This window comes from Flagellimonas sp. L-11 (assembly GCF_056857735.1).
Map to the genome: position 1 here is coordinate 114524 of NZ_JBSXNR010000072.1, position 57671 is coordinate 172194.

The 57671-nt window shown below is 43.5% G+C and carries 44 protein-coding genes and 1 tRNA gene (2 of these 45 running past the window's edge); 38 read left to right on the top strand and 7 right to left on the bottom strand.

What is annotated here, in order from left to right; genetic code table 11:
• Positions 1 to 1168 carry the 5' end (the start) of a glycosyltransferase family 117 protein gene (locus AC13CC_RS14245; protein WP_482877687.1) on the bottom strand. Its footprint begins 2165 nt before the window's first position, so the window shows 1168 of its 3333 coding nt (coding positions 1-1168); its start codon is at positions 1166 to 1168; its stop codon lies beyond the left edge, outside the window.
• A 170-nt stretch (positions 1169 to 1338) separates the two neighbouring features.
• Here AC13CC_RS14245 and AC13CC_RS14250 point away from each other — a divergent pair.
• A tRNA-Gln gene (locus AC13CC_RS14250) sits at positions 1339 to 1410 on the top strand.
• A 56-nt stretch (positions 1411 to 1466) separates the two neighbouring features.
• Here AC13CC_RS14250 and AC13CC_RS14255 read toward each other — a convergent pair.
• Together AC13CC_RS14255 and AC13CC_RS14260 are read right to left on the bottom strand one after the other, a co-directional pair.
• Entirely contained in the window at positions 1467 to 2048 is a 582-nt protein-coding gene (locus AC13CC_RS14255) for a YkgJ family cysteine cluster protein (protein ID WP_482877689.1), read from the bottom strand.
• A gap of 195 nt (positions 2049 to 2243) precedes the next feature.
• Positions 2244 to 5660 carry a PA14 domain-containing protein gene (locus AC13CC_RS14260; protein ID WP_293167204.1) on the bottom strand — a complete coding sequence of 1139 codons (3417 nt, stop codon included), beginning with the start codon at positions 5658 to 5660 and terminating at the stop codon, positions 2244 to 2246.
• A 343-nt stretch (positions 5661 to 6003) separates the two neighbouring features.
• On the opposite strand from AC13CC_RS14260, the gene rimP reads away from it, so the two are divergent.
• The 3 genes from rimP to infB are packed head-to-tail and all read left to right on the top strand — an operon-like array spanning position 6004 to position 10485.
• The gene (gene rimP / locus AC13CC_RS14265) at positions 6004 to 6465 is read left to right on the top strand and encodes a ribosome assembly cofactor RimP (protein WP_293167205.1); all 462 of its coding nucleotides are present in this window, start codon (positions 6004 to 6006) and stop codon (positions 6463 to 6465) included.
• 12 nt (positions 6466 to 6477) lie between these two features.
• Positions 6478 to 7710 carry a transcription termination factor NusA gene (nusA, locus tag AC13CC_RS14270; RefSeq protein ID WP_293167206.1) on the top strand — a complete coding sequence of 411 codons (1233 nt, stop codon included), beginning with the start codon at positions 6478 to 6480 and terminating at the stop codon, positions 7708 to 7710.
• Between the two features lie 42 nt (positions 7711 to 7752).
• Positions 7753 to 10485 (top strand): translation initiation factor IF-2, encoded by a 2733-nt coding sequence (gene infB, locus AC13CC_RS14275; protein WP_326277063.1) that lies wholly within the window; start codon positions 7753 to 7755, stop codon positions 10483 to 10485.
• A 54-nt stretch (positions 10486 to 10539) separates the two neighbouring features.
• Here infB and AC13CC_RS14280 read toward each other — a convergent pair whose 3' ends face one another.
• The gene (locus tag AC13CC_RS14280) at positions 10540 to 10911 is read right to left on the bottom strand and encodes an SPOR domain-containing protein (RefSeq protein WP_326277064.1); all 372 of its coding nucleotides are present in this window, start codon (positions 10909 to 10911) and stop codon (positions 10540 to 10542) included.
• A 235-nt stretch (positions 10912 to 11146) separates the two neighbouring features.
• Between AC13CC_RS14280 and AC13CC_RS14285 the strand changes: the two genes are divergently transcribed.
• From AC13CC_RS14285 to AC13CC_RS14325, 9 genes are all read left to right on the top strand, one after another.
• Positions 11147 to 12514 (top strand): cytochrome c3 family protein, encoded by a 1368-nt coding sequence (locus tag AC13CC_RS14285; protein ID WP_326277065.1) that lies wholly within the window; start codon positions 11147 to 11149, stop codon positions 12512 to 12514.
• A gap of 32 nt (positions 12515 to 12546) precedes the next feature.
• Entirely contained in the window at positions 12547 to 15666 is a 3120-nt protein-coding gene (locus AC13CC_RS14290; protein WP_482877692.1) for a TAT-variant-translocated molybdopterin oxidoreductase, read from the top strand.
• 32 nt (positions 15667 to 15698) lie between these two features.
• Positions 15699 to 17450 (top strand): NrfD/PsrC family molybdoenzyme membrane anchor subunit, encoded by a 1752-nt coding sequence (gene nrfD, locus AC13CC_RS14295; RefSeq protein WP_326277067.1) that lies wholly within the window; start codon positions 15699 to 15701, stop codon positions 17448 to 17450.
• 2 nt (positions 17451 to 17452) lie between these two features.
• The gene (locus AC13CC_RS14300) at positions 17453 to 17980 is read left to right on the top strand and encodes a DUF3341 domain-containing protein (RefSeq protein WP_326277068.1); all 528 of its coding nucleotides are present in this window, start codon (positions 17453 to 17455) and stop codon (positions 17978 to 17980) included.
• A gap of 4 nt (positions 17981 to 17984) precedes the next feature.
• The gene (locus tag AC13CC_RS14305; protein WP_326277069.1) at positions 17985 to 18554 is read left to right on the top strand and encodes a c-type cytochrome; all 570 of its coding nucleotides are present in this window, start codon (positions 17985 to 17987) and stop codon (positions 18552 to 18554) included.
• 17 nt (positions 18555 to 18571) lie between these two features.
• Positions 18572 to 19909, top strand: a complete 1338-nt coding sequence (locus AC13CC_RS14310) for a quinol:cytochrome C oxidoreductase (RefSeq protein ID WP_482877694.1) — start codon at positions 18572 to 18574, stop codon at positions 19907 to 19909.
• Positions 19910 to 19942: 33 nt separating this feature from the next.
• Positions 19943 to 21067 (top strand): cytochrome c oxidase subunit II, encoded by a 1125-nt coding sequence (locus AC13CC_RS14315; RefSeq protein WP_482877695.1) that lies wholly within the window; start codon positions 19943 to 19945, stop codon positions 21065 to 21067.
• Between the two features lie 37 nt (positions 21068 to 21104).
• Complete coding sequence (locus AC13CC_RS14320) at positions 21105 to 22928, top strand: cytochrome c oxidase subunit I (protein ID WP_482877696.1); 1824 nt, start codon at positions 21105 to 21107, stop codon at positions 22926 to 22928.
• Positions 22929 to 23051: 123 nt separating this feature from the next.
• The gene (locus tag AC13CC_RS14325) at positions 23052 to 23876 is read left to right on the top strand and encodes a GIN domain-containing protein (protein WP_326277071.1); all 825 of its coding nucleotides are present in this window, start codon (positions 23052 to 23054) and stop codon (positions 23874 to 23876) included.
• Positions 23877 to 23879: 3 nt separating this feature from the next.
• Here the strand turns inward: AC13CC_RS14325 and AC13CC_RS14330 are convergent, their stop codons facing one another.
• Complete coding sequence (locus AC13CC_RS14330) at positions 23880 to 26132, bottom strand: acyl-CoA dehydrogenase family protein (protein ID WP_482877699.1); 2253 nt, start codon at positions 26130 to 26132, stop codon at positions 23880 to 23882.
• 126 nt (positions 26133 to 26258) lie between these two features.
• On the opposite strand from AC13CC_RS14330, the gene ruvB reads away from it, so the two are divergent.
• The 25 genes from ruvB to tsaB all read left to right on the top strand — a co-directional run bounded on the left by ruvB (position 26259) and on the right by tsaB (position 54876).
• Positions 26259 to 27281: a Holliday junction branch migration DNA helicase RuvB gene (ruvB, locus tag AC13CC_RS14335; RefSeq protein WP_482877701.1), complete on the top strand. Its 1023-nt coding sequence runs from the start codon at positions 26259 to 26261 to the stop codon at positions 27279 to 27281.
• Between the two features lie 202 nt (positions 27282 to 27483).
• Entirely contained in the window at positions 27484 to 28557 is a 1074-nt protein-coding gene (locus AC13CC_RS14340) for a c-type cytochrome (protein WP_482877703.1), read from the top strand.
• Between the two features lie 12 nt (positions 28558 to 28569).
• Positions 28570 to 29247 (top strand): Tat (twin-arginine translocation) pathway signal sequence containing protein, encoded by a 678-nt coding sequence (locus AC13CC_RS14345; RefSeq protein WP_482877705.1) that lies wholly within the window; start codon positions 28570 to 28572, stop codon positions 29245 to 29247.
• 3 nt (positions 29248 to 29250) lie between these two features.
• Positions 29251 to 29661, top strand: coding sequence for a DsrE family protein (locus AC13CC_RS14350; RefSeq protein WP_326277076.1), 411 nt, complete (start codon positions 29251 to 29253; stop codon positions 29659 to 29661).
• 395 nt (positions 29662 to 30056) lie between these two features.
• Positions 30057 to 30980, top strand: a complete 924-nt coding sequence (queG, locus tag AC13CC_RS14355; RefSeq protein WP_326277077.1) for a tRNA epoxyqueuosine(34) reductase QueG — start codon at positions 30057 to 30059, stop codon at positions 30978 to 30980.
• A gap of 166 nt (positions 30981 to 31146) precedes the next feature.
• Entirely contained in the window at positions 31147 to 33444 is a 2298-nt protein-coding gene (locus AC13CC_RS14360) for an NADP-dependent malic enzyme (protein WP_482877707.1), read from the top strand.
• Positions 33445 to 33464: 20 nt separating this feature from the next.
• Complete coding sequence (gene ruvA / locus AC13CC_RS14365; protein ID WP_482877708.1) at positions 33465 to 34046, top strand: Holliday junction branch migration protein RuvA; 582 nt, start codon at positions 33465 to 33467, stop codon at positions 34044 to 34046.
• Between the two features lie 5 nt (positions 34047 to 34051).
• Positions 34052 to 41158 carry a T9SS outer membrane translocon Sov/SprA gene (gene sov / locus AC13CC_RS14370; protein ID WP_482877709.1) on the top strand — a complete coding sequence of 2369 codons (7107 nt, stop codon included), beginning with the start codon at positions 34052 to 34054 and terminating at the stop codon, positions 41156 to 41158.
• Between the two features lie 103 nt (positions 41159 to 41261).
• The gene (gene gcvH, locus AC13CC_RS14375; RefSeq protein WP_326277081.1) at positions 41262 to 41642 is read left to right on the top strand and encodes a glycine cleavage system protein GcvH; all 381 of its coding nucleotides are present in this window, start codon (positions 41262 to 41264) and stop codon (positions 41640 to 41642) included.
• A gap of 19 nt (positions 41643 to 41661) precedes the next feature.
• Positions 41662 to 42042, top strand: coding sequence for a VanZ family protein (locus AC13CC_RS14380; RefSeq protein WP_326277082.1), 381 nt, complete (start codon positions 41662 to 41664; stop codon positions 42040 to 42042).
• A 63-nt stretch (positions 42043 to 42105) separates the two neighbouring features.
• On the top strand, positions 42106 to 42810 hold the full coding sequence (locus AC13CC_RS14385) for an energy transducer TonB (RefSeq protein WP_482877711.1): 705 nt from the start codon (positions 42106 to 42108) through the stop codon (positions 42808 to 42810).
• 160 nt (positions 42811 to 42970) lie between these two features.
• Positions 42971 to 43873 carry a heme o synthase gene (gene cyoE / locus AC13CC_RS14390; RefSeq protein WP_326277084.1) on the top strand — a complete coding sequence of 301 codons (903 nt, stop codon included), beginning with the start codon at positions 42971 to 42973 and terminating at the stop codon, positions 43871 to 43873.
• 1 nt (position 43874) lies between these two features.
• Positions 43875 to 44456: a cytochrome c oxidase subunit 3 gene (locus AC13CC_RS14395; protein WP_326277085.1), complete on the top strand. Its 582-nt coding sequence runs from the start codon at positions 43875 to 43877 to the stop codon at positions 44454 to 44456.
• Between the two features lie 92 nt (positions 44457 to 44548).
• Entirely contained in the window at positions 44549 to 45523 is a 975-nt protein-coding gene (locus AC13CC_RS14400; protein ID WP_326277086.1) for a cytochrome c oxidase subunit 3, read from the top strand.
• A gap of 15 nt (positions 45524 to 45538) precedes the next feature.
• On the top strand, positions 45539 to 45922 hold the full coding sequence (locus tag AC13CC_RS14405; RefSeq protein WP_326277087.1) for a cytochrome C oxidase subunit IV family protein: 384 nt from the start codon (positions 45539 to 45541) through the stop codon (positions 45920 to 45922).
• Between the two features lie 71 nt (positions 45923 to 45993).
• Positions 45994 to 46626 carry a hypothetical protein gene (locus AC13CC_RS14410; protein WP_326277088.1) on the top strand — a complete coding sequence of 211 codons (633 nt, stop codon included), beginning with the start codon at positions 45994 to 45996 and terminating at the stop codon, positions 46624 to 46626.
• Positions 46607 to 47350, top strand: a complete 744-nt coding sequence (locus AC13CC_RS14415; protein ID WP_326277089.1) for an SCO family protein — start codon at positions 46607 to 46609, stop codon at positions 47348 to 47350. The genes AC13CC_RS14410 and AC13CC_RS14415 overlap by 20 nt, the downstream gene beginning before the upstream one ends.
• Positions 47347 to 47883, top strand: coding sequence for a DUF420 domain-containing protein (locus tag AC13CC_RS14420; protein ID WP_326277090.1), 537 nt, complete (start codon positions 47347 to 47349; stop codon positions 47881 to 47883). Before AC13CC_RS14415 ends, AC13CC_RS14420 begins: the two co-directional genes overlap by 4 nt.
• A 7-nt stretch (positions 47884 to 47890) precedes the next feature.
• Positions 47891 to 48103 (top strand): hypothetical protein, encoded by a 213-nt coding sequence (locus AC13CC_RS14425; RefSeq protein ID WP_014033200.1) that lies wholly within the window; start codon positions 47891 to 47893, stop codon positions 48101 to 48103.
• Between the two features lie 344 nt (positions 48104 to 48447).
• The gene (locus AC13CC_RS14430) at positions 48448 to 49149 is read left to right on the top strand and encodes an ABC transporter ATP-binding protein (protein WP_326277091.1); all 702 of its coding nucleotides are present in this window, start codon (positions 48448 to 48450) and stop codon (positions 49147 to 49149) included.
• The gene (locus AC13CC_RS14435; protein ID WP_326277092.1) at positions 49142 to 50371 is read left to right on the top strand and encodes an ABC transporter permease; all 1230 of its coding nucleotides are present in this window, start codon (positions 49142 to 49144) and stop codon (positions 50369 to 50371) included. The genes AC13CC_RS14430 and AC13CC_RS14435 overlap by 8 nt, the downstream gene beginning before the upstream one ends.
• Before the next feature lie 80 nt (positions 50372 to 50451).
• On the top strand, positions 50452 to 51630 hold the full coding sequence (locus AC13CC_RS14440; RefSeq protein WP_482877714.1) for an ABC transporter permease: 1179 nt from the start codon (positions 50452 to 50454) through the stop codon (positions 51628 to 51630).
• Between the two features lie 38 nt (positions 51631 to 51668).
• Positions 51669 to 52787, top strand: a complete 1119-nt coding sequence (locus AC13CC_RS14445) for an efflux RND transporter periplasmic adaptor subunit (RefSeq protein ID WP_482877715.1) — start codon at positions 51669 to 51671, stop codon at positions 52785 to 52787.
• A 42-nt stretch (positions 52788 to 52829) separates the two neighbouring features.
• Positions 52830 to 54179, top strand: coding sequence for a TolC family protein (locus AC13CC_RS14450; RefSeq protein WP_482877717.1), 1350 nt, complete (start codon positions 52830 to 52832; stop codon positions 54177 to 54179).
• A 16-nt stretch (positions 54180 to 54195) separates the two neighbouring features.
• Entirely contained in the window at positions 54196 to 54876 is a 681-nt protein-coding gene (gene tsaB / locus AC13CC_RS14455) for a tRNA (adenosine(37)-N6)-threonylcarbamoyltransferase complex dimerization subunit type 1 TsaB (protein ID WP_482877718.1), read from the top strand.
• Here the strand turns inward: tsaB and AC13CC_RS14460 are convergent.
• Both AC13CC_RS14460 and AC13CC_RS14465 read right to left on the bottom strand, forming a co-directional pair.
• Positions 54873 to 55700, bottom strand: a complete 828-nt coding sequence (locus tag AC13CC_RS14460) for a mechanosensitive ion channel family protein (protein WP_482877719.1) — start codon at positions 55698 to 55700, stop codon at positions 54873 to 54875. The two genes, tsaB and AC13CC_RS14460, sit on opposite strands and share 4 nt — an antisense overlap.
• 83 nt (positions 55701 to 55783) lie before the next feature.
• A protein-coding gene (locus AC13CC_RS14465) for a thioredoxin domain-containing protein (protein ID WP_482877720.1) crosses the window boundary here: on the bottom strand, positions 55784 to 57671 show its 3' portion. The gene runs 212 nt beyond the window's last position; 1888 of the gene's 2100 nt are visible here — the last part of the coding sequence; the start codon falls outside the window, past its right edge — the gene reads right to left on this strand; it ends in the stop codon at positions 55784 to 55786.

Here is a 57671-nt window from a genome sequence, read left to right on the forward strand (position 1 = left end):
GCAAGGCATCTTTGTAGTGGTTTACAATAACATATTTGCCCAGTTCCAGGTCTTTTTCATATTTGGGACTGTCATCCCTATCTTCTCCAGCAGGAGCAAAGGTATCCGAATAATAAGCGCCATAAACAGGACTGTCCACACCGGGATATTGTTCCCTGTTGTAGTAGGCCAAAAGGGCTCTTGCATCGGCAGGGTTGTTTTCGTTGACCACGGTTTTGGCGTTTGCACGAATGGGAAGCATCAACCAAGACGAGAATCCAAGAAAAAGGAACATGAGGCAAAGTACCACGATGTTTGCATTGTAGTAATTATGTTTTCGGGTATATTTCAAACCAAAATAGAAAGCAGCAACAAATAGGAGTCCCATAATAATGGAACCTGAGTTGAACGGAAGGCCAATCTCATTGATAAAGAAAACCTCGCTCCAGCCAAAAAGCTCCAATACATAGGTCAAAGAGAATTTGTAAACCAGAATGAGCACCGCCACCACTGCAATATTGGCCAACAAAAAGTTCTTTACCGTTGTGGTCTTGTACTTTTTAAAGTAATAGAGCAAACCTATTGATGGAATGGCCAAAAAGCCCATAAACTGGATTCCGAAGGTAAGGCCGATCACAAAACAGATAAGCATAAGCCAACGGTGGCCCCTGGGGTCGCCCAAGTTGTCGGTCCACTTTAAGCCCAGCCAGAGCAACAGGGCCATAATTAAACTGGCCATGGCGTATACTTCGGTCTCTACGGCATTGAACCAAAAACTATCTGAGAATGTAAAGGCAAGCGCCCCAACAAGTCCGCTTCCTAAAACAGCAATAGCTTTGCTATTGGTCATTTTACTCTTTTTGGAAACCAATTTCCCGACCAAATTGGTAATGGTCCAGAAAGTGAACAATACGGCAAATGCACTCGAAACAACGGAGACTGCATTAACCATAAGGGCTATTTTGGTTGCATCGCCAAAGGCAAACATGGCAAAGAAAGCCCCTATCATTTGCAACAATGGTGCCCCTGGTGGGTGCCCAACCTGCAATTTTGCTGAAGTGGAAATATATTCCCCTGCATCCCAAAAACTTCCTGTGGGTTCAACGGTCAGGGCATAAACTATAAACGCGATGGCGAAGGAAACCCACCCAAGGATGGTATCCCATTTTTTGAAGTCTTTTGCAAACATAGAGTTGGTTATTAACCGAATTGTGGCGAATTTAGTAAATCTAGAACAGATGCCTAACCCTTTTTGGAAAACCTTTAACACCCTTGTTCAAGAAAAATAGGGTGCATTCTTGTGAAAAATATTTGTTGAAACCAAAGTTTGTTATAAATTTGCACGCTCAAATACGGTACTGGCCTATGGTGTAATTGGTAACACAGCTGATTTTGGTTCAGTCGTTCAAGGTTCGAGTCCTTGTAGGCCAACAGAAAGCCCCTTAAATCAATGATTTAAGGGGCTTGTTTTTTTATACCGGATTCTTTTAAACACACTCCCTGTCCAACCTGGGAACAGGTCTGTATGTATAATACTGTAAAACTTCCTCCAAAGCCATTTTAAGGGCTTTGTTTATGGGTATTGTTTTGGAGCCCAATTGAAAATCGATTTGGCTCAATTGCATGTAATAGTCTGTAAAGACGGGGATATGCATTGTTTCTTTTAAAATAGCTTCGGATACAACCAGATAGTTATCGGTCTGCTCTTCTTTGATGGTTTTACAGGTTGCCAATCGTAAATTGCCATATTTGTCCCTGTTCGCGGCGTAGCCAAATAACCTGCATATTAAGCCTCTATGGCGGTAACTCCCACAATGGCCTTTACCTATAATGGAAACAGGTGTCAGTATAAAGCAGGACATAATCGGGTATTCGTTGATGCTTGTAAGTGCATCCTCCGCTTTGCCAGATAAAAATAGATGAAATGCCCAAGGTAAAAACTCCAAAGGAGAAACTTCAATATTAGGGTAAGTACAACATTTTCCACAACCCGAAACACATCCAATTCCAGATGCTTCTTGAAATTGATGGGTTTCTTTCTCCAATTGATCAAATAACTTTTCAACCAATTGAACTTTATTTTCCAGTGTCATTATTCTTTACCGAAAGTATGTTTTATTTCGATACAGGGGCAAGATATTTTCAATTGAATTTTTGATACTCCTTTATGTGGGAAATACCAATGGAAAAGGTCTTTCAGCTTGAAGCATTACAACAATTGTGAATCACCTAAAAGAGGTATTTATCTGGTTTTGGGCAATACATTAGTTGTTGTTCACGCGGTAAGTTACCCCTCGGTTGGTGATGACTCTTCCCGTTTTAACGGTCAAAGATGCCTGGTCCGAAGTAATTGGACTGCAGCTTCCGGTACTGTTGGATGCAAGTACACGGAAGATATATCCATTTTTAGAGGTATCCGGCGAGTTTACGCTGAGGTTGGCTGTTTGCGTTCCCGAATATTCAGCTCCATCCGAGATAGGGGCAAAATTACTTCCTCCATCTGTACTTATCTCCCATTGATAGGTGTCTACGTTGGTAACCGTAACCGAGAAACTTCCATTATTGCCCATAACAACTGTTTGGTCTGTGGGTTGTGATGATATGGTGAATGGTGTTATCGTAATGGTCTGCTCCACATCGGTGGTGTTTCCGGCCGTATCCGTAATCCTATATGTACGAGTAATGATTTCGGGCTTGCTTCCTCCATCGCTAACGTCACTCACAAAAGTTACCGTTGGATTTGGATCGCAATTATCAGCTTCATCTGTTATTACGGTTACATCTGGTGTAGGAATGTCAGCCGAACAATTTACCGCTATTGGATCTGGAGCACTTGCTGTAGGTGCTGTTGTCTCTACAGTGATCATTGTTGTAGCTGCTAAGTCTGGATGAGTGGGGTCGCCGGGCATACCTCCGTATTCCACCAAATATCCTTTTGGTTGATAATCCCCGCTGGCAGCTCCTGTGTTGGAAAGGTCGTTCCAAGACCCGGGCAATCCAACCCCTGGAGCAGTGATGTGGGCATAATCCTCGTCTCCCGATTGATTGGGTTCGCCAGAATTCCAAAATTCATAGGCAAAGGCGGTTCCACCACCAGTTCCCCTCCAGAACAAGGTTCCTGCCTCAGGACCGGTTACCCAGTACCAATCTCCTTCGGTGGCGGCATCACTTGCCCCGATCCAACCTGCTCCAGGTGCTTGTGAGCCCAACAGGTCCGATTCATCTTGAATTGAAATGGTGGCCAAATAGCCTTGGAGACCATAAAATGTTCTTAAGGCTGCGGCATCGCGGGCAGCGGTCCAAGTAATTCCTTCGGAAGGAACATACTCATAATAATGCCCTGTCGATTCCAAATAGTTGGCCTCGTTCATTACTATGGAAAAAGTTCTTGTATCGCCACTGCTTACGGTGGCCGTAGTTTGAAAAACTACAGCGCCAATGGCTGCCTCAAATTCGGCCAAAGTCGCTGGTCCATCAAGTAAAAGCCTTCCCTCTGAAGTATCCCAACTAGCTGTAATGTTTGGGTGTGTGCCGGTTAGGCTTAAAACATCGCCAGAAACATCGTAATTGGATGTGACTTGTATGTACACGGCGTCCAGTGTACTGCTATCGGCATCAGTAATATCTACACTTTCAACAACAGAAATTGTATCGCTGGGACAAAAAATTTGGTCTCCCGTAGCTGTAATGGATGGTGGTTCGTTATCGTCAAAAGTACCATCCCTAAAATCCAAGTCACCTCCCGAGGCAACATCGCCATCGGAATCGGGTAGCATTAAAGAACCGCCGTTGGAGTTCATAGGGTTGTCTATAGTCCCCCCGGGGTCGGAATACCCGGTCGAGCCATCCATATTGTTGTCCAGGCCATCATTATCACTGTCCGATCCAGTTAGGGTAAGCGTAGCCTCAATGGTATCCGATGCCCCATCATTATCGCTGTCGGTATCCATAAAATCGGGAGTGCCATCACCATCGGTGTCCACAGCGGATAAACCGCTTCCTTCGTAGGCATCATCCAGTCCATTGTTATTGGCATCAACTCCCGAAGGGGCTATATAGTTCAAGGATGTTTGTGCTTCCACATTATCGGGTATGCCATCGCCATCACTATCCAGATCTTGGTAATTAGGTATGCCGTCGCCATCGGTATCGACCGTGGTACAATCTACAGACCCGCCGTAACTGGCGCCATAAACCCTTGCGCCCACTTGCCAAGCAATTACTTTGATGTATTGCAGACTAGGTCCGTTTACGGTGAAAGTTACTTCACGAATGGAACCTGGAGAGGTACCATTGGCCCCAGCTAACCATCCTTCATTATCTCCTGCGGCATTGGAACGCTGTATCTGCATGTTGGTGCTCGTAACCGCTGGATCTGCACCCAAAAAAACACTTAATGTGGTTCCGTCGGGCACGGGTTGGGCAAATCGTAATAATATTTCGGACTGATCTTCATAGGTGTAAACTGAATTATAGGCGTAAGTAGTCCCGGGATTGCCTTCAGCATTGGATGGTGTCCTAAAGTGAGCAAGATCGCTGGCTGTTTGGACAAAATTCCCAGAGGCCCCGCCACATTCATCAGTATCAAGGATTCCATCGTTGTCATCATCAATATCGGTCACATCATCAACACCATCCCCATCAAGGTCGGCACTGCCCACACTACAATTTGAGTATAGTTTTGAAAATGGGACATTTTGTTTGGACAAGGAAGGTCCTTGATATTGTACGTTCAGTGTTTCACCGCCCCCGTTTTCAAAAAATAGAACGGTAATGTCATGCAGTCCAGTGGTCAGCGAAATGTTGCCAGACCTTTCTTGTGTGCCGTGGTTTCCATCATTGTCAACCACTTCGGTTCCATCAATAAAAAGCTTGGAGCCGTCGTCCGATGATGTAAAAAAGGTATACGAGCCTTCCGTATCAATCTGAATGTAGCCCGAATATCGAATACTGAAATCGTCGGCATCGCCGGGGTCTTCTTGGTTTTGTAGTGCATCAACATTAAAACTGGTAAAAGTCCCGGTCCCCTGATAACCCGTTGTGGGAATATTGTCCGTGGTGTACCCGGAAGGTGCACTATCATAAAATTGAAAATCAATTTCACCATTACATAGGTCTAGGTTTCCTTCTACTATGACATCGTCTATATAATAATATTCGTTGCCTGAGTCGTTGTACATGCGCACCCTGATCTCCAAAGTGGAGCCCGTTGAAGGGAGGTTAACTGTATAAGATGTATCCAGCGGGTCCGAAGTAGCCCCAGAGACACTTACAAACTCTACCCAAGAACCTCCGTCAAGCCGGTATTGGCCAATAAAGTAGTCCTCCCACCAATCCATATCACCCCCATTGTTCACCCAAGTTGCCATACTAAAACTTACCTCGGTATAGCCATAAATATTTATGGGGTCTGTTTGCCAAACGCCTTCTCCGTCTAAATTATTGGCTCGTAATTCGTTGCTCCGAACAGATAGTCTGTTCCCCCGATTGGTTGTCCAATCAGAGGCCGAAGGACCTGATGCTGTGCCACTTTGTGTATTGTTGTTATAGGAGAAGCTTTCGCTCCAAATAGTGGTTTGGGAAAATGAAAGAAATGTTCCCAATAGGAAAAATGCAATGATCAGCATCCATCCATTCGGAAAATGATTCATCTTCTTATCGAAGAAAGAGGTTGTGCCCATGTACTTTAATTGATTGTACTACAAAATTAGCGGGGGTTCTTTAGCTTCAAAATATTTGTTGTGAAAGGGGGTGAAACGAATGTTAACCCTATAATAATGTAGGGATTGTTGTTATTGTGTTTGTAAATCACCCTGTAAATGGCATTCATGTTCTACAGGATTATTGGGAAGCCGGTCATTTATAAATTATTGTAATGCACTGAAAAGTAGATGGCAAAAGCTTTATTTTTGTGGTTGAATGAGTTGCACATGCGATATTATTTGTTGTATATTTGCAAAACTGAACGGATATAAAAGTATTCATGAGGGGACCTTGAGTCCCCTCTTTTATTACTGATTTCTTATGTTGAAGGATAAAGTGAAGCAATTGTTGGACAATGCACTGGAAGAACATTCTTCCTTGTTCTTGGTTGATTTTACGGTTGGCGGCGATAATAGCATCAAAGTCGTTTTGGACGGTGATCAAGGAGTTAGTCTGCAAGATTGTATGAACGTTAGCCGGGCCATTGAACATAACTTGGATCGTGAGGAGGAAGATTTTTCCTTGGAGGTGACATCGGCTGGAGCTACATCGCCTTTGCAATTGCCGCGTCAGTACAACAAAAATATTGGAAGAAAATTACAGGTGAAGACCAGCTCCGGGAAATTGGAGGGAACACTGGTGGAAACCTCGACAGATAGTATTACCTTGGAATGGAAGGCGCGAGAGCCCAAACCAGTGGGTAAAGGAAAGATTACAGTGCAGAAAAAGCAGGAAATCGCATTTTCTGATATTCAAGAGGCAAAAGTTAAATTAAAATTTTAATTGTAGTAGAAAATGGAAAACCTAGCGCTCATCGAATCCTTTTCGGAGTTTAAGGACGATAAGTTTATTGACAGGGTTACCCTTATGGCGATTTTGGAAGAAGTGTTCCGAAGTGCGCTCAAGAAAAAATTTGGTTCTGACGACAATTTTGATATTATTATCAACCCCGATAAAGGGGATTTGGAGATATGGAGAAACCGTGTGGTTGTTGAAGATGGTGAAGTAGAAGAACCCAACGAGGAAATATCCTTGTCCGAAGCTAGAAAAATCGAACCCGATTTTGAGGTGGGCGAAGACGTTTCGGAAGAGGTGAAGCTGATTGATTTGGGTAGGAGGGCGATTTTGGCATTGCGTCAGAACCTGATCTCCAAAATCCATGAGCACGACAATACCACCATCTACAAGCAATTTAAGGACTTGGAAGGTGAAATCTATACGGCTGAGGTGCACCATATAAGACATCGTGCGGTTATTTTGTTGGATGATGAGGGAAACGAGATCATCCTTCCAAAAGAAAAACAGATTCCTTCCGACTTTTTCCGTAAAGGGGACAACGTTCGTGGTATTATCGAGAGTGTGGAGCTTAAAGGGAACAAGCCTACCATTATCATGTCCAGAACCTCACCGATTTTCTTGGAGCAATTGTTCTTCCAGGAAATTCCTGAGGTGTTCGATGGATTGATCACCATTAAAAAAGCGGTTCGTATCCCTGGTGAAAAAGCTAAGGTCGCAGTTGATTCTTACGATGATAGAATTGACCCCGTTGGAGCCTGTGTGGGTATGAAAGGGTCCCGAATCCACGGAATTGTGCGTGAGTTGGGCAACGAAAACATTGATGTGATCAACTGGACCAACAACCCACAATTAATGGTGACCCGGGCACTTAGTCCTGCTAGGGTGTCGTCCGTTAAATTGAACGACGAGAAAAAAACAGCTCAAGTATACCTTAAGCCAGAGGAAGTTTCCAAGGCCATTGGTAGGGGTGGGCATAACATACGATTGGCAGGTCAATTGACTGGTTACGAAATAGATGTGTTCCGTGAAGGTGTGGAGGAAGATGTGGAGTTGACCGAGTTTTCCGATGAGATAGAAAGCTGGGTGATCGAAGAATTCAAGAAGATTGGATTGGACACTGCACGTAGCGTTTTGGAGCAAGATGTAAAAGATTTGGCAAAGCGAACCGATCTAGAAGAAGAAACAATCCAAGAGGTCGTTCGCATCCTCAAGGAAGAATTTGAAGATTAGGCTTATATTAGCAGCGAAAATTTAGGGCAAGTAAAATTATTTATGGCAGAAAATCCAACAATACGACTTAACAAAGTTCTTAGAGAATTGAACATTTCACTGGATAGGGCAGTCGATTACCTAGCCTCGGAGGGGCACGAGGTAGAGGCGCGTCCTACCACTAAAATATCCAATGAGGTGTATCAAGTTCTGTTGGATGAATTCCAAACGGATAAGAGCAAAAAGGTTGCTTCCAAGGAAGTTGGTGAAGAAAAGCGCAAGGAAAAGGAGGCCATCCGAATCCGAATGGAAAAAGAACAAGAAGAGCGCAGATTGGCCAAAGAGAAAAAAGAAGCGGAACAGCAAGTTGTAAAAGCCAAGGCCGAACTTTCCGGGCCCAAGACCGTGGGTAAAATTGATTTGGATAAAAAACCAGATAAACCCAAGGAAGAGGAGCCGAAACAGGAAGAAGCGCCAAAAGCTGAGCCGGAAAAAGCCAAAGAAGAAGTAAAAGAAGTGGCGCCAGCCAAAGAAAAGACTGAAAAGTTGGAAGCTGAGGCCCCAGAAAAGAAAGAGGCTGAGGCCAAAGAAGAAAGTGCCGAAAGCAAAGAAGAGTCAGAAGGAGCCGAAAACGGAACCATAAAGACAAAATACCAAAAGCTTTCAGGCCCCAAGATAACCGGGGATAAAATTGACCTTTCCCAGTTCAAGAAACCTGCCAAAAAGAAGAAAGAGGATAGCCAAAAAGCCAAAGGCGGTTCATCCGATGCCGGAGAGCGTAAAAAACGCCGAAGAAGAATTGTGAAGAATGGCCCACAAGCTGGTGGTGGCCGAAATATAAGAGGAGGTGCTGCAAGAAAAGGACAGCGTTCAACTGCGCCTAAAGTAGAGCCAACCGAGGAGGAAGTACAAAAACAAGTACGGGAAACCTTGGAGAAGCTTCAAGGCAAATCCAGTAAGGGCAAAGGCGCCAAATATCGTAGGGAAAAGAGAGATCAGCACCGTCAACAAACGGAGAAAGATCTTGAGAAACAAGAAATGGAGAGCAAAATCCTCAAGGTGACCGAGTTTGTTACGGTCAATGAGCTTGCAACCATGATGAATGTTTCCACGACCCAGATTATTTCGGCCTGTATGTCCTTGGGTATCATGGTAACGATGAACCAGCGTTTGGATGCCGAAACCCTTTCCATCGTGGCTGATGAATTTGGTTACGAAGTTGAATTTGTAACCGCTGAAATCGAAGAAACCATCGAAGAGGTAGAGGATGTCCCTGAGGATTTAAAATCCCGTGCACCCATAGTTACCGTTATGGGGCACGTAGACCACGGTAAAACATCCTTGTTGGATTATGTTCGTCAAGAAAACGTAATCGCTGGCGAGAGCGGTGGAATTACACAGCACATCGGAGCCTACGGAGTTTCGTTGGAAGATGGACAAAAAATAACATTCTTGGATACACCGGGTCACGAGGCGTTTACCGCAATGCGAGCCCGTGGCGCCCAAGTAACGGATATTGCCATTATTGTAATTGCCGCGGACGATGATATTATGCCTCAGACCAAAGAGGCGATAAGCCATGCCCAGGCAGCGGGGGTGCCGATTGTATTTGCAATCAACAAAGTTGATAAACCTACAGCAAACCCCGATAAGATCAAAGAGGGCTTGGCCAGTATGAACCTGTTGGTGGAAGACTGGGGAGGAAAAGTTCAGTCCCACGATATTTCTGCCAAAACAGGGGAAGGGGTTAAAGAACTGTTGGAGAAAGTACTGTTGGAGGCCGAGTTGTTGGAACTTAAAGCAAATCCGAACAGGCTTGCATCCGGTACGGTTGTAGAAGCTTTCTTGGATAAAGGTAGAGGGTATGTGGCCACGATCTTGGTGCAGACCGGTACCTTGAACATAGGTGATTACGTTTTGGCCGGAACCTGTAGTGGTAAGGTCAAGGCAATGCACGATGAAAGAGGTAAGAACATAGAAAGTGCCGGGCCATCCACGCCAATTTCAATTTTGGGATTGGATGGAGCGCCACAGGCAGGTGATAGATTCCATGTGTTGGAAGATGAGCGTGAGGCAAAACAGATTGCAGCAAAGCGCTCGCAGTTGCAACGTGAGCAATCCGTAAGAACACAACGCCATATCACCTTGGATGAAATTGGACGTAGAATCGCCTTGGGCGACTTCCAGGAATTGAACATTATCCTTAAAGGTGATGTGGATGGTTCGGTGGAGGCCTTGACGGATTCGTTCCAAAAATTGTCCACCGACGAGATACAGGTGAATATTATCCATAAAGGAGTTGGGGCCATAACAGAGTCCGATGTGTTGTTGGCAAGTGCTTCCGATGCGATTATAATCGGATTTAACGTACGGCCAATGGGCAATGCCAGGACCATTGCGGATAAGGAGGAAATCGATATCAGGACGTACTCCATCATTTATGATGCGATCAACGACCTTAAAGATGCCATGGAAGGTATGTTGTCCCCAGTGATGAAAGAAGAAATCACGGGTAACGCCGAAGTTAGGGAAACCTTCAAGATTTCCAAGATCGGAACCATTGCCGGTTGTATGGTCACCAGTGGTAAAATATTCAGGAATTCACGCATCAGGTTGATCAGGGACGGTGTTGTAATCTACACTGGGGAATTGGCCTCGTTGAAACGATTTAAAGATGATGTCAAGGAAGTGTCCAAAGGATATGATTGTGGACTACAGGTTAAAAACTACAATGATGTTAGGGAGGGTGATATTATAGAAGCCTTCCAAGAAGTAGCAGTGAAGAAAAAGCTGTAGGAAGAGATGATCGAATAAAAAAAATCCCGCCTTTAAAGCGGGATTTTTTTATGGCTAAGATTCTTTTTCTTTCGGTTTTAGTAGCATGGCATGCGGATATTTTTTACGCACCTCCAAATACTTCCTTTCGGCCTCCAATTTGGTCTTGAACCGTCCCAGTCTAACTCGGTAGGTGGGGGATTCAAACTCTATTTTGGAATACCAGTCCGGGAAATCAACTTCCACTTGGTTCAAGAGATCCAATGCTTTTTTATAGTTGCCAAAACCTACTTGAATCTGATAATATCCGGTATTGGAGCTAACCTTGGTGTAGAGTTTTACCAATTCATCGATCTTTGGGTCTTGTTGAATGTTCACTTGGGCGTTCTGAGCCGAAAGATGCGTTGTTAAGCCAATTAAAATTGCTGCAAATACAGTGGTTTTCATATTGTTCCTTTGTTGTATCGTTTACGCTTGTTGCAAATGTAGATTATTATGGGTTAATCATGTGGGAGCAATGTTATTTAGAATCCTTATAAATTATAAGTTATAAATACCTTAACATTTCAAAAAATGACTGTATGTCTTACTTTTGTTGCCATTCTTGGCAGGGTAAAAAGCTATTGCTCTCAAACTCAATAGAAAGAATCATGCCAAAGATTTCGATAGAAATTTCACGAATATGAAAAAGGTTTTATACCGCCATCTATTTTCTAAAGTTTTAGGTTTAACTTTCCTATTGTTCTCATCATCTTTTTATGCACAGGAAGAGGCTGAGGTCGCTACGGATGCTGCAGCGGAACAAACTGCCGATGCTGTTGGGGGCGACCCGGTAAAGGGGAAGCAATTGTTTAACCAGAACTGTGCTGCATGTCACTCCTTGGACAGGAAAATGACCGGTCCTGCATTGGCCAATGTGGAAACAAGGTTGATGGAAGATGAGGGGTTGGATAAAGAATGGATCTATGAGTGGATAAAAAACAGTCCTGCTGTTATATCTTCCGGCGATGCCTATGCAAACAAGATTTACGCAGAGTACAATCAGGCGGCAATGACGCCATTTCCAACATTGTCGAACGAGGATATTGACGATATTTTGGCTTATACAGCCGCACCTCCATCTACACCTGCAGCTACTGCAACTGCAACAACGGCTGGAGGAGAGGCAACTGGTTCGAGTTCGGGAATATCCAATGAGATGATTCTTGGGGCCTTGGCCTTGGTATTCGGTCTTTTGGTGGTCATGTTGGTCTTGGTGAACAAGACCTTGCGAAGAATCGCCGAAGCCAATGGGGTTGTTCTTGAGAAGGAAAAAGAAAAGCGTTTGCCTCTTTGGAAAGCATTTGTCCAAAACCAGTTCTTGGTTTTGGTAAGTGTGGTGTTCCTGCTATTGGCCAGTGCCTATTTCGCCTATGGTTGGATGATGCAAATTGGTGTGGATCAAGGTTATGCCCCTGTGCAGCCAATCCATTTCTCGCACAAAATTCACGCTGGTGACAATAATATTGACTGTAAATACTGTCATTCTTCTGCTAGGGTGTCAAAAACTTCAGGGATTCCATCTTTGAATGTTTGTATGAACTGTCACAAATCCATATACGAATACACCGGTAATCCGGAAGGTCCATCTGCAGAGGATTTGGCAGCAGGCCATACCAATGAATTTTATACCGGGGAAATCAAAAAATTATACAAGGCAGTAGGCTGGGATGAAGAAAACCAAAGCTATACGGGCGAGACACAACCTGTAGAGTGGGTCAGGATTCACCAATTGCCCGATTTTGCCTATTTCAACCACTCCCAGCACGTTTCTGTTGCCGGTGTCGAGTGCCAGACTTGTCACGGCCCGGTCGAGGAAATGGAGGTTGTGGAGCAGTTCGCTCCATTGACCATGGGGTGGTGTATCAATTGTCACCGCGAGACCAATGTCAAGGTTCAGGGCAATGCTTACTACGAAGCGATTCACGAGGAGTTGTCCAAGAAGTATGGGGTAGAGAAATTGACCGCCGCCATGATGGGTGGTCTTGAATGTGGAAAGTGTCACTATTAAGAATTAAAAGAAGATAATCTCAGATATATCGTATGGCATCAAACAAAAAATATTGGAAAAGTGAAGCGGAGCTGAATCCGAACGATTCCATTGTTGAGGCGCTAAAAAACAACGAGTTTACCGAAGAGATTCCCGTTGATGAATTTTTGGGCGACAAGGAAAACCTGTCTTCCTCGAACACATCCCGTAGGGATTTCTTGAAATATGTAGGTTTTAGTACGGCAGCCGCTACAGTGGCGGCCTGTGAGGGCCCTGTTCATAAATCCATTCCCTATGTGGTGCAACCGGACAGTATTGTTCCCGGAGTGGCCAATTACTATGCCACTACCATTGCGGACGGTTTTGATTTTGCCAGCATCTTGGTGAAGACCAGGGAGGGAAGGCCCATCAAAATTGAAAACAATGCCGACGCCAAGGTCAACGGAGGTGCCAATGCAAGGGTGCAGGCTTCTGTTTTGACCTTGTACGATAGCAAAAGGGTTCAGGGGCCAATGGCCAATGGTGAGCCCGTGGAATGGAAGGTGTTGGATGCAACCGTTAGGGCCAAGTTGAATGCCTTGAAGGGTTCAAGCAAGCAGGTGGTTTTGTTGACGCAGACTCACGCCAGTCCCTCAACTGCAAAATTAATATCTGAGTTTAAGGCAACATACGGAGAAAATGTGAACCATGTGGTTTACGATGCCATTTCCGAAGATGCCGCATTGAATGCATACCAAAAAGCTTATGGTGAGCGTGCCTTGGCCGATTACGATTTTGAGAAGGCCGATTTGATCGTTTCTTTCGGAGCGGATTTTCTTGGGGATTGGCAAGGTGGGGGTTACGACTCTGGCTATGCCAGAGGGCGTGTTCCAAAAAATGGAAAAATGTCGAGACACGTTCAGTTGGAGGCTAACATGTCTTTGACGGGTGCCAATGCCGACAAGCGATATCCGATGACGCCTACACAGCAAAAAATTGCCCTTGCCAAATTGTATGGTAAGTTGAACGGCAGTAGTGTTGGTGGAGGTACCTCTGATGTTGATCAAGCTGTTGATAAAGTTGCGGCCGAGATCAAAAAAGCAGGTAGCAAAGCAGTTGTTGTAAGCGGTCTTAATGACGAAAATGCACAGACTGTTGTGTTGGCCATCAACAAATTATTGGCCAGCGAAGCCTTTGATCCTGAAAAACCAAAATATGTACGCCAAGGTGATGCTGCAAAAGTGGCCAAATTGGTTGCCGATATGAACGCAGGACGTGTTGGGGCATTGATCATGGACGGCGTTAACCCAGCGTATACATTGCCAAATGCTGAAGAGTTCCTCTCCGGGCTTGAGCAAGTGGACGTGTCGGTTGACTTTGCATATATCAATGATGAAACGGCACAAGCGTCCAGTTATGTGGCTGCAGCTTCACATTATCTGGAGTCTTGGGGTGATGCCCAGTTCAAAAAAGGAGAATACAGCTTGATGCAACCAGCCATTCGCGAGTTGTTTGATACAAAACAGTTTCAAACAGCACTTTTGACATGGATGGGTGTCGAGAAAACATACTACGAGTACATAAAGGAAACTTGGAGTGCAGATGTGCTTCAGGGTGGATCTTGGAACCAAGCATTGCAAGATGGTGTGTTCGCCGCACCTGCAGTGGCTATTGAAGATACTGAGGCAACAACTATTACTGCATCTGAAGAAGGTCAGCCTGAAATAGTTCCGATAGCCTCTGCAATCCGTTCTTTGGTAAATTCAACAAGCCCGGGCACTGAGTTGGTGCTCTATTCCAAAGTTGGGATGGGTGATGGCCGTCAGGCCAACAACCCTTGGTTGCAAGAGTTCCCCGATCCTATTTCCAGGGTGTCTTGGGACAATTATGTAACGGTTTCCAAAGCTGATGCAGAAGCTTGGGGACTTGAAAATACAATTGAGGCCGATGGTGGTGTTAATGGTAGCTACGTGAAATTGACCGTGGATGGTAAAGTGTTGGATAGTGTTCCGGTAATTGTCCAGCCAGGTCAGGCAATAGGTACTGTTGGTCTATCTTTTGGTTATGGTAAAAAAGCTGGAATGCAAGAGGAGATGGCCACTGGGGTCAACGCATATACTTTGTATGGAAACTTCTCCAATGTCCAGTCCGTAACTGTCGAAAAGTCGGACGGGGTACACGAGTTTGCTTGTATCCAATCACATAAAACATTGATGGGTAGAGGGGATATCATCAAGGAAACCTCCTTGGAAATATTCAATACCAAAGACCATGCGGAGTGGAACCCAATGCCTCACGTATCATTGAATCACCAAGAAATTCCAGTGACTTCGCCGGATGCGGATCTATGGGATGAATTTGATAGAAGCATTGGACATCACTTTAATTTGTCCATCGACTTAAATGCATGTACCGGATGTGGTGCTTGTGTTATAGCATGTCATGCAGAGAACAACGTTCCTGTTGTTGGTAAAGCTGAAATGCGTCGTTCAAGGGATATGCACTGGTTGCGAATCGACAGGTATTATTCTTCCGAAGAGACCTTTGAAGAGGATAACGAGAAGAAGGAAAGCATGGATGGTCTTTGGGGAGAAAAAGGTTCTCTTGGCGGATTCAGGGAGATGGAAGATCCATCTGCCAACCCACAAGTGGCTTTCCAACCTGTAATGTGCCAGCACTGTAACCATGCACCTTGTGAAACGGTTTGTCCAGTGGCTGCTACATCGCACAGTAGGCAAGGTCAAAACCATATGGCTTATAACAGATGTGTAGGTACTAGATATTGTGCCAACAACTGTCCATATAAAGTTCGTAGGTTCAACTGGTTCTTATATAGTGATAACGACGAGTTTGACTTTAACATGAACAACGACTTGGGTAAAATGGTTATTAACCCAGATGTTAATGTACGTTCAAGGGGTGTTATGGAGAAATGCTCCATGTGTATTCAAATGACCCAAAAAACCATTTTGGATGCCAAGAGAGATGGAAGAGTGATCAAGGATGGTGAGTTCCAAACAGCCTGTTCCGCAGCATGTAGCAGTGGAGCCATGGTGTTTGGTGATATCAATGACCACGACAGTAAAGTGGCAGCCTTGAAAGAAGATGATAGAATGTACCATTTGTTGGAGCATGTAGGAACAAAACCAAATGTGTTCTACCATGTGAAGGTTAGAAACACCAACGAGGCTTAATCAATAAAAAAGAAGTAACTAGAAGATAAATTATGGCGTCGCATTACGAAGCACCTATTCGAAAGCCCTTAGTGGTCGGAGACAAAGGATACCACGATGTAACAGTGGACATTGCCCGTCCGGTTGAGGGAAAGGCCAATAAACAATGGTGGATTGTATTCTCCATTGCATTAGTGGCATTCCTCTGGGGTCTAGGATGTATCATTTATACCATTTCCACGGGTATTGGGGTTTGGGGTCTTAACCGAACCGTTAACTGGGCCTGGGATATCACCAACTTTGTATGGTGGGTAGGTATTGGTCACGCAGGTACACTTATTTCGGCTGTACTCTTGCTTTTCCGTCAAAAATGGAGAATGGCGATTAACCGTTCTGCAGAGGCGATGACCATTTTCTCGGTTGTACAGGCAGGTTTGTTCCCGATTATCCACATGGGACGTCCATGGTTGGGTTACTGGGTACTTCCCATTCCTAACCAATTCGGTTCGCTTTGGGTGAACTTTAACTCGCCCTTGCTTTGGGACGTGTTTGCGATATCAACCTATCTTTCGGTATCATTGGTATTTTGGTGGACAGGTCTTTTACCTGACTTTGCCATGATTCGCGACAGAGCGGTAAAACCGTTCCAAAAGAAAATATATAGCCTGTTGAGCTTTGGTTGGACAGGTCGCGCAAAGGATTGGCAGCGTTTTGAGGAGGTTTCCTTGGTATTGGCCGGTTTGGCCACGCCTTTGGTACTTTCGGTACACACCATTGTATCCTTTGACTTTGCTACCTCGGTAATTCCAGGATGGCACACCACGATTTTCCCACCGTACTTTGTTGCAGGTGCGATTTTCTCTGGATTTGCCATGGTGAACACACTTTTGATCATTATGCGAAAAGTGTGCAGCCTTGAAGCCTATATCACCGTACAGCATATCGAATTGATGAACATTGTAATCATGATTACGGGATCCATCGTAGGATGTGCCTATATCACGGAGTTGTTCATTGCATGGTACTCCGGTGTGGAGTACGAGCAGTACGCCTTCTTGAACAGGGCTACAGGACCTTACTGGTGGGCTTACTGGTCCATGATGACCTGTAACGTGTTCTCCCCACAGTTTATGTGGTTCAAAAAATTGCGTACCAGCATCATGTTCTCTTTCTTTATCTCTATTGTAGTGAATATTGGTATGTGGTTCGAGCGTTTCGTAATTATCGTAACCTCATTGCACAGGGATTACTTGCCGTCTTCTTGGACCATGTTCTCCCCGACTTTTGTGGATATCGGAATCTTTGTCGGAACCATCGGATTCTTCTTTGTACTGTTCCTGTTGTATTCAAGGACATTTCCTGTAATTGCACAGGCTGAGGTAAAATCAATCTTGAAATCATCGGGGGAGAAATACAAAAAACTAAGGGATGCGGGAAAACCTTTGTATCAAATGCCACAAGGTGTAAACAAGGTGGTCAGCTACGATGAGCCTATTGCCGATGATGTTTTGATGGGCGAGCCCAAACCAACGGTTGGCGATAAAGTAGGAGTTTCTGAACTGTTGAGCGCTATCGGAACTTTTGATTCGGCAACAGAAACCCCCGACGATTTGAAAAAAATAAAAGGTGTGGGCCCTGAAATGGAACGTACCTTGAACGAGATAGGTATTTTTACCTATGTACAGGTCGCTAGAATGACAGAAAAAGAGTATGATTTGCTGGACTCCATTACAGGAAGATTCCCAGGTCGTGCACAGCGCGATGATTGGGCCGGTCAAGCAAAGTTGTTAAACGATAAAAAATAATTATGGCATCAAAAGTTATACAAGCACTTTACAACGATGACGATGTGTTGATGCATGCCGTAAAAAGGGTTAGGGCAGAGCACCATCATATTGAGGAAGTGTACACTCCGTTTCCTGTTCACGGTCTGGACAAGGCGATGGGACTGGCGGATACCCGGATAGCTATTACCTCTTTCCTGTACGGATGTTTGGGGTTGACGGTTGCCGTAGTTATGATGAACTATATCATGATCGAGGATTGGCCACAGGACATCGGTGGCAAGCCAAGCTTTAGTTACTTGGAAAACATGCCGGCCTTTGTTCCGATCATGTTCGAGCTTACGGTTTTCTTTGCAGCCCACTTAATGGTGATCACCTTTTACCTAAGAAGTAGAATGTGGCCGTTCAAAAAAGCGGAAAACCCCGATAAACGTACAACCGACGACCACTTTTTAATGGAAATAGGGTTGCACGATAACGAAAATGAACTTGCCGATTTGTTGTGGGAAACAGGTGCGGTAGAAGTAAAAGTTACAGAAAAGGAGTCTTAATAATATGAAGCAATTAGGTAAAATAAGTGTTGCTTTGGTCTTGGTGATGTTCGCAACTTCTTGCGCGGACAAGAACAGTCCAAACTACCAATTCATGCCAAACATGTACGAACCTGTAGGATATGAGACCTATCAAGGTGTGGACAATGGGTTGTTCCCCGATGGGACAGAGGCCCTTTTGCCACCAGAGGGTACCATTTCCAGAGGATACATGCCCTATGGGTTTGAAAACACTCCGGAAGGTAAGGAACTAGCAAGATTGAACAAAAGCCCTTTGGATTCCCTGAAACAAGAAGAGAACTTGGCAAAAGGAGCAGAGCTTTATGCAATTTATTGTGCCGTATGCCATGGGCCAAAAGGAGATGGGCAGGGCAATCTTGTGAAGAGAGAAAAAATATTGGGTGTTCCCAGCTATGATGACGTAGCTAGGGATATTACAGTTGGAACCACATATCACACAATCTATTACGGATTGAACTCCATGGGCTCATACGCCTCTCAGTTTGCCAGTGAGGAGGAGATGTGGCAAGTGTCCGAATATGTAATGAAGTTAAAGGAAGACCTAACAAAATAATAGGATAAGAAGAAACTATGTACACCTTTTCAAACAAACTTAGAATAGGATCTTTCATAGCCATGGGGCTTGGATTTATATTCCTTGTAATTGGTTTTATGTCTGCCCCATCAACTGTAGAAGAGGCCAAGGCCATGGTAGCAGTACATGACGATGGTCATGGTGGTGGGCATGCAGAGGAAGCAACCGATGGCCATGGTGAAGAACAAGGTCACGGTGCAGAAGCTTCTCATGGGGAAGAACACGACGCATCCCACGACACCCATTTATTGCACCAATTGCAAAATAGGCCATGGTCCGCACTATACGTAGCTGCATTCTTTTTCTTTATGATATCATTGGGTGTCTTGGCATTTTATGCCATACAGCGCGCCGCACAAGCAGGTTGGTCCCCATTGCTCTTTAGGGTCATGGAAGGAATTACAGCTTATCTGGTTCCGGGCGGAATCATCGTATTTGTGATTTTGTTGTTGTCCACATTGCACATGAACCACATGTTTGTATGGATGGATCCCGAAGTAGTGGCACACGATAAATTGCTGCAAGGTAAAGCCGGATACTTGAACCCGACCTTCTTTTTGATAAGAGCGGCCATATACTTGGGTGGATGGATTTTTTACCGCCAATATTCAAGAAAACTGTCCTTGGCACAGGATGAGTCCGATGATAACAGCAACTTTGTGAAAAACTTCAGATGGTCCGCTGGTTTCTTGGTATTCTATTTGGTAACCGAATCCATGATGTCCTGGGACTGGATTATGAGTGTAGATCCACACTGGTTCAGCACCCTGTTCGGATGGTATGTGTTTGCCAGTATGTTCGTTTCGGGCATTACAGTAATTGCAATGGTAACCGTTTACTTAAAGTCAAAAGGATATTTGGAAGATGTAAATGACAGCCATATCCACGATTTGGCCAAGTTTATGTTCGGTATCAGTATCTTCTGGACCTACCTTTGGTTCGCCCAATTCATGTTGATTTGGTATGCTGATATACCAGAAGAGGTAACCTATTTCGTGGCGAGGATTCAAGATTATAAACTGCCGTTCTTTGGAATGTTGGCCTTGAACTTTATATTCCCATTATTGGTACTTATGAACAGTGATTACAAAAGAATCAATTGGTTTGTAATCATGACAGGTATTGTGGTACTATTTGGCCACTATATGGATATATTTAATATGATAATGCCCGCAACAGTTGGCGACCAATGGTATATTGGCTTGCCAGAGATTGGTGGTATTTTGTTCTTCGGAGGTTTGTTTGTGTTCTGGGTGTTCACAGCTTTGACAAAGGCACCATTGCAGCCCAAGCGAAACCCTTTTATTGAGGAGAGTAGACATTTTCATTATTAATACAATACGATTTAAGTCTTAGATAGATATACGATGACTGCATTATTAACATTAACTGTTTTAGTACTGGTTGCGATTGCAATTTGGCAGATGACCAAGATTTTTGAACTATCGCAAACTAAAACAGAGTACGATGAGATCGCGAACGATTCCGATAATAAAAATAACGGCTATCTTTTATTCGCCTTCCTGATTTTTATTTACGGAATAACTATTTTCAGTTTTGCCAAGTATTATAAGATGCTTTTGCCTGAGGCCGCATCCGAGCACGGGGCAGATTATGACCAATTGATGTGGGTCTCTTTTGCAATTATATTCTTTGTTCAAACCATAACCCAAGCTTTGCTCCACTATTTTGGATATAAGTATAGGGGAGAAAAAGGTAAAAAGGCACTATTCTTTGCCGATAACGACCGATTGGAGTTTATCTGGACCATTATTCCAGTAATTGTACTGGCAGGTCTGATCCTATGGGGATTGTACACTTGGACCAATATCATGGACATCAATGATGATGATGATCCGTTGGTCGTGGAACTTTACGCACAACAATTTAACTGGACTGCCAGATACGGTGGAGATGACAACGTTCTTGGTGAAGCCAATGTTCGTTTGATCGATATTGCCAATGCCAATGTGCTCGGTTTGGATGAGTCCGACCCCAACGCCGAAGACGATATTATAGTTAAGGAACTGCACTTGCCCGTAGGAAGGAAAGTGAACTTTAAAATGAGGTCGCAAGATGTACTGCACTCTGCATACATGCCTCACTTTAGGGCGCAAATGAACTGTGTGCCCGGTATGATTACCCAGTTCTCTTTTACACCAACAGTTACAACAGAGGAAATGCGTTTAAACCCGGATGTTGTGGACAAGGTAAAAAGAACCAATGCCATTAGGGCACAAAAGGCAGCAGAAGGGATACCCAATAACGAACCGTGGGAGTTCGATTACGTATTGCTGTGCAACAAAATATGCGGAAAATCCCATTATAACATGCAGATGAAGATTATAGTGGAAACCGAGGAAGAGTTCAATAAATGGCTTGCTGAACAGAAAACCTTTAAAGAAACTGTTATGGTCGATGACACGGAGCAAGCACTTAACTTGGAAGATGATGCTGATATCGAATTGAGCGAAACAGCTTCGGTAGAATAACAAACAAAAGAGAATAACGAAATAAATTATTTGGAATATGTCTGAAGTAGCCCATGTAAATCACGATGATCACCACGATGATCACGGACATCACCATAAGGAAACCTTCATAACAAAATATATTTTCAGTCAGGACCATAAGATGATATCCAAGCAATATCTCATTACTGGTCTTATTATGGGATTCATCGGTATAGCCATGTCATTGCTGTTCAGAATGCAATTGGCTTGGCCAGGCGAATCCTTTGGGGTTTTTGAAGCTGTTTTGGGCAAATGGGCTCCAGATGGTGTAATGGATGCCGATATCTATTTGGCATTGGTTACCATTCACGGTACATTAATGGTGTTCTTTGTATTAACGCAGGGATTGAGCGGTACTTTCAGTAACCTGTTGATTCCATTGCAAATCGGTGCCAGGGATATGGCGTCAGGATTCATGAACATGGTTTCTTACTGGATGTTCTTCGTATCCTCTGTGATCATGATTATTTCATTGTTCGTGGAAGCTGGACCTGCAGCAGCAGGTTGGACCATCTATCCACCATTGAGTGCACTGCCCATGGCTCAGCCAGGTTCTGGTATGGGTATGACCCTTTGGCTGGTATCCATGGCCATATTTATCGCATCTTCATTGTTGGGATCGTTGAACTACATTGTTACGGTAATCAACCTAAGAACAAAGGGAATGTCCATGACGCGCTTGCCTTTGACGATCTGGGCATTTTTTGTGACCGCTATTATCGGGGTGGTTTCTTTCCCAGTATTGTTGTCGGCAGCCTTGTTATTGATCATGGATAGAAGCTTCGGAACATCGTTCTTCTTATCGGATATCTTTATCCAAGGAGAAGTATTGCATTACCAAGGAGGTTCCCCTGTATTGTACGAGCACTTGTTTTGGTTCTTGGGCCACCCGGAGGTATATATCGTATTGTTGCCAGCTTTGGGTATTACTTCCGAAGTAATGTCCACCAACGCAAGAAAACCGATCTTTGGATATAGGGCGATGGTTGCATCCATCTTGGCAATTGCATTCCTATCCACTATTGTATGGGGTCACCACATGTTCGTGTCCGGTATGAATCCATTTTTGGGATCTGTATTTACATTTACAACCCTTTTGATTGCGATCCCTTCAGCAGTAAAAGCATTTAACTATATCACGACCCTCTGGAAGGGCAACCTGCAGTTGAACCCTGCAATGTTGTTCTCCATTGGATTGGTATCAACCTTTATCACAGGCGGTCTTACAGGTATTATTTTGGGAGATAGCACTTTGGATATCAACGTTCACGATACCTACTTCGTTGTAGCTCACTTCCACTTGGTAATGGGTATTTCGGCCTTGTATGGTATGTTCGCTGGTATTTATCACTGGTTCCCGAAAATGTTCCAAGGACGAATGATGAACAAGAACTTGGGTTATGTCCACTTTTGGATTACCGCAGTATGTGCCTACGGGGTATTCTTCCCCATGCACTTTGTGGGAATGGCAGGTGTGCCACGTCGTTACTACGAGAATACGGCATTCCCAATGTTCGATGAGTTGACAAACGTCCAAGTATTGATGACCGTATTTGCACTCATTGCAGGTTTGGCGCAGCTGATATTCGTTTACAACTTTATCTCAAGTATTTTCTACGGTAAAAAAGGACCCGTTAACCCATGGGGCTCCAACACATTGGAGTGGACAACGCCACAGGAACACATCCACGGAAACTGGCCGGGTGAAATTCCACACGTTTACCGATGGGCCTACGATTACAGTAAAACATACGAAAATGGAGAGTACATTATTGCAGGACAGGATTTTGTTCCCCAAAACGTTCCACTTCAAGAGAACGAAGAAGAACTCAACCATTAAGAATACATTTATATTAGTGAGAAGGCCCGTCCGTTTTTGGATGGGCTTTTTTTGTTGGAATAGATTTTGAAGTGAATTGCATATCTTTAAAAAGCATTTCCCTTCATCAAAAAGAGAACCGTCATGAAAAAGTTACTAATCCTACTGTTGATATTGACCCCGATACTTTCCATTGCCCAACGTAAACCCAAAATAAAAGGCAGTAGAATCGTTACTGAAATAAGCGAGGAACTTCCGCCCTTTACTGCCATTATGTTAAATGATGACCTTGAAATCACACTCAATAGAGCATTGGGTCCAGGATATCACCTTATCGCGGATGATAATTTGGTCGACATACTAAAATTTGAAGTGGAAGATGGAACTTTGGTAATCAGTTCTTATTACAATATTACGGCCAGAAAAGAATTGCAAATAACCGTTAACTATACCGAACTGCAGGCAATCACCTTAAAAAATGGCAGTATTCTCTCCAAGGATGTAATTCAATCCAACGAATTGTTTGTGGATGGGTTCAACAACACCAAATTCGACATAAAGGCCAATGCTGCAGTAATGGATATAAATCTGGAAGATACGAGCAGCGGGGATTTTCATGTGGAAGTAGATTCTTTGAACATTGACCTGAACAAAAGGGCCCAAGCCTATGTTTATGCCCAACTCAATACTGGAGCATTGGATCTCGAGGGCAATTCCTCCTTGACCATGGAGGGCACATCCGAACGATTACAGGTAAATTTACTGCAATCTGCCAAGTACAGGGGCGAAGGTATGCAAATAGGCTCCTGTACACTTACGATTGCCGGAAATGCCAATGCCAGGGTGTATGCATTTGGCGATATTAATATCAACGCCACGGGAAATTCCGGAATATACCTTTATGGAACCCCAAAAATTACCATATCGGAGTTTTTGAATACCTCCCAACTAATCAAAAAGGAAGAATAAAAATTACTTTGTGATCGGGGCGGTTAGGCAATGTTCTGGAATGCCAAAACCATCCACCAAGACTTCGATATGCGGTCTGAGCTCAGTTGATAACCTCTCTACCCGTTGTCGGATCGCTTTTGATTTTGTTCCGCCTATATACCCCTGTTCCAAAAACCATTTGGCATCCTGGTTAATTTGATCGAGTGCATAGAGACACCCTACCTTCTCCAGTAATGCACGGTATTTTAAATCTTCCAGTTGTTGATAGTGATCACAGAAGATGTTGTAAGCCAATTCCACACTGTAGGCTTTTCCCAAAGCCAATAAATGGGTCTGTACCTTTAAGAAAGCTTGATAGGAAGGAATCCCTTTTTTTATATAGTTTCGAATCCGCATCGCCAAGCTATAGGTCAATCTTCGGGTACGATAGTCAAAAGCGTGCTTGTGAAACTTTGGATTGTACAGATGCTTCGCATCAACTTTGTTGGAGTACAACGGATTAATGGCTGTCAGTTTATCCGAAAGCTGTGTCTGCAAAAGTTTTAATACCGATGCAAAACCTGCACTGTTGAATTCGGCCCTAAAATCGGAAAGAATGCCCTTGGCCGCCAGTTGCAGTAATACGGTGTTGTCACCTTCAAATGTGGTAAAAATATCCACGTCGCCTTTTAAATCGGCAATTCGGTTCTCCAATAAATACCCTTTCCCACCGCATGCCTCTCGACATTCTTGGATGGTTTCATTGGCAAACCAGGTTATAATGGATTTTAAACCCGCCACTTGGGTTTCAATTTTTCTTTTATCGGGTTGGGAATCATCACTGTAACGCTTCATCATCTCTTCCAGGGTAAAATGGTACACATAAGCGCCAGCAATCGCCGGAGTAAGCCTTAGTTGATGCGTGGGATAGTCCATGATCAAATCTTCTTGAACCTTTACATTATCATTGAACTGCCTGCGGTCCAGGGCGTACTTTACAGCGATGGACAAGGCCATTTTGCTACCTCCAAGGGCGCCACGGGCCACACAAATGCGTCCGCCGACCAATGTTCCCAGCATGGTGAAAAATCGCTTGTTCGGATTTTTAATGGAGGAAAAGTAAGTACCGTCATCCCGTATTTCCCCGTATTTGTCAAGCAGGTTTTGTCTCGACACCTTTACGTTGTTGAACCAGATTTTTCCATTATCAACGCCATTTAACCCCAACTTGTACCCATTGTCCTCAACGGTAATGCCTTTCAAAGTATCATGGTTTTCATTTCTGAGTGGAACCAAAATGGCGTGAACGCCTTCATTTTTGCCATTTACGATCAATTGGGCGAAAACGGTGGCCATTTTGGAATGTAAGGCATTGCCAATGTATTCTTTGTTGTCATTTTTTCCGGGCGTGTGTATAATAATCGAATCGGAAGATTTTTCAAACGTAGCGGTGGTTTTAATGCCACGCACATTGGAGCCGTGCCCGGTTTCTGTCATGGCAAAGCAGCCCAATAACTTGGTTTCCCCGGCTTGGGCCAAGTATTGATCGTGATGTTTTTTTGTGCCCAGTTTCTGGATGCTTCCTCCAAAAAGACCAAATTGCACCCCAAATTTTACGGCCAAACTACCATCCACAAACATTAAGTGCTCAAAAATAGCCGCATAGGCAGGCATGTTCCCGGTTCCGCCATATTCAGCTGGGTAGGCCAAGGCGCCATACCCTGCTTCCCCCAAAAGCTGGACTTGATGCAAAACCCTGTTCCTAAAATCTTCTTTGTGTCTTAAAACCTGCCATGAAAAATCGGGCTTGTCCAAAAAACACCTGAAATCATCAACCACATTAGCATGTTCTCCCTTTAAAATTTCATCCAGAATGTTGGCCTCATATTCATCGGAAGTTTTTTCATGTACTACTTCCACATCAAACAAATGATTGTAGTGATTGGGCTGAATGCCCAAATGGACTTCAATATGTTTTAAATGATCGTTCAGATTTTCACCATTGACCAAGCGTTGGCTAAGGGAAGAAAGCGGGTAGGTGTCGCTTTCGATCAATTTTACCTTGGAATTGGCAATGGTCTGTTTCCAGTTCTTGATTTCATCATCAAAAGGAGGGGCATCTCTTTTTAACCATCTCTGTAATTGATGTTTTTCATCCGCATTCAAAGATGTATCCAGTTGGATCACTTTTTGTACGACCGAGATTTCTGAAGCAGATAGCAAATCATCGGACCAAATCACATAGAAAAAAGGGATGTATTGTAAGATTCCTATGGAATAATCTGTGGCAATCATATAAAGTTGTGTTGATGCAATTATACCTTTCCAAGGTAAGGTTTAGATTTTTAAGTTCCATCCCTACGGGTATTTTTGTGGATATGGTTTTAGGTGGATAGGGTTTTCAGTTATATTTGTTGAACTATGAACGAGAATTTAGATCCAACAGGTGAAAATCTTTCCCCGGAAGAATTCGATATAGAAAGAGCTCTACGGCCCGTTAGTTTTGATGACTTTACCGGGCAGGCCCGGGTATTGGAAAACCTCAAGATTTTTGTGCAAGCGGCCAACCTAAGGGGCGAAGCCTTGGATCATACACTTTTTCATGGTCCTCCAGGGCTTGGAAAGACCACCTTGGCCCATATTTTGGCCAACGAACTTGGTGTGAACATTAAAGTTACCTCTGGCCCTGTTTTGGACAAACCGGGAGATTTGGCCGGACTGTTGACCAACCTGGAAGAACGCGACGTCCTTTTTATTGATGAGATCCATAGGTTGAGTCCCATTGTGGAGGAATATCTGTATTCCGCCATGGAAGATTATAAGATCGACATTATGATCGAATCGGGCCCCAACGCCCGAACCGTCCAGATTAACCTTAGTCCGTTTACCTTGATAGGGGCCACCACTAGGTCTGGATTGCTTACCGCGCCCATGCGGGCAAGATTCGGAATTCAGAGCCGGTTGGAATATTACAACACCGAGCTGTTGTCCACCATTGTGGAACGTAGTGCGGAAATACTTCAGGTACCCATTACAAACGATGCAGCCATAGAGATTGCAGGACGAAGCAGGGGAACTCCCAGAATATGCAACGCACTACTGCGCAGGGTTCGGGATTTTGCCCAAATAAAGGGCAATGGAAACATTGACCTTGAAATCTCACAATTCGGGCTAAAAGCCCTCAATGTGGATGCCCATGGTCTGGATGAAATGGACAACAAGATATTGACGACCATTATCGATAAGTTCAAGGGAGGCCCTGTAGGAATCACTACACTTGCCACGGCGGTGTCCGAAAGTGCGGAAACCTTGGAAGAAGTGTACGAACCCTTTCTGATTCAACAAGGGTTTATTATGCGCACCCCAAGGGGCCGTGAAGTAACCGAGCTCGCCTATACCCATTTGGGAAAGGTAAAGGGCGGTACTGAGGGAGGTTTGTTTTAACCCCTTTTACCTACAAAAAATTCTTGGTGAAAAGAAACTGTTATACCATAACTTTTTGTACTTTAATAGGCTTCTTTGATTATAAGGGCTTTATTTTTTTTGGATAGATGGTCCTGCCCAATATAACCACTGATCATATACACTGAACTTCCCAAATATTTACCATTAAAGCTGTATGCTAGTGGTGAAATTATAGGGAACCATGAAGAAACATTCTAAGAAAAACAATGTCCCCGAAAAGGGAGATTTCCAATCCTTATCTCTACAAATAAGAAGGTTGTGCATGCAAATCGGTATTTGTATGGGGTTGATCATTGTTTTGGCATTTGCCGTTCTTATGGCAGGGTTTGGATTCGGAGCGAATAATCATTACGTGGAGTTCCCCGACGATGTGTATTACATGGACTATGATGTGAACAATCTTCCATTTTCCGGAAAAAACGAAGAAATCAAGTTGGGTTTCGATATTTTCAGGAATACATCGCTTCATATTGGCCCCAAACAAAAGGATTCTTCAAAAGCATTTGCACGAAATAATTTGGCCTGTGCCAGTTGTCATTTAAACGGCGGCACCAAGCCCTATGCAGCTCCTTTGATCGGAGTCGTTAAACGCTTTCCCCAGTTTCGCGGGCGCGAAAACAAAATGGGAACCATTGAGGAACGCATCAATGGATGTATGGAACGAAGCATGAATGGCAGGACAATGCCGGAATCCAGCGTTGAAATGCAAGCTCTTGTTGCTTATATGGATTGGTTGGGCAGAGCAGCTCCATCAAACGGTAAAATAGAAGGGCAAGGCTTTTTAAAAGTTGAAATCCCCAATAGAGCCGTTGATCTAGTCCATGGGCAAAGGGTTTTTGAAAATACCTGTGTAGAATGCCATGGTGCTGATGGTCAAGGACAGCTTTTGGCGGAAAACGATCAATACCTATACCCTCCTTTATGGGGGGGCGATTCTTACAATAACGGTGCCGGAATGACCCGCGTTATCACTGCGGCCCAGTTTATAAAGGGCAATATGCCTTTTGGTGTCACCTTTGACAACCCCATACTTACCGATGAAGAGGCCTATGATGTAGCAGGTTACATCAACCAAAAACTCCGACCAACAAAGCCCAATAGGGCGGCAGACTTTCCAGACTTGGTCAAAAAGCCCGTATCCACTCCCTATGGTCCCTACTTGGACCCTTTTTCTGAAGAACAACATCAGTTAGGACCTTTCCAGCCTATTATGGAGTATTACCAAAAAGAATATCAATTAAGTAAATCCAAATAAACACTAGTAACAATGAAAACAACAAGATCAAGACGGAATTTTATGGGAGCGATGATGCTGGGTGCCACGGCATCCACATTGTCGGCTTTTACCAATCCTGCTTTTGCGGGAATGACGGATTTTACACATTTAGAAATGAATGATGCCGAGGCTTGGATGAAATCAATAAAAGGGAAACACCGTATTGTTTATGATGGCTCGTATCCACACAGCGGCTTTCCCATTATATGGAACTGGGCCTATTACCTATCAAACAATGAAATGGGATCGACCGATGATGAAATTACGGCGATGACCGTTCTAAGGCATGACGCCATTCCATTTGCTTTGCACGATGATCTTTGGAAAGCATACCCACTGGGTGAAATGTTCCATGTAAAAAAAGCCGATGGTACAGTATACGATCGCAATCCATACTACGAACCACAGGAGGGTGATTTTCCGCTGCCGGTCATTCAAGGAATCAAAGATCTGATGGATAGAGGGGCTATGTTCTGCGTGTGCAATCTGGCGCTAAATGTATACAGTGGCGCAGTTGCACAACAAATGGACAGGGATCCCAATGAAGTTTACGAAGAGTGGAAAGCAGCTGTTCTGCCCGAAATTCAGATTGTCCCCTCTGGCGTTTGGGCACTGGGCAGGGCCCAAGAGGAAGGCTGTGGATACATTTTTGCAGGAAATACGATTTAAAAGATGAAAAACATACTTTTATTTTTAGTGATGATGGTGTCAGGATTGATTTTGGCACAAAACGAACCCATCAAAGTAGTATTTGATGTAACCAGCAGTAATCCCGATGTGCATAGAACAGCGGCCAAGCATTTAAGATTAATGGCCGAAGCCTATCCAGAATCGGAGTTTGAATTGGTGGTTTACAGTGGCGCCTTTAAAATGGTGGATAAAAAGTCATCTGTGGCCGGTGAAACCTTGTCAACTATAGTCAATAGGGACAATGTGTCCATAGTGATTTGTGAACAGACCATGAAAAAGCATAAAATGACCATGGACGACCTCATTCCCGGAGTAGGTTCCGTGCCCGATGGCATTTATGAGTTGGTCATAAAGCAAAAACAAGGCTGGGGCTATATTAAGGAAGCTCAGTGATCAATTTGTCTTTAGTGGACAAAGACCGAGGGAAGACCACCTCGGTTTTTCATTTTTAAAAGAGTATTTACATATAATATCCGACCAAGCCCAAGTGTGTATTAAAAGCCTATTTGATCGAGAGGGATATCCCAAATGCGGGCCAACTCACCCAAGATGGGCTCAAGGGAATCTCCAAAAATCCTGCTCCGTCCTTGAAAAAATGCCGGATTTTGAATGCTTGAACAGTTATGTGGTGGACGATAAGGTATATTGTTTGTGCTGGGCAGCGAATACCGGATGGGTCGACAAGGTGGTTTCCCGTTACCCCAATTAAGGAAACAGGCTCGGATATAGGTCCCAAAACGGCAAATTGATATTAATCCGTTAAATTCGTTCCCTGCATAGACAAGGACATGCCTAACAGGAAAAAAAATACAGAACTAATAAAAACCGAAGCCAAGCGCCTCGGTTTTTTGTCGTGCGGTGTTTCGAAGGCCGAATTTTTGGAAGAAGAAGCGCCCCGTTTGGAGAAATGGCTCAACCAGAACATGCATGGCGAAATGCAGTATATGGAAAACTATTTTGACAAACGGCTTGATCCAACAAAATTGGTAGAGGGTTCCAAATCCGTTATTTCCCTATTGCTGAATTATTACCCATCCGAAGAGCAAAATCCGGATTCCTACAAAATTTCCAAATATGCCTATGGCATGGATTATCACTTTGTGATAAAGGACAAACTCAAAAGCCTGCTCCACTTTATTCAAGAAGAAATCGGGGAGGTGCATGGGCGGGCCTTTGTGGATTCTGCGCCTGTACTGGACAAAGCATGGGCCGCAAAAAGTGGTCTGGGGTGGATTGGTAAGCACAGCAATCTGCTTACCCAGCAAGTAGGCTCCTTTTATTTTATAGCTGAACTGATCGTGGACCTGGACCTGGAATACGATACCCCCGTAACCGACCACTGCGGCACCTGCACTGCTTGTATGGATGCTTGCCCAACCGATGCCATTGTGCAACCCTATGTGGTGGATGGCAGCAAATGCATATCGTACCTGACCATTGAACTAAAGAACGAAATCCCCTCCGAATTTGATGGTAAATTGGATGATTGGATGTTTGGTTGCGATGTTTGCCAAGATGTGTGTCCATGGAACCGCTTTTCCAAATCCCATAGCGAACCTCTTTTTAATCCAAACCCAGAATTATTGGCCTTCACCAAAAAGGACTGGGAAGAGATTACAGAGGATGTCTTTAAAAAAATCTTCAAAAAATCAGCGGTAAAAAGAACAAAACTGTCCGGCCTTAAACGCAATGTCGATTTCTTAAAAAAATAAACGAACACCTTCATTTTATCCTTTGCTCATATTTATATTGAAAACAGAATCAACGAATTGAAAAACCGTTCGTTTTGTACATAAAGCACCAATAAAAAATTGATTGCCATAGATCTTCCTATAAAACCTTGGAATACCCTAACTTTACCCATTCATTTTCGACAATATGAGCAAGGAAAAACAAAGAAGGGAAGCGTTACTCTACCACGCAAAACCACAACCGGGCAAGATCAAGATTGTACCAACAAAACCCTATTCTACGCAAAGGGACCTGGCATTGGCTTATTCCCCGGGGGTGGCCGAACCTTGTTTGGAGATTGAAAAGAACAAGGACGATGTGTACAAGTACACCGCAAAAGGCAATATAGTTGCCATAATCTCCAACGGAACCGCAGTTTTGGGCTTGGGGGATATTGGGCCGGAAGCCTCTAAACCCGTTATGGAAGGGAAGAGCTTGCTTTTCAAGATCTTTGCCGACATCGACGGGATTGATATTGAACTGGATACCAAGGATGTGGATAGGTTCATAGAGACCGTTAAGACGATTGCCCCAACATTCGGGGGCATCAATTTGGAAGATATCAAGGCTCCCGAAGCATTCGAGATTGAACGTAGGTTGAAAGAAGAACTCGATATTCCCGTAATGCACGATGATCAGCACGGGACCGCGATCATTTCCGCCGCCGCTTTGCTGAATGCCTTGGAGATTGCCGAAAAAAGAATTGAAGAAGTTAAAATTGTAGTAAGTGGAGCGGGAGCGGCGGCGGTTTCCTGTACAAAGCTCTACAAAGCCTTTGGGGCCAGGACAGAGAATATTGTAATGCTGGACAGTAAGGGAGTGATCCGAAGTGATAGGGAAACCCTGAGCGAGGAGAAAAAAGAGTTTGCCACCGATAGGAAGATAGATACCTTGGAGGAGGCTATGAAAGATTCCGATGTGTTCATTGGACTTTCCATTGCCGATATTGTTTCCCCGCAAATGCTGAATTCCATGGCCGAAAATCCCATTGTCTTTGCCATGGCAAATCCTAATCCCGAGATTGAGTACGATTTGGCCATGAAGACCAGGGATGACATTATTATGGCAACAGGCCGTTCCGACCACCCTAACCAGGTGAACAATGTGTTGGGCTTTCCTTTTATTTTTAGAGGGGCTTTGGATGTGCGGGCAACCAAGATCAACGAGGAAATGAAGATGGCCGCAGTAAGGGCCTTGGCCGATTTGACCCGTGAACCCGTGCCGGAACAGGTAAATATCGCTTACGATGCCACTAGGTTGACCTTTGGACGTGATTACATCATTCCAAAACCATTTGATCCCCGTTTGATCACCAAAATTCCACCTGCTGTGGCCAAAGCGGCCATGGACAGTGGCGTGGCGAAATTCCCCATACAAGATTGGGCAAAGTATGAAGAGGAACTCTACCAAAGATCGGGTAATGACAACAAAGTTGTCCGGTTGCTTCACAATAGGGCCAAAGTGAATCCAAAACGCATTGTTTTTGCTGAAGCTGAACTTTTGGACGTAATGAAGGCTGCCCAAATTGTGCATGATGAGGGTATAGGTATCCCGATCCTTTTAGGAAATAAGGAAACCATAGAAAATTTAAAGGCGGAACTCGAATTTGACGCTGAAGTTCCCATTATAGACCCTCGCTCCGATGAATTCAGTGAGATGAGGACCCAATATGCCTTGAAACTTTGGGAACTGAGAAAAAGAAAGGGCGAGACCAAGTACAGTGCTCGGGTAAACATGGGCAAACGTAATTATTTTGGCGCCATGATGCTCAAGGAAGGGGATGCCGATGGTATGATCTCCGGTTACTCAAGATCTTACCCCAAAGTGCTTCGTCCTGTTTTTGAAGTATTGGGGCGTGCCAAAAATGTGAAAAATGCGAGTACGGTAAATATTATGATAACCGACAGAGGGCCCCTCTTTTTGGCCGATACCTCCATCAATATTGATCCCAATGCCGAAGAGTTGGCGGAAATTGCCCAAATGACGGCCAATGTAGCCAAGACCTTTGGTTTTAATCCAGTAATGGCATTGCTTTCTTACGCCAACTTTGGTTCATCCAGCCACCCGAATGCACAGAAAGTGAGGGAGGCAGTGAGAATCTTGCACGAAAGAAACCCGGATTTGGTGGTCGATGGAGAGATTCAGACCGACTTTGCATTAGATCCCGAGATGAGCAGCAAAAACTTCCCGTTCTCCAAAATATCGGGTAAAAAAGTGAATACGTTGGTTTTTCCTAACTTGGAATCCGCCAATATCACTTACAAATTGTTGAAAGGTCTCAACAATGCCGATTCCATCGGGCCAATTATGGTTGGGCTTACAAGAGCTGCCCATATTTTACAGTTGGGAGCCAGTGTGGACGAAATGGTGAACATGGCTGCGGTGGCCGTTATAGATGCCCAAGAACGAGAGAAAAGAAAAATAGCGAAAATGCAAGGGGAATAACCAAAAACCGTGGTTGAAAAATGATTACCCATTTAAAAGGAAAACTAGTAGAGAAAAATCCAACCTATGCCATTGTGGAGTGCAATGGGGTTGGGTATTTTTTAAACATTTCGTTGCACACCTTTTCCCTGCTTCCGGATGAGGAAAACATATTTATTTATACCGACTTATTGGTAAAGGAAGATTCCCATACCCTGTTCGGTTTTGCGGAGCGAGCGGAGCGCGAAGTGTTCCGTTTATTGATATCGGTTTCAGGGGTTGGTGCCAGTACTGCGCGCACCATGTTATCCTCGCTTTCACCGTCCGATGTAAGGGATGCCATAGCCAATGGGGATGTGCCCACAATCCAGTCCGTTAAAGGGATTGGCGCCAAAACGGCCCAGCGTGTAATCTTGGATCTTAAAGACAAGATTTTAAAAGTCTACGACATGGGCGAAGTTTCACAACAATCAAACAATACAAATAAAGAAGAAGCGTTATCTGCATTAGAGGTTCTTGGTTTTACCAGAAAGCAATCTGAAAAGGTGGTGGACAAGGTAGTTTCCCAAGATACTTCGCTAAGCGTAGAGAACATTATTAAACTGGCGCTGAAAAATTTGTAACTAGTTTGAAAAAAGGGGCAAAACCAATACTTAAACCAACGCGCTTTAAGTACATATTCTTTGTTGTTTGTTTGCTGTCCATAACCAATCTGATGGCACAGGAAACCAACGAGCAGGCTCAGGATTCTGTCAAGACGGGAGTTGAGCTTGGCCGTCTTATCATGGAAAACCCCGATAGCATTGTTGCAAAATACACCTACGACCCCAAAACCAATACGTACGTTTACAGGGAAAGCATAGGGGATTTTAACGTGAACTATCCTGTAATCCTTACCCCGGAACAATATTACGACCTTGTTGAAAAGGAGCAGATGAAATCCTACTTTAAGCAAAAGGCAGATGCCTATGCAGGGAAGAAAGAAGGAAGTGAAGAGGCAAGAAGAAACTTGTTGCCCAACTTTTATGTGAACAGCAACTTTTTTGAGACCATTTTTGGAGGGAACAGCATTGAGGTGATCCCACAAGGGTCGGTTGCCATGGATTTGGGGATTTTATGGCAAAAAAATGACAACCCTGCCCTATCCCCCAGGAACAGAACCAATCTTTCTTTTGATTTTGACCAACGCATCAGTTTGAGTTTATTGGGAAAAGTGGGCGAGCGTCTTCAGGTAACTGCAAATTATGACACCGAAGCCACATTCGATTTCCAGAATTTGGTAAAACTCGATTATAGCCCGACCGAGGATGATATTCTTCAAAAAATTGAAGTAGGTAACGTAAGTATGCCCCTTAACAGTTCTTTGATTACGGGCGCACAGAGTTTGTTCGGGGTAAAAACACAACTCCAGTTTGGAAAAACAACGGTTACCGCTGTTTTTTCCGAACAACGATCACAAAACAATACCGTAGTTGCCCAAGGTGGGGGTACTGTAAACGAGTTTTCCCTGACCGCATTGGATTACGATGAGGACAGGCACTTTTTCCTGGCCCATTATTTTCGCGATAATTATGATCGTGCATTGGAATTTTATCCCTTTATACAAACGCAAGTGCAAATTACCCGTTTGGAGGTTTGGGTGACCAACCGAAACCAGCAAACACAAAATGTTAGAAATGTTGTGGCCATTCAGGATTTGGGAGAGGCCATTTCGGATAATACCCGAATTGGGGCCAACAATGGTGACCCGGCAGGGTTTTTTAATCCTTCTGCTGTGGCAAGTGGGCTTCCTCAGAACGGGGCCAATGCCTATGATCCCAATCAAATCGGAAGCGGGGCGCTGACACAATCCATTCGAGATATCGCTACGGTGGATTCCGGATTCAATGTTCCGGGATATACCGTAAACCAAGGTTTTGATTATGCGATTCTTGAAAATGCCAGAAAATTGGAGGCGGGAAGGGATTATGAGTTCGATTCCCAATTGGGATATATCTCCCTGAGCCAGAGCTTGAGCAATGATGAGGTACTGGGTGTGGCTTTTCAGTATACGTACAATGGCGAGGTTTATCAGGTGGGCGAATTTGCCAATGGTGGGGTTGATGCGACATCGGTTTCGGCCAACACAAGTTTTGTCGAAAATAATTCATTGGTCTTAAAATTACTGAAAAGCAACATTACCAATGTGGAGGACCCTATTTGGGATTTGATGATGAAAAACATCTACTCAACCGGGGCATATCAATTGAACCAAGAGGATTTTAAGTTGAACATCCTTTATTCCGACCCAACACCACGAAACTATATTACGCCGGTAGACCCCAATGCAGGTTGGCCCTCGGGCTTGGAAGACCAGATATTGCTCAATGTGTTCAATTTAGACCGTTTGAACACCTATAATGATGTACAACCGGGCGGGGATGGATTTTTTGACTATGTGGAAGGAATCACTGTTGACTCACAATCCGGACGGATTATTTTTACAAAGGTCGAACCCTTTGGGGAATACCTTTTTGAGAAATTGGGAGGTGGGGTTTACGATGTGGATAACGACCAAGGGTACAACCCCAACCAAAGGCGTTACGTATTCCGCAACATGTACGCAAAAACCAAGGCGGCTTCGTTGCAGAATGCCGAAAAAAACCGCTTTCAGATAAAGGGAAGGTACACCTCCCAATCCAATAATGGTATTCCCATCGGGGCTTTTAATGTGCCACAAGGTTCCGTTACTGTTACCGCAGGGGGGCGTCAATTGCAAGAAGGCATTGATTATACGGTGAACTATCAAGCGGGAACGGTGCAACTTTTGGACCCAAGCTTAGAGGCATCCAATACCCCCATCAATATTTCTGTAGAGAACAATGCCGTATTTGGGCAACAAACACGTCGATTTGCGGGGGTCAATGTAGAACATAAGTTCAACGATAAATTTGTTTTGGGCGGTACCTTGCTCAACTTGAACGAGCGTCCCCTTACCCAAAAATCAAATTACGGGATAGAACCTGTTAACAATACCATTTTCGGACTTAATGGAAACTTCAGTACCGAAATCCCTTTTTTGACCAGATTGGCAAACAAATTGCCAAATATTGATACCGATGTGCCCTCCAACCTCTCGTTGAGGGGCGAAGTGGCCTTTTTGCGGCCCAATTCACCAAAAAACGCGGATTTTAGGGGTGAAACCACCACCTACCTGGATGATTTTGAAGGAGCACAGGCCTTGATCGATATCCGCTCCTCTTTGGGATGGACCTTGGCCAGTCCGCCAGTTGAGTTTATGGATGATAGAACGGGAATTGATGTAGGCTACGAGCGTGCAAAAATGGCGTGGTACACCATAGACCCTATTTTCTATACCAATCAGAGGCCATCAGGCTTGTCGGACAACGATATTTCCCTGAACTCCACCCGTAGGGTGTTTATTGATGAGGTGTTTACCGAAACCGATATTGCCCAAGGGCAAACGCAGGTGCAAAGCACACTGGATATTGTGTATTACCCAAACGAAAAAGGGCCCTACAATGCCAATCCAAGTTTTGAATCCGAAACCCCAGATGCCAAGTGGGGCGGTATTATGAGACCCTTGAGCAGTACCAACTTTGAGCAATCCAATGTGGAATTTGTCCAGTTTTGGGTGTTGGACCCCTATATTGATGGAGAAACAACCGATGCCAATGCAGGAGAATTGGTGCTTAATTTGGGCAATATCTCCGAGGACATTTTAAAAGATGGTCGTAAGCAATATGAAAACGGACTTCCCGCAAGCACGAACAACGAAGTGCCAAGGGAAACCGCTTGGGGCCAAGTGCCATCGACCCAATCTTTGGTGTATGCCTTTGATGCCGATGAGGCCAACAGAACAGCTCAAGACCTTGGTCTGGATGGCTACGGTGACGCCCAAGAGGCTGCAATTTATAATGGTCCGGCGGAAGACCCTGCTTTGGATAACTATCAATATTACTTGGATAGGGAAGGTGGCATCTTGGACCGTTATTTTGACTTTAACAATACGCAAGGGAATTCCCCGGTTTCCGTAACAAATACCAATAGAGGTTCCACAACTTTGCCCGATGTGGAGGATATTGACCGGGATTTGACCATGAACACGGTGAACAGCTACTACGAATACCGTATTCAGATAAAACCCAACACTACCATCGACGACAAATATGTAACGGATATACGCCAAGGGCAAACCCCGACACTGCCCAACGGAACACAATTGAACCGTAGGTGGATACAATATAAAATACCATTGAGCGATTTTACCGATGCCATAGGTGGAATCTCGGATTTTAGATCCATTAGCTTTATGAGGATGTACCTTACCGGATTTTCGGATGATGTGGTACTGCGTTTTGCAACCTTGGATTTGGTGCGTGGTGATTGGAGGACCTATACCAACTCCTTACAGCCCAATGTGGACAACGATCCTTCGGATGATGCCACGGTAATCGATGTGAATACCGTGAATATTGAAGAAAACTACGGAAGGCAACCCATACCTTATGTATTGCCCCCTGGTGTTGTGCGGGAACAATTGAACAATAACAATACCATTATCCGCCAGAATGAGCAATCCTTGTCCTTTGTTGTGGAAAATTTGGAGTCTCAGGATTCCCGAGGAGTGTTCAAAAATGTAAATGTTGATGTACGACAGTACGAACGCCTTAAAATGTTCATGCACGCCGAAAAAATATTCAATACCGATTATTCAGATAGTGATACACCACTGGTCGGTTTTCTGAGAATCGGTACCGATTTCTCCGAAAACTTCTATCAAATAGAGCTACCGCTTCAATTTACCCCATTTGGGGCTTCATCCGCAGATGAAATTTGGCCCGATGTAAATGAAATTGACGTCGCATTGAGCGATTTGGGCAAAGTTAAATCCAAAGGAATATCCGATCAGACCTTGGACGAAATCAAATACTACGAAATTGTGGACGGTGAGGCCGTGCCAGTGGATGGGTTTGCCCCAAGAACCCCGGGCACCGTTCGTATCGGTATTCGTGGTAATCCATCTTTGGGCAGTATTCGTGGCATGATGGTCGGTATTAAAAACATTGATGATATTCCGGCCCGTGGGGAAGTATGGTTCAATGAGCTTCGTTTGGCAGGTCTTGAAAATAATGGAGGGTGGGCCGCTACCGCTGCTTTGGACGCCAACATGGCCGATTTTGCCAATGTGACGGCAACAGGAAGCAGAAGCACATCGGGCTTTGGTTCCATTGACCAAACTCCTACGGAGCGTTCCTTGGAAGATGCCATTTCTTACGATGTGGTGACCAATGTAAATGTGGGGCAGTTGTTTCCAAAGAAATGGAACCTGCAATTGCCGTTCAATTATGGGATATCCGAAACACTCATTACTCCAGAGTTCGACCCCGTTTATGACGACTTAAGATTGGATGATAGGGTTGCAGCGGCTTCAACGGCAGAAGAGGCAGAGGATATAGAAGAGCAGGCCGAAGATTATACGAAACGAACCAGTATCAACTTGATCGGTGTACGGAAAAATAGGGGAGAGGAAGCCGAGGAAAACTTCTTCGATGTGGAAAACCTTACTTTTAATTACTCCTATAACGAAACAGATCACAGGGATTTTGAGATTGCGGAACTTCGTGACCAGAATGTTTCCACCGGATTTGTGTACAACCACAACTTTAAACCTGCTCCCGTGGCACCTTTTGCCAAAAAGGATTCCATGCTTACGGGCAAATATTGGCAATGGTTAAAGGACTTGAACTTTAATGCACTGCCAACAAGTCTTTCCGTAAATGCAAATTACAACCGGTCTTTTAACCAACAGCGATATCGGGATGTGCTGGAGCCTGGCGTAGATGCGTTGGAATTGCCATTGCTGCAACAACGAAATTACTTGTTCAACTGGCAATATGCCCTCAATTATAGCATTACAAAATCGTTGCGGTTGAATCTGACCGCGTCCAACAATAATATTGTCCGCAATTATTTTAATGTGGATGAAAATCCCGATTCCGGTATAAACGATGCGCTTGATCTTTGGGATGGGTTTTTTGATATAGGCGAGCCAAACAGACATGCACAGCAAATGCAGTTGAACTACGAACTGCCCTTTAGCAAGATACCCTTCCTCAATTTTATAAATGCACAGTACACCTACACCAGTAATTTTGATTGGCAACGCGGGGGCGATGCATTGCGCGAGGTAGCCAACGAAGACATTAACACCGTCCAGAACGCCAGTACCCATAATTTAACGGCCAATATGAGCATGCAGCGTTTTTATGACTTTTTGGGTCTAAAGAAGCGTGATGGCAAAGTAACGGCAAACCAAGCTGCAATCAGAAGGGATAAAGCGGGTAATCCCGCAAATGGCGAAACTGCTGCCGATGGACCAAGAAAAACAAGTAAGGGTTTCAATACCTTGGTGGATATTGTTACCATGGTAAAGCGCGTTAACGTAAACTATAGCGAAAACCGCGGTACCGTACTGCCAGGGTATACCCAATCCATTGGATTCATTGGTACAACTCGCCCAACTTTGGGCTTTGTGTTCGGAAGTCAGGCCGATGTGAGGTTTGAAGCTGCACGTAACGGATGGTTGACGGATTATCCCGAGTATAGCCGTCAGTTTATGCAAAACACCAACAAGCAATTGAACATTACCGCTACGGCACAGCCCACCCAAGATTTGACCATAGATTTGAGTGCCGATAGAAATTATATGAGTTCTTCCCAAGAAAGTTATAGTCCAGAAGCATGGATGAACGGGCAGGATGGACTGATCAATGAAATGGGCAACTTTAGTATCTCCACGGTAATGATCGGAACGGTCTTCAATAAAAGCGACGAGTTCGATTCAGAGACTTTTGAACAATTCAAACAAAATAGAATAACCATTGCCAACAGATTGGTATCCGATAGAGGCGAGAGTCCAGGGGAATTGGATGAGGATGGTTTCCCGGAGCGTTATGGTAAAACACAGCAGGAAGTATTGCTTCCCGCATTCTTCGCTGCCTACACCGGACAGGATGTAGAACGTGTAAATATGGATGCCTTCCGTGATATTCCAATCCCCAACTGGAACATTAAGTATACAGGATTGATGAACAACCGATGGTTTAAAAAGAAATTCAAGCGTTTTTCCTTGAGTCATGGGTACCGTGCAGCATACAGTGTCAATTCATTTCAGACCAACTTGGAACGTCAGAATACCACTTTTGATGCTGAAAATGGGGATTTGCTTCCCAAAACACTAATTAATAACGTGGTGCTTACGGATGAGTTCAGTCCGTTGATGCGCGTGGATTTTGAAATGCAGAACTCCTTCAGCTTCTTGGCCGAAGTGCGAACCAGTAGAACCTTGTCCTTGAGTTTTGATAACAATTTGTTGACGGAAATCAACGGAAACGAATACACCCTGGGGCTTGGTTATCGTTTTAAGGATGTAAAATTCGTAACCAACATTGGAGGTGAGAAAACCAGATTGAAAGGGGACCTGAACCTGAAAGCGGATCTTTCACTGCGCGATAACATTACCATAATCCGTAATTTGGATGTCGACAACAACCAAATCACCTCGGGGCAAAAATTAATGTCCATCAAGTTCACTGCCGATTACGCCCTGAGCAAAAGTTTGAACGCGCTGTTCTTCTATGATCATTCCTTCTCGGAATTCGCGGTTTCCACGGCATTTCCACAAACAACCATCAATGCGGGCTTTACGTTGCGGTACAACTTTGGAAACTAATACATAAGGTTATCCGCTTTTCTTCCATTTTGTCGCAAAGTTTCTTTGAAAAGCTTTCCGCAATCTGTTACATTTGTCCATTGACTAATTCAAATATATAGTAATGAACATACCATCAGGATTAAAGTACACGAAAGACCATGAGTGGGTCAAAATAGATGGGGATATCGCAACCGTTGGAATTACGGATTTCGCCCAGAGTGAACTAGGGGATATAGTTTATGTAGAAGTGGAGACTTTGGACGAAACATTGGATAAAGAAGAGGTTTTCGGAACCGTGGAAGCCGTAAAAACGGTTTCCGATCTGTTTTTGCCCTTGAGCGGGGAGATTATTGAGTTTAATGAAGCTTTGGAAGATGAGCCCGAGAAAGTAAACTCCGACCCTTATGGCGATGGTTGGATGGTAAAAATCAAAATAAGCGAGCCCTCCGAGGTGGATGACCTTATGAGTGCCGACGATTACAAGGCATTGATAGGTGCTTAAAAAAAATAAATATACCTTATTGTTTGTAAGCTGGGTGATCGTCATTACGATGCTCAGCTTATTTTCTTTTTCGGATATGGACTTGGATACAGGTAACCTGAACATTCCCTATGCCGATAAAATCACACACTTCATATTTTATATGGTCTTCGGATTTGTAGGTTGTTTGAGTTTTCGGGAAAGAACCAAGGGAGGCCTTGGACTGGGCAAGACCACAAAAATTGTTGTGGGCTTGGCAATCGTATATGGTATGATTATTGAAGTATTACAGTATGCGGTCACAACTGATCGAATGGCCGAAATTGGCGATTTTTTGGCCAATGCATTGGGCGCATTTGCAGGAATTGGGCTTATTATGTGGGTTTTTTCCAAGAAAAACCCGTTAAAATGGAAATTTTAATTGTTTATTTAACCAATTAATAATTAAATTAGCAAACACTAAATTTAGAAAAGGAGAAAAAGGATGGAACCAAAAAAGAACCCGAAAGCAGACGTAGGAAGAAACAGTACGCTATATTTTGTTATAGGATTGGCAGCTGTTTTGGCATTGGTCTACGGTGCCATGGAGTGGAAAAAATATGATAAAGTAGCTGACTACGACATTTCTATGAATGTTGAAGATCAATTGGACGAAGAAGTGCCAATGACCGAGCAGATCAAAACTCCACCACCACCACCGCCACCTGCTGCCCCCGAAGTAATCGAGGTCGTAGAAGATGAAGAGGAAGTGGAAGAGACCGTAATCGAGTCTACTGAAACTAGCCAAGAGGAAGAGGTAATCGAAGTCGAGGAAGTTGTAGTGGAAGAGGTAGAAGAAGATATTTCCGTTCCTTTTGCCGTAATTGAGGACGTTCCCGTTTTCCCAGGTTGTGAAAATGCAAGCGATAAAAAAGCATGTTTTCAGGAAATGATGCAGCAGCACATCCGTAAAAATTTCCGTTACCCGGAAATAGCCCAAGAAATGGGTGTTCAAGGTAGGGTTAGCGTAATTTTCGTTATCCAGAAAGATGGAAGTATCGGAAACATTAGAATGCGCGGACCGGATAAAAACTTAGAAGCTGAGGCAATGAGAATTATCCAAAAATTGCCTAAAATGACTCCTGGAAAGCAAAGAGGTAGACCCGTAAAAGTACCTTTCAGTATTCCAATTACATTTAAGCTACAGTAATAAGAGTTATATGATTCCTGTCTAGGCAGGAATGGAGAAGCCCTAATGATAATTTCATTCGGGCTTTTTTTATGGATTTAACTCCAAGAATCATAAAACTTTAGCTTTGGTTGCAAAAGATACGTACTGGCGTTATCTTTGCCAGCCAATAAAGATGTGGATGAAATCTGCCGTAGGTTCCGTAAAAAACAATACCTTTTCCTTATTATTTTCCGATTTTAAGGAGATTACCAAGGCCAAACTGGCCATTAGTGTGGTTTTCTCCTCCGTTGCGGGCTATTTTTTGGGTGCCTATCAGATTGATGTGGTGTCCTTGCTATTGTTGATGTTTGGGGGGTACTGCATGGTAGGGGCGTCAAACGCGTACAATCAAATCATAGAAAAAGATTTGGACGCTTTAATGAAGCGAACCAAGAACAGACCGATTCCTTCGGGAAGAATGTCGGTAAAAACTGCCTTGGTCGTTGCCGTGTTTTTAACGGTATTGGGAGTGTTGGCCCTTTTTGCACTTAGCCCCAAAACAGCCATGTTCGGCGCCATCTCCATATTTTTGTACACAAGTGTTTATACGCCTTTAAAAACAAAGTCGCCACTCGCGGTATTTGTTGGGGCTTTCCCAGGAGCCATACCCTTTATGTTGGGTTGGGTAGCGGCAACCGATGATTTTGGCATTGAACCAGGAACGTTGTTCATGATCCAATTTTTTTGGCAGTTCCCACATTTTTGGGCCTTAGGTTGGATGTTGGATGAAGATTACAAACAAGCAGGTTTTAAAATGTTGCCTACGGGCAAAAAGGATAAGGGTACGGCCCTTCAGATAATCCTATATACCATCTGGATGATCGTTATCTCCATAATTCCAGTGTTTGGGTTTACGGGAAGATTGCACCTTTCCATTCCAGCAGCTGCAATTGTATTGTTGTCTGGATTGGTCATGTTGTTTTTCGCCTTCAAACTATATGAAAAAAGAGACAATCCATCAGCAAGAAAATTGATGTTGGCCAGTGTCACCTATATATCATTGATTCAAGTAGTGTACGTAATAGATAAGTTTATAAACTAAAATGGATTTAACCCAAGGAACAGCGGAAGAAAAGAACAGGCGGGCAAAAAAAATGATGCTCTGGTTCGGTATTGTGAGTTTGATTATGGGCTTTGCCGGTTGGACCAGTGCCTACATTGTAAGTAGTAAACGGGAAGATTGGGTAAGCGATTTGGAGCTGCCCAGTGCATTTTTCATCAGTACCGCCATGATTATCTTGAGCAGTATCACCTATTTCGTGGCCAAAAAAGCCGTAGCCAAAAACAATCAAAAGAACGGGACAGTATTTTTGCTCATCACATTGGTGCTCGGGATAACATTTATATCCTTACAATTTGTAGGGTTTTCCCAAATGTTGGAAGATGGCTATTATTTTACAGGTCCCACGAGCAACATAAAAATGTCCTACGTCTTTTTGTTGGCGGCGGTGCACATTGCCCACGTCGTGGCAGGATTAATATCGCTTTCGGTGGTTTTGGTGCAACAACTCAGAAGTAAATATACCCCGGAGAACATGTTGGGGATGGAATTAGGGGCCACTTTTTGGCATTTTCTGGATTTTATTTGGGTATATCTAATTCTATTTATGTATTTCGTGAAATAAATTTTGATTGGTGCAGTTTTCAATCAAGTTTGTCTTTTACAATACATCAAAAAATGTAAATTTGTGAAAGTTTTAATAAAACGACCTTTTATATGGATGCAACGGTAAGTACCGGTACGGAAGACAGCGTTTGGGGAGGTGGAAATAAACCCCTCGGCGCTAGCTATGGAAAAATGATGATGTGGTTTTTTATCATGTCGGATGCCTTGACCTTTTCTGGTTTTTTGGTGGCATACGGTTTCTCAAGATTTAAGTTTATAGAGCTATGGCCAATTGCCGATGAGGTATTTACCCACGTGCCTTTTTTCCATGGAAACTACCCCATGTACTATGTGGCCTTTATGACCTTTATTTTGATTATGTCTTCCGTGACCATGGTATTGGCCGTGGATGCAGGTCATAAAATGAAACAGAAAAGCGTTATCCTTTACATGTTCCTTACCATTATCGGTGGTGCCATCTTTGTTGGCTCGCAAGCTTGGGAATGGGCAACTTTTATAAAGGGCGATTACGGAGCTGTAGAAACAAACTCAGGAAGAATTCTTCAGTTTGTGAATGCGGAAACCGGGGAAAGAGCTGCCTTGGCCGATTTTGCCGAAACCCTACCGGAAGAAAGAATAAAGCACCAAGCAAACCAAGGAATTTGGTTTGAGAGCGAAGGTTACAAAACATCCTACTCCCTAAATGAAGTTGTGGAAGGTTTCAAGGCAACACCAAATATCTTGATCCGTACCGAGAAATTGAATGAAGAGGGGGAAAAGACCCTTTTGGACAGAAAAGAATCTTTGGCCAAAATATTGGAAGCCAATCAAGTGGTGGAAGGTGCCAACCTTGTCCACAACGAATACGGTCACAGACTGTTCGCGGATTTCTTCTTCTTTATCACAGGATTCCACGGATTCCACGTATTCTCGGGTGTAGTGATCAACATCATCATATTCTTTAATGTGATTTTGGGTACATACCAACGTAGGGGCCATTACGAAATGGTGGAGAAAGTTGGGCTGTACTGGCACTTTGTGGATTTGGTATGGGTATTCGTATTTACATTCTTTTATTTGGTATAAAAACATTGATTCTAAATGGCACACGAACATAAACTTGAGATTTTTAGAGGACTTTTAAAATTTAAGTCGAACACCCAAAAAATTTGGGGCGTGCTTATCTTCCTCACAATAGTCACCACTATTGAAGTTGCTTTGGGTATTGTTAAACCAAAATTTTTGACCCACGGCTACTTTTTGGGGATGAAATTGCTCAATTGGATTTTTATCATCCTAACTTTGGTGAAAGCCTATTACATTGCGTGGGACTTTATGCACCTTAGGGACGAAAAAACACCATTAAGAAGGGTAATTGTATGGACCCCCATATTCCTGATATGTTATTTAATATTCATTCTGCTGTTCGAAGCAGATTACATTTATAATGTATATACCGAGGGATTCATAACCTGGGACTTCTAAGAAAGTATTTAACAAAATTAAAAGACGGTTTTCCAACCGTCTTTTTTTATTTTTGTACGGTTGAAAACACTATGAAAAAGAAAATCGTATTAGCAACCCTTTTTGTGCTCCCTGTCGTGGTCTATCTGTTTTTTGCATCGGGGGTAAACAATTTTGGACGTTTGCCAATCCTTACCGAAAAAATATCCGATGTTTCCCAAATGGATCCCAACGTTCAGTTTAAAGACAAGATTACCATTCTCGGTTTTTTGGGAAACAATGTGGAAAAAATGCAAGGGAATGCTTTCAATCTAAATCAAAAGATTTACAAAAGATTTGGAGAATTCAACGATTTTCAAATGATCATGGTCGTTCCCCAAGGCAATGAAGGGCAAGTGGGGGAGTTGAAGAATGAATTGGGGAAATTGTCCAACGTGGATAAATGGCACTTTGCCTTTGGTACCGAAGACGAAATCAAGTCACTTTTTGAATCATTGCAAACCAATGTTGATTTGGGCGATGATTTGGCTACCCCCAATGTTTTTATAGTTGACAAAGACCTAAGCCTACGCGGACGTACCGACGATGAAGATGAAGGCGTCAAATATGGATTTGATACCTCTTCCGTTGCAGAACTGAACAATAAAATGGTGGACGATGTCAAGATTATCTTGGCAGAATACCGTCTGGCCCTAAAAAAGAACAATGCCGACAGGAGCAAATAATAAAAAGAAGTACACCTACATTTGGGTATCCGCAATCATCTTGATTTTTGGGATTTTTGCCGTGTACGAGATCACAAAACGGATAAAAGGGAACACAGTCGTGGAAAACGACCGTATGAGTGTTCCAAACAAAAACACCAAAGTAGGTTTTGTGGTAAATCAGGGAGAAAAACGCAGAGTCCCCGACTTTTCATTTTACAATCAGGATAGCGTAATTGTTACCAACGAGGATTATTTGGGGAAGGTCTATGTGGTGGAGTTCTTCTTTACCACCTGTCCGACCATTTGCCCTGTAATGACCAAGAACTTGGTGGAACTACAGGAAACCTTTAAGGGAGATGAGGATTTTGGGGTGGCATCCTTTACCATTAACCCACGGTATGATACACCATCTGTGCTGACCAAGTATGCCAAAAAATATGGGATTACGGATAAGGATTGGCACTTGTTGACAGGTGATCAGGACAAGATTTATCAATTGGCACAAGAAGGATTTTACATCTTTGCAAACCAAGACCAAGATGCCCCGGGCGGGTTTGAGCATTCCGGTATGTTCGCATTGGTGGATAAAAATGGATATATTCGTTCGCGTAAAGATGGGTTTGGCAACCCCTTGATCTATTATCGCGGTACCATTACAGAAGAGCAAGGAGTAAACTCAGACGGGGAAACCCAACAGATTACGATATTAAAGGAGGACATTAAAAAACTATTGGCAGAATGACCGATGAAATTTCTTTGAAGGAAAAACGGTATAATAGATTGATAACCGTAATTTCCATTGCAATACCTTTAGTGGTTGCCGTATTGTTTAGGTACAAGATCCCAAATGCAAAACCATTATCTTTTTTGCCACCGATATATGCGGCAATCAATGGTTTGACCTCAATCTTGCTCATTCTTGCATTTATAGCCATTAAAAATGGCAGGCAATTGATACACCGTAGGTTGATGACGACCAATATTGTACTGTCAGCATTGTTTCTGATCATGTATGTAGCCTACCATATGACCTCTGAAACGACTGTTTTTGGTGGAGAAGGTCCCATTAAATTTGTTTATTACTTTATTTTAATGACGCACATTGTCTTGTCCATATCGGTAATTCCTTTGGTGTTGATCACATATTCAAAAGTGTATTTGGACGATTTTGAAGGTCATAGGCAATGGGCAAAATACACCTTTCCGATATGGCTATATGTTGCGGTTACCGGGGTTTTGGTCTATGTTATGATTTCACCCTATTATCAATATTGATTTTTCCATGAAAACAAAATTGCTGTTCATTCTACTTGTTATATTGGTTTTCCCAACTGTGTCGGAAGCCCAATGCGCCATGTGCCGTGCGGTTGTGGAAAGTGAATCCGATGGAAAAACTGCAGAGGCGATCAATAACGGAATTGTTTACCTAATGGCCGTGCCCTATGTATTGGTGGCTGGCCTTTTCTACTTCATTTATAGAAAAATGAGAAGCTAAAACAGTTTTTCTGCTCAAGTCTTAGCTTAGACTGTAATGTTTAGTGGGTTTGATTGTCTTATTGTTAGACGCCTGCGTGGCTCATTGATCAAAATAGCCGACCTTGTTCGGCCTGGAACAGTGGCCAAAATATTTGGCGCCCCAATAAAGAATCAACTACATTTTTTTAAGCGTACTATCTGTTGCCACGGGCATCTCTATTTGGGTAATCCTACCTGGATTTTGCCAAGGAATGGGTGATTAAATGCGTCGTTTGGAAAAAAAAGTAAAAAATCTTGTAACAATTTAACAACATTACTGTCTTACTTGCAGAGGTAAACGTAAGATAGCTAACATCATCAATCATGATTGAAATCAAAGATCTTCATAAATCCTATAAGATGGGGAGTAATTCCCTCCATGTTTTAAAGGGGATAAATTTTAAAGTAAAAGAAGGGGAGCTTGTGGCCATTATGGGGTCTTCGGGATCTGGAAAATCCACATTGTTGAACATTTTGGGAATGTTGGACGGAGCGGATTCCGGTGAGTATACCTTGGATGGTGTGCCGATCAAAAACCTGAGCGAAACCAAGGCTGCCCAATATAGGAACAAATTCTTGGGATTCATCTTTCAATCCTTCAACTTGATCAATTATAAAAGTGCCTTGGAGAATGTGGCCCTTCCGCTCTATTATCAAAAAGTGCCCAGAAAGGAACGCCAAGAAAAGGCCATGAAGTATTTGGAGCGAGTTGGCTTAAAACCATGGGCGGACCACTTGCCCAGTGAACTTTCCGGAGGTCAAAAACAAAGGGTGGCCATTGCGCGAGCCATGGCTGCGGAACCCAAAGTTCTTTTGGCGGATGAGCCAACGGGTGCCCTGGACAGTACAACTTCCTATGAGGTCATGGACCTTATCCAAAAAATCAACGATGACGGAAATACCATTTTGGTGGTTACCCACGAGGAAGATATAGCCCATATGTGCAAACGTATAGTACACCTTAAGGATGGTATTATTGTGGAGGACAAGAAAATCGAACAAGTAAGAGCAGAACAGTATGTTTGATCGTGACGTTTGGCAGGAAATATTCAATACGCTAAAAACCAATAAACTGAGAACATTTTTGACAGGTTTCTCCGTGGGTTGGGCCATCTTTATTTTGGTAATGTTGCTCGCTTCGGTAAACGGTATGCAAAACGGTTTTGTCGGTCAGTTCAACGATGATGCCACCAACTCCATCTTTGTCCGGACAGGAACTACTTCCAAGGCGTATGGTGGTTTTGAAGCTGGCAGACGCATTCAATTAAAAAATGATGATTTAGAGTATATCAAGCAGAGCTTTTCTAAAGATATTGAATATATAAGCGCCCGATATTATGCCAATACAGCGGCAAGATATAAAGAGGAAACGGGCTCATATTCCGTGCAAGCGACCCATCCCGATCATCAGGCCATAGAAAAAACCTTGGTTGTTGCCGGTAGGTATATTAATGAGGCAGATATTGTCAATAAGGCCAAAGTAGCAGTCATCGGCAGAAAAGTGGCCGAAGATCTGTTCAAAAAAGAAGACCCCCTTGGAAAGTTTATAGAGTTCAATGGTTTGCCCTTTAGGGTAATCGGGATTTTTACCGATGATGGCGATGATAATGCGGAAAGAAGAATTTATGCACCGGTGAGTACCTATCAGCGCATTTATGGCAACACCAACGAAATTGCCAGTATTGCCTTGACCTATAATCCCAATTATGATTTGACAGAGGCATTGGCATTTTCCGAAAGATTGGAAATATTGATGAAAAGACGCCATAAGATCGCTCCGGACGATCAAGCAGGCCTTAATGTTTGGAACTATGCAGAAGCCTTTGAAAATATCAGCAGTTTTACGTCGGTTTTAAAAGGTATCGGTATCGGAGTAGGTTTTTTGATCCTCGTTGCAGGAATCGTTGGCATCGGAAATATTATGGTATTTACGATCAAGGAAAGGACAAAGGAAATCGGGGTTCGGAAAGCACTTGGGGCAAGACCACGTCAAATTATAAACTTGGTATTGTTGGAATCCGTTTTTATTACCACCATTTCTGGTTTTGTGGGATTGTTGTTCGCTTGGATGATTTTGGCCGCGGTAGGCCCCATGATAGAGACACCTGCCTTTAGCAATCCCTCGGTAAATCTTTCCACCGTGGTTACGGCCACCATTATTTTGATAATTGCAGGAGTATTGGCAGGGCTGTTGCCCGCCATGAAAGCTGCAAATGTTAAACCCATTGTTGCACTAAGTGATATATAGTTATGTGGTTATTTGATAAGGATTTGTGGATAGAGATTTTTCATACGCTGGGCAAGAATATGTTCAGAACCTTCCTAACTATGTTAGGCGTAATTTTCGCCATGATCATCTTGGTGCTGTTATTGGGGTCGGCCAATGGAATGAGCAACGGGTTCAACAAGCTTTTTGCCGGAACTGCCTCGAACAGCTTGTTTGTTTGGGGACAATCCACTTCCGAACCCTACAAGGGTTTTGAACGTGGACGAAGAATCCGCTACAAGCTCGAAGACGCGGACATCTTAAAGAGACAGATTCCAGAGATTGAGGTCCTTGCACCACGAATTGAGCTGGCCAGTCACAGGGGAACTGTAACCGTCTACAGAAATGGACAGACAAGTGGTTCTGCAGTGTACGGAGACTTTCCGGAAATAGACAACATCACCAAAAAGAAGCTGGTGGAAGGCAGGTTCTTGAACCAGACCGATATCGAACATTCCAAAAAAGTATGTGTTATTGGCGAAGAAACCTATAAACTTCTATTTGATAAAGGGGATAATGCCATAGGCGAGGATATCCGTATCAACGGCGTATATTTTAGTGTGGTGGGAATTTACAAGCCCAACAACAACATTAATATTGATGGGGAAAATGCAGTATTTATACCCTTTACCACTTTTCAAAAAGCCTTTAATTCCGGCGATAGGATGGGATGGATGGCCATTGCGGTCGAAGAGAATACACCAGTACCTTTTGTAGAAAGTCAGATCAAGAGCATTTTAAAGGCCAAGTACGATATCCACCCAGATGACGAGCGTGCCATAGGAAGCTTCGATATGTCGGAGATATTCAATAATATCACGGCATTTACAACGGTTCTAAAAGGATTTTCCTTTTTTGTGGGAATCTTCACATTACTGGCGGGCGTTATAGCCATTAGCAATATTCTGTTGATCACGGTAAAGGAGCGTACACAAGAGATAGGAGTGCGTAGGGCCTTGGGCGCAACCCCGGTCATCGTAAAACGTCAAATTGTTGTGGAGGCCATTGTTCTGACGGCATTCGCTGGTTTGGTAGGATTTGCGGTTGCGGTGGGAATATTATCCATTTTGGATGCCATGTTTGGCAGCGGGGAGAACTTCCCTTTCGTGCAGCCCATGATAAGCATCCCACAGTTTATCGTATCATTTATTTTAATGGTAGGACTAAGTGTGCTCATAGGCCTATTGCCAGCCAACCGTGCCGTAAAAATTAAGCCCATAGATGCACTAAGAGAAGAATAATCATCAATACAATTAAATAACGAATCAAATAAGCAAGAATGAACAAGTATGTAAAATACGGATTGATAGGGGTAGTGGTCATTGGTATTTTGGCCGCCGTTGTCTACTTTTTAAAGCAGAACAGTACTCCTGTAGAGCTGTATAAGACCGAAACAGCAGAACGAAAGGACATCATAAATAAAGTAATCGTTACCGGAAAGGTGATACCTGAGGATGAAATCAACATCAAACCCCAAATTTCCGGGATTATAGACAAAATCCTATTGGAAGAAGGTGCCAAGGTAAAGTCCGGTGACCTTATCGCTGTAATAAAAGTGGTTCCCAACGAGCAATCCGTGAACCAAGCCGCAGGAAGGGTCCGCAATGCGGAATTGGCCCTTAACAATGCCAAAATAGAATACGATAGGAACAAAACGCTGTTTGACAAAGGTGTTATCTCCAGTCAGGACTTCAACAACTTAAAGTTGACCTATGACCAGGCATTGCAAGAATTAAAAAATGCCCAGGCCGATTATCAGATTATCAGAAAAGGCTCCGCGGGAGGTTCCGCCAGTGCAAACACCAACATAAGGGCAACTGTTTCCGGAACTATTCTTGAGATTCCTGTAAAAGAAGGAGATCAGGTGATACAAAGCAACAACTTTAACGAAGGGACCACCATCGCCACCATCGCCGATATGTCCAAAATGATCTTTGAAGGTGAAGTGGACGAGGCCGAGGTTGGGAAGTTAAGAGTGGGAATGCCATTGGAAATAAGCCTTGGAGCCTTGGAAGAGCAAAAGTTCGATGCCAAATTAAAATTCATTGCGCCTAAAGGTGTGGAAGAAGAAGGTGCCGTTCAGTTTAAGATCGAAGGTGATTTGGATGTAAAGGAAAGCGATAGCACTTCGTATGTGCGGGCCGGGTACAGTGCAAACGCTTCCATTGTTTTGGAAGAGAAAAAGGATGTGTTGGCCATAAAAGAAGCTTTGCTTCAGTTTGATAAGGAGACCGAAAAACCATACGTGGAAGTACAGACAGGCGAAAACGAATTCGAACGCAAAGATCTTGAGTTGGGCGTCAGTGATGGTATAGACGTAGAAATTGTTTCAGGCATTGGCGAAGATGATAAGATCAAAGTCTGGAACAAGCTCGAGAAGAAATCTGAAGAGGATTGATCCATGCTGACCATCATTATACAAACCAAAATCAAGAAACGAATGAAAAATAGCATAACGTTACTACTATTATTGTTCGCCGTTACCTTGACCAGTGCCCAAGTACGTCAATGGACGCTTCTGGAGTGTGTGGAATACGCGGTGGAGAACAATTTGACCGTAGAACAATTTGAACTAGATCTGGAAAACGCTAAAATAGATAAGTCCGATGCCATAGGAAATATGCTTCCTAGCTTAAATGGATCAACATCGGTATCGAGTAATACAGGTTTCTCCATTAACCCAACAAACAACCTGCCCACAAACAGTACGGCAAATAACATGAACATTGGTGTTAGCTCCAATGTAACCCTTTTTGATGGCTTGAGGAACATGCACCAATTGAACAGGGCAAAAATGAATGCCATTGCCAACCAATATCGTTTGGATAATTTAAAGGACGATATTCGTTTAAATGTGGCCAATGCCTATTTACAGGTACTTTCCAACAAGGAGCAATTAAAAACCTTTAAAGCGCAATACGCCGTTACGGAACAAGACTTGAAAAGGACCAAGGAGCTGGTGGAATCTGGAGTTGTGCCAAGGGGCGATCTTTTGGAGATTGAGGCAACCGCTGCCAATCAAGAACAGCAGATCGTGAACGGTGAAAGCAATGTTTTGATCGCTCGTGTTAATTTGGCACAATTGCTACAGATAACCGATTACGAAAACTTTGATATTGCAGAAGAGGAGTTCGAAATTCCACCTTCGGATATCCTTAAAAACTCTCCAAAGGTAATTTTTGATAAGGCCTTGGGTTTTAGAAACGATATCAAATTCTCCGAATCCAATGTGGATTTGGCCGAACAGGACCTTAAGATTGCCAAAGGTGCTTATTTGCCGACCTTGTCTGCATTTTTCCAATATGGTACTAGATATTCCGATGTGACCCAAATACCTGACGGTGACGGAATTCCCTATACGCCGAACCTAACGGACCAGTTATGGATTTTTGATGGTATAAGTTACGGGGCACAATTGAACATACCCATATTTAACGGGTGGAGCACTCGTAACAACGTGATGCGATCTAAGATTAGTTTGGAAAAAGCAAAATTGCAATTTAAACAGGATAAGCTGGACTTGGAAAACACTATCCAACAGGCCTATGTGGATGTAAGTACGTTTGAAAAGGCTTATATTGCAGCGGAAAAAACTTTGGAAGCCAGACGTTTGGCCTACGAATATGCCAAAGAGCGTTTTGATGTTGGATTAATGAACGCTTTTGACTTTAGTCAGGCACAGTCCAGAGTGGAAAATGCCCAAGCCGATGTGATCCGAGCCAAGTACGATTATATCTTCCGGTTGAAAATATTGGAATTCTACTTTGGGTTACCCATTGCATTAAACTAGTATCTTTGTGGCCGCTATGGCTATACTACTACATTTGGAAACCGCGACCACCAATTGCTCCGTGAGCATGTCAAAGGATAATGAAATTGTTGTCCTAAAGGAGAACAATGCAGCGAGCTATTCGCATTCGGAACAATTGCATGTATTTATAAAAGAAGCCTTGAAAGAGGCTTCTTTGTCATTTTCGGACCTGGATGCCATTTCTATAAGTAAAGGACCAGGTTCGTACACAGGACTCCGGATAGGGGTGTCCGCTGCCAAAGGGCTGTGCTTTTCTCTGGACATACCGTTGATTTCCGTGCCTACTTTGCAAAGTATGGCGCATCAGGTGCAATTGAAACCTGATGAACTGGTGATTCCTGTACTGGATGCCAGACGCATGGAAGTCTATTCCTGTATCTACGGTTCTGATCATAAAGAAGTACGAGAGACCCGTGCAGAGATTGTCAATGAGGAATCTTTTGCCGATTATGTTTCGGATATCAAAGTATATGTAGTGGGCAGTGGTGCAGAAAAATGTAGGGGTGTCCTGCAACACCCCAATTTTGTTTTTGATGAATCTATAGTCCCTTCTGCCAAGGATATGGCCTCGATTGCATTCAGGAAATACAAAGCCGGTCAATTTGAGGATGTGGCCTATTTTGAACCTTACTACCTCAAAGACTTTGTCCTTCAGCAGAAAAAGAATAAAAATTAATCTTCCAAAGCCTTGTGCATAACCCTTTGTGGGAATGGAATTTCGATTCCAGCGGCATCAAAACGTAATTTTGTTTGCTCGATCACATAAAAGTGTGCGGACCAAAATACATCGGTATTGGCCCAAAAACGTAGTGTTAGGTTTACCGAACTGTCTGCCAATGCGCCAACGTAGACTTCCGGTGCTGGCTCGGTATTGATGTCCGGATTGTCTGCACAAATCTGTAACAAGATTTCTTTGGCCTCCTTAATGTTTGCCCCATACCCGATACCTACATCAAATTTATCCCTTCGGGTATTTTCCATGTTATAGTTTACAATGTTGCCGTTGGACAGTTGTCCATTCGGGATAATGGCAATTTGGTTGCCAAAAGTGCTCAACTTAGTGTTGAAAATGGAAATTTCCTTTACAGTGCCATCCACACCTTGTGCAGAAATCCAATCCCCTACCTTGAAAGGTTTAAAAATGAGGATAAGTACCCCACCGGCAAAATTGGCCAAAGATCCCTGTAATGCCAAACCAACAGCAAGGCCCGCGGCACCCACAATGGCGACCAAGGAAGAGGTCTTAACGCCCAATTGCGTAATCACCAAAACAAACAGTAATGCTTTTAGGGTAATACTAATAAAACTCTGTAAGAAGGATTCCAAGGTTTCATCATAATCCTTTTTTACAAAAAAGCGACGGACCATTCGATTGAAAAATTTGATGACCCAAAGACCTATGAAAAATGTGATGATGGCCGTTATAAGACTTGGTAAAATGCCCACGGCCCAATCCATGGCCTGATCAATGTATGTTTGGTAATTTTCTAGTTCTTCCATAATGGTTTTTTAGTTTAAATGGCAACGTAGTTAATATTCAACTGATATAAAAGAAAAGGTTTTTAAACAAATGTTAATGTTGCCTACAGTTGTTTTAAAGCCTCTTCCACTTTTGTTACAGGGAGTTTACAGGCCCCTTCTATACAAACATAAACTAGGGTTTTGTTAGGGTTCCCCCTGTTTTTTAACAGTTCCAAATTTCCCTCTTTTTGGGAGCCTGCCAAAATACTGTTGGGGACATATTCCTTGCCAATTTGTTGCCCCAAACTTTTGTAGTCCTCGCCAAGTATGGCGATTTCATAAAAATCTTGATTCTGGAACAGCACCAAATGCAACCAGTTGGCAAAACCTTGTGCCCTGCGATCAAAATCCTTTTGGACGTTTTTCAGCATTTGCTCGGACAAGGCACCATAGCCTTCCCCAGGGTAGAGCTTATGAAATTTATACAAATTGATGGCCATGATGGAGTTGGAGGAAGATATCACATTATCGTCCACCTCTATGGTTCTTCTGATCAAAGATTGATCTTCATCCGAAGTATAAAAGAACATGCCGGAAGCTTCATCAAAAAAGTGTTTTTTGGAATAATCAAGGAGGTTTTTGGCCAAATCGAGCCATTTTTCGTCAAAAGTGACCTCGTAGAGCGAAAAATAGGCATCGATTACCGAGGCATAATCCTCTAAAAAACCATTGATGGTGCTTTTACCAGCTTTGTGGTTGCGGTAAAGCGAGCCATCATTTTTGATCATTTCACGCTCAATAAACCCGGCATTTTTTTGCGCAAGTTTTAGATAGGAGTCATTGCCTAAATAACGGTATGCATCAACCAGGCCTTTTAGCATCAAACCATTCCAAGATGTCAAAATTTTATCATCCAATCGGGGTTTGGGACGCTTGCTTCTTTCTTTTTTGAGTACGGCCAAGCTCTCGTTTATTTTACTTGTCAGGGCTGGCACTGTGATCTTGAATTTTTCGGCTATTTCTTCATCATTTTTATCCCTAATGGGCACATAGTTGCCTTCTTCCCAATGTCCATAGGAATTAATGTTAAAATACGCTTGAAAGACCTCATAATCATCCCCCAATAAACGGGTAAGCTCTTCTTTGGTCCAAACATAATAGGCACCTTCTGCCAATTCGCCGTTTTCATCAAGACTGTCGGCATCCAAAGAGGAATAAAAACCGCCACTGCGATCCAAAAGTTCTTCTTGAACAAAGTTGATGGTTTCCTCCACTACGCTTTTGTACAATTCGTTTTTGGTTACGGCATAGGCCTTGGCATAAAGGCTTGTCAACTGACCATTGTCATACAGCATTTTTTCAAAATGAGGCACATGCCATTTAGTGTCCACGGCGTACCTGGAAAACCCTCCTCCTACATGGTCGTATACACCACCGTAGGCCATTCGGGTTAACGTGGTGTCAACAAACCCCATAATTTCAGGTTTGTCCATGGCGGTGGCATAGTGCAATAAAAAGTCCCAGTTGTTTGGCATCATAAATTTGGGGGCGCGCTTGTGGCCACCTAAAAATGTATCAAAATATTGGGTCCAATTTTGGATTGCCACATTCAGTTGGTCCAAAGAATACAGGTCACTGTCCTTATCGTTTTCCACCAAATTGATGGCTTGGAGCCCATTGGCCAAATCCGTGGCGTATTGGGTTACCCGTGGTTTATCTTTTTTATAGAGTTCTGCGAGCTGCTCCAACGATTTTATCCAATTGTCCTTGGGTACGTACGTAGCACCCCAAAAAGGCCTTCCATCGGGTAGCGCAACTATGTTTAGGGGCCACCCACCTTGTCCAGATATCATTTGGATGGCGTCCATGTAGATCTGGTCCACATCGGGACGCTCCTCACGGTCAATTTTAATGTTGATGAAGTTTTCGTTCATCACCTCGGCCACTTCCGCGTCTTCAAAACATTCCTTTTCCATCACATGGCACCAATGACAAGCGGCATAGCCAATA

What these genes read in the sequence shown, in the direction of transcription:
- AC13CC_RS14260 (WP_293167204.1), bottom strand. Translation starts at nt 5,660, where the DNA reads ATGGGCACAACCTCTTTCTTCGATAAGAAGATGAATCATTTTCCGAAT.
- rimP (WP_293167205.1), top strand. Translation starts at nt 6,004, where the DNA reads ATGTTGAAGGATAAAGTGAAGCAATTGTTGGACAATGCACTGGAAGAA.
- nusA (WP_293167206.1), top strand. Translation starts at nt 6,478, where the DNA reads ATGGAAAACCTAGCGCTCATCGAATCCTTTTCGGAGTTTAAGGACGAT.
- infB (WP_326277063.1), top strand. Translation starts at nt 7,753, where the DNA reads ATGGCAGAAAATCCAACAATACGACTTAACAAAGTTCTTAGAGAATTG.
- AC13CC_RS14280 (WP_326277064.1), bottom strand. Translation starts at nt 10,911, where the DNA reads ATGAAAACCACTGTATTTGCAGCAATTTTAATTGGCTTAACAACGCAT.
- AC13CC_RS14285 (WP_326277065.1), top strand. Translation starts at nt 11,147, where the DNA reads ATGAAAAAGGTTTTATACCGCCATCTATTTTCTAAAGTTTTAGGTTTA.
- AC13CC_RS14290 (WP_482877692.1), top strand. Translation starts at nt 12,547, where the DNA reads ATGGCATCAAACAAAAAATATTGGAAAAGTGAAGCGGAGCTGAATCCG.
- nrfD (WP_326277067.1), top strand. Translation starts at nt 15,699, where the DNA reads ATGGCGTCGCATTACGAAGCACCTATTCGAAAGCCCTTAGTGGTCGGA.
- AC13CC_RS14300 (WP_326277068.1), top strand. Translation starts at nt 17,453, where the DNA reads ATGGCATCAAAAGTTATACAAGCACTTTACAACGATGACGATGTGTTG.
- AC13CC_RS14305 (WP_326277069.1), top strand. Translation starts at nt 17,985, where the DNA reads ATGAAGCAATTAGGTAAAATAAGTGTTGCTTTGGTCTTGGTGATGTTC.
- AC13CC_RS14310 (WP_482877694.1), top strand. Translation starts at nt 18,572, where the DNA reads ATGTACACCTTTTCAAACAAACTTAGAATAGGATCTTTCATAGCCATG.
- AC13CC_RS14315 (WP_482877695.1), top strand. Translation starts at nt 19,943, where the DNA reads ATGACTGCATTATTAACATTAACTGTTTTAGTACTGGTTGCGATTGCA.
- AC13CC_RS14320 (WP_482877696.1), top strand. Translation starts at nt 21,105, where the DNA reads ATGTCTGAAGTAGCCCATGTAAATCACGATGATCACCACGATGATCAC.
- AC13CC_RS14325 (WP_326277071.1), top strand. Translation starts at nt 23,052, where the DNA reads ATGAAAAAGTTACTAATCCTACTGTTGATATTGACCCCGATACTTTCC.
- AC13CC_RS14330 (WP_482877699.1), bottom strand. Translation starts at nt 26,132, where the DNA reads ATGATTGCCACAGATTATTCCATAGGAATCTTACAATACATCCCTTTT.
- ruvB (WP_482877701.1), top strand. Translation starts at nt 26,259, where the DNA reads ATGAACGAGAATTTAGATCCAACAGGTGAAAATCTTTCCCCGGAAGAA.
- AC13CC_RS14340 (WP_482877703.1), top strand. Translation starts at nt 27,484, where the DNA reads ATGAAGAAACATTCTAAGAAAAACAATGTCCCCGAAAAGGGAGATTTC.
- AC13CC_RS14345 (WP_482877705.1), top strand. Translation starts at nt 28,570, where the DNA reads ATGAAAACAACAAGATCAAGACGGAATTTTATGGGAGCGATGATGCTG.
- AC13CC_RS14350 (WP_326277076.1), top strand. Translation starts at nt 29,251, where the DNA reads ATGAAAAACATACTTTTATTTTTAGTGATGATGGTGTCAGGATTGATT.
- queG (WP_326277077.1), top strand. Translation starts at nt 30,057, where the DNA reads ATGCCTAACAGGAAAAAAAATACAGAACTAATAAAAACCGAAGCCAAG.
- AC13CC_RS14360 (WP_482877707.1), top strand. Translation starts at nt 31,147, where the DNA reads ATGAGCAAGGAAAAACAAAGAAGGGAAGCGTTACTCTACCACGCAAAA.
- ruvA (WP_482877708.1), top strand. Translation starts at nt 33,465, where the DNA reads ATGATTACCCATTTAAAAGGAAAACTAGTAGAGAAAAATCCAACCTAT.
- gcvH (WP_326277081.1), top strand. Translation starts at nt 41,262, where the DNA reads ATGAACATACCATCAGGATTAAAGTACACGAAAGACCATGAGTGGGTC.
- AC13CC_RS14385 (WP_482877711.1), top strand. Translation starts at nt 42,106, where the DNA reads ATGGAACCAAAAAAGAACCCGAAAGCAGACGTAGGAAGAAACAGTACG.
- cyoE (WP_326277084.1), top strand. Translation starts at nt 42,971, where the DNA reads ATGAAATCTGCCGTAGGTTCCGTAAAAAACAATACCTTTTCCTTATTA.
- AC13CC_RS14395 (WP_326277085.1), top strand. Translation starts at nt 43,875, where the DNA reads ATGGATTTAACCCAAGGAACAGCGGAAGAAAAGAACAGGCGGGCAAAA.
- AC13CC_RS14400 (WP_326277086.1), top strand. Translation starts at nt 44,549, where the DNA reads ATGGATGCAACGGTAAGTACCGGTACGGAAGACAGCGTTTGGGGAGGT.
- AC13CC_RS14405 (WP_326277087.1), top strand. Translation starts at nt 45,539, where the DNA reads ATGGCACACGAACATAAACTTGAGATTTTTAGAGGACTTTTAAAATTT.
- AC13CC_RS14410 (WP_326277088.1), top strand. Translation starts at nt 45,994, where the DNA reads ATGAAAAAGAAAATCGTATTAGCAACCCTTTTTGTGCTCCCTGTCGTG.
- AC13CC_RS14415 (WP_326277089.1), top strand. Translation starts at nt 46,607, where the DNA reads ATGCCGACAGGAGCAAATAATAAAAAGAAGTACACCTACATTTGGGTA.
- AC13CC_RS14420 (WP_326277090.1), top strand. Translation starts at nt 47,347, where the DNA reads ATGACCGATGAAATTTCTTTGAAGGAAAAACGGTATAATAGATTGATA.
- AC13CC_RS14425 (WP_014033200.1), top strand. Translation starts at nt 47,891, where the DNA reads ATGAAAACAAAATTGCTGTTCATTCTACTTGTTATATTGGTTTTCCCA.
- AC13CC_RS14430 (WP_326277091.1), top strand. Translation starts at nt 48,448, where the DNA reads ATGATTGAAATCAAAGATCTTCATAAATCCTATAAGATGGGGAGTAAT.
- AC13CC_RS14435 (WP_326277092.1), top strand. Translation starts at nt 49,142, where the DNA reads ATGTTTGATCGTGACGTTTGGCAGGAAATATTCAATACGCTAAAAACC.
- AC13CC_RS14440 (WP_482877714.1), top strand. Translation starts at nt 50,452, where the DNA reads ATGTTAGGCGTAATTTTCGCCATGATCATCTTGGTGCTGTTATTGGGG.
- AC13CC_RS14445 (WP_482877715.1), top strand. Translation starts at nt 51,669, where the DNA reads ATGAACAAGTATGTAAAATACGGATTGATAGGGGTAGTGGTCATTGGT.
- AC13CC_RS14450 (WP_482877717.1), top strand. Translation starts at nt 52,830, where the DNA reads ATGAAAAATAGCATAACGTTACTACTATTATTGTTCGCCGTTACCTTG.
- tsaB (WP_482877718.1), top strand. Translation starts at nt 54,196, where the DNA reads ATGGCTATACTACTACATTTGGAAACCGCGACCACCAATTGCTCCGTG.
- AC13CC_RS14460 (WP_482877719.1), bottom strand. Translation starts at nt 55,700, where the DNA reads ATGGAAGAACTAGAAAATTACCAAACATACATTGATCAGGCCATGGAT.